At 39.2% G+C, this 44,456-nt stretch carries 42 protein-coding genes, 5 tRNA genes and 1 other annotated feature; of the genes, 4 read left to right on the top strand and 43 right to left on the bottom strand.

The features are described from left to right. From ADH99_RS10085 to ADH99_RS09940, 30 genes are all read right to left on the bottom strand, one after another. The coding region (locus ADH99_RS10085) for a SpaA isopeptide-forming pilin-related protein (RefSeq protein ID WP_049555944.1) at positions 1–2,944 on the bottom strand (2,944 nt) is incomplete at its 3' end. 429 nt (positions 2,945–3,373) lie between these two features. Continuing rightward, on the bottom strand, positions 3,374–3,574 hold the full coding sequence (locus tag ADH99_RS10080) for a cold-shock protein (RefSeq protein WP_039849134.1): 201 nt from the start codon (positions 3,572–3,574) through the stop codon (positions 3,374–3,376). Between the two features lie 298 nt (positions 3,575–3,872). Beyond that, the gene (gene radC, locus ADH99_RS10075) at positions 3,873–4,556 is read right to left on the bottom strand and encodes a RadC family protein (RefSeq protein WP_005606977.1); all 684 of its coding nucleotides are present in this window, start codon (positions 4,554–4,556) and stop codon (positions 3,873–3,875) included. A gap of 43 nt (positions 4,557–4,599) precedes the next feature. Beyond that, a complete protein-coding gene (locus ADH99_RS10070; protein WP_049555874.1) occupies positions 4,600–5,871 on the bottom strand; it encodes a bifunctional folylpolyglutamate synthase/dihydrofolate synthase in 1,272 nt (423 codons plus the stop codon). A gap of 107 nt (positions 5,872–5,978) precedes the next feature. Further along, positions 5,979–8,621 carry a valine--tRNA ligase gene (locus ADH99_RS10065; protein WP_049555875.1) on the bottom strand — a complete coding sequence of 881 codons (2,643 nt, stop codon included), beginning with the start codon at positions 8,619–8,621 and terminating at the stop codon, positions 5,979–5,981. Positions 8,622–8,679: 58 nt separating this feature from the next. Next, positions 8,680–8,894: a binding site (T-box leader), on the bottom strand. A 54-nt stretch (positions 8,895–8,948) separates the two neighbouring features. Next, positions 8,949–9,773 (bottom strand): alpha/beta hydrolase, encoded by an 825-nt coding sequence (locus tag ADH99_RS10060; RefSeq protein WP_049555876.1) that lies wholly within the window; start codon positions 9,771–9,773, stop codon positions 8,949–8,951. Positions 9,774–9,794: 21 nt separating this feature from the next. Next, positions 9,795–10,151, bottom strand: a complete 357-nt coding sequence (locus ADH99_RS10055) for a hypothetical protein (protein ID WP_039849136.1) — start codon at positions 10,149–10,151, stop codon at positions 9,795–9,797. Between the two features lie 148 nt (positions 10,152–10,299). Beyond that, positions 10,300–11,049 (bottom strand): DUF1310 family protein, encoded by a 750-nt coding sequence (locus tag ADH99_RS10050; RefSeq protein WP_049555877.1) that lies wholly within the window; start codon positions 11,047–11,049, stop codon positions 10,300–10,302. A 48-nt stretch (positions 11,050–11,097) separates the two neighbouring features. After that, positions 11,098–11,754, bottom strand: coding sequence for a DUF443 family protein (locus ADH99_RS10045; protein ID WP_049555878.1), 657 nt, complete (start codon positions 11,752–11,754; stop codon positions 11,098–11,100). 63 nt (positions 11,755–11,817) lie between these two features. After that, positions 11,818–12,429 carry a hypothetical protein gene (locus ADH99_RS10040; protein ID WP_049555879.1) on the bottom strand — a complete coding sequence of 204 codons (612 nt, stop codon included), beginning with the start codon at positions 12,427–12,429 and terminating at the stop codon, positions 11,818–11,820. Between the two features lie 29 nt (positions 12,430–12,458). Next, on the bottom strand, positions 12,459–12,884 hold the full coding sequence (locus ADH99_RS10035) for a hypothetical protein (RefSeq protein ID WP_049555880.1): 426 nt from the start codon (positions 12,882–12,884) through the stop codon (positions 12,459–12,461). A 13-nt stretch (positions 12,885–12,897) separates the two neighbouring features. After that, a complete protein-coding gene (locus ADH99_RS10030) occupies positions 12,898–13,323 on the bottom strand; it encodes a hypothetical protein (protein WP_053091370.1) in 426 nt (141 codons plus the stop codon). Positions 13,324–13,352: 29 nt separating this feature from the next. Continuing rightward, the gene (locus ADH99_RS10025; RefSeq protein ID WP_049555881.1) at positions 13,353–13,778 is read right to left on the bottom strand and encodes a hypothetical protein; all 426 of its coding nucleotides are present in this window, start codon (positions 13,776–13,778) and stop codon (positions 13,353–13,355) included. Positions 13,779–13,804: 26 nt separating this feature from the next. Then, positions 13,805–14,233, bottom strand: a complete 429-nt coding sequence (locus ADH99_RS10020; protein ID WP_049555943.1) for a hypothetical protein — start codon at positions 14,231–14,233, stop codon at positions 13,805–13,807. 30 nt (positions 14,234–14,263) lie between these two features. Beyond that, a complete protein-coding gene (locus ADH99_RS10015; RefSeq protein WP_049555883.1) occupies positions 14,264–14,689 on the bottom strand; it encodes a hypothetical protein in 426 nt (141 codons plus the stop codon). A 22-nt stretch (positions 14,690–14,711) separates the two neighbouring features. Then, positions 14,712–15,137, bottom strand: a complete 426-nt coding sequence (locus tag ADH99_RS10010; protein ID WP_049555884.1) for a hypothetical protein — start codon at positions 15,135–15,137, stop codon at positions 14,712–14,714. 30 nt (positions 15,138–15,167) lie between these two features. Continuing rightward, entirely contained in the window at positions 15,168–15,593 is a 426-nt protein-coding gene (locus tag ADH99_RS10005) for a hypothetical protein (protein ID WP_049555885.1), read from the bottom strand. Between the two features lie 26 nt (positions 15,594–15,619). Further along, a complete protein-coding gene (locus tag ADH99_RS10000) occupies positions 15,620–16,048 on the bottom strand; it encodes a hypothetical protein (RefSeq protein ID WP_049555942.1) in 429 nt (142 codons plus the stop codon). Between the two features lie 25 nt (positions 16,049–16,073). Then, positions 16,074–16,499, bottom strand: a complete 426-nt coding sequence (locus ADH99_RS09995) for a hypothetical protein (protein ID WP_049555887.1) — start codon at positions 16,497–16,499, stop codon at positions 16,074–16,076. Positions 16,500–16,507: 8 nt separating this feature from the next. Further along, a complete protein-coding gene (locus tag ADH99_RS09990) occupies positions 16,508–16,888 on the bottom strand; it encodes a hypothetical protein (protein ID WP_049555888.1) in 381 nt (126 codons plus the stop codon). Positions 16,889–17,033: 145 nt separating this feature from the next. After that, complete coding sequence (locus tag ADH99_RS09985) at positions 17,034–18,065, bottom strand: lipoate--protein ligase (RefSeq protein WP_049555889.1); 1,032 nt, start codon at positions 18,063–18,065, stop codon at positions 17,034–17,036. 188 nt (positions 18,066–18,253) lie between these two features. Next, positions 18,254–19,015 (bottom strand): CPBP family intramembrane glutamic endopeptidase, encoded by a 762-nt coding sequence (locus ADH99_RS09980; RefSeq protein ID WP_049555890.1) that lies wholly within the window; start codon positions 19,013–19,015, stop codon positions 18,254–18,256. Positions 19,016–19,188: 173 nt separating this feature from the next. Then, positions 19,189–19,887, bottom strand: coding sequence for a CPBP family intramembrane glutamic endopeptidase (locus ADH99_RS09975; RefSeq protein WP_160313178.1), 699 nt, complete (start codon positions 19,885–19,887; stop codon positions 19,189–19,191). A gap of 121 nt (positions 19,888–20,008) precedes the next feature. Next, complete coding sequence (locus ADH99_RS09970) at positions 20,009–21,538, bottom strand: DEAD/DEAH box helicase (protein WP_049555892.1); 1,530 nt, start codon at positions 21,536–21,538, stop codon at positions 20,009–20,011. Positions 21,539–22,142: 604 nt separating this feature from the next. Further along, positions 22,143–23,528: a UDP-N-acetylmuramoyl-tripeptide--D-alanyl-D-alanine ligase gene (locus tag ADH99_RS09965; protein WP_049555893.1), complete on the bottom strand. Its 1,386-nt coding sequence runs from the start codon at positions 23,526–23,528 to the stop codon at positions 22,143–22,145. Positions 23,529–23,539: 11 nt separating this feature from the next. Then, positions 23,540–24,613 (bottom strand): D-alanine--D-alanine ligase, encoded by a 1,074-nt coding sequence (locus ADH99_RS09960; protein ID WP_049555894.1) that lies wholly within the window; start codon positions 24,611–24,613, stop codon positions 23,540–23,542. A gap of 170 nt (positions 24,614–24,783) precedes the next feature. Next, positions 24,784–25,551 (bottom strand): hypothetical protein, encoded by a 768-nt coding sequence (locus ADH99_RS09955; protein ID WP_049555895.1) that lies wholly within the window; start codon positions 25,549–25,551, stop codon positions 24,784–24,786. 209 nt (positions 25,552–25,760) lie between these two features. Further along, positions 25,761–26,066, bottom strand: a complete 306-nt coding sequence (locus tag ADH99_RS09950) for a hypothetical protein (RefSeq protein ID WP_049555896.1) — start codon at positions 26,064–26,066, stop codon at positions 25,761–25,763. A 79-nt stretch (positions 26,067–26,145) separates the two neighbouring features. Further along, entirely contained in the window at positions 26,146–27,036 is an 891-nt protein-coding gene (gene htpX, locus ADH99_RS09945) for a zinc metalloprotease HtpX (RefSeq protein WP_005607040.1), read from the bottom strand. A gap of 32 nt (positions 27,037–27,068) precedes the next feature. Next, complete coding sequence (locus ADH99_RS09940) at positions 27,069–27,629, bottom strand: LemA family protein (RefSeq protein ID WP_049555897.1); 561 nt, start codon at positions 27,627–27,629, stop codon at positions 27,069–27,071. Between the two features lie 143 nt (positions 27,630–27,772). Between ADH99_RS09940 and ADH99_RS09935 the strand changes: the two genes are divergently transcribed. Continuing rightward, the gene (locus ADH99_RS09935; protein WP_049555898.1) at positions 27,773–28,486 is read left to right on the top strand and encodes an SMI1/KNR4 family protein; all 714 of its coding nucleotides are present in this window, start codon (positions 27,773–27,775) and stop codon (positions 28,484–28,486) included. Between the two features lie 35 nt (positions 28,487–28,521). Here the strand turns inward: ADH99_RS09935 and ADH99_RS09930 are convergent, their stop codons facing one another. Next, positions 28,522–28,926: a cytidine deaminase gene (locus ADH99_RS09930; protein WP_039849142.1), complete on the bottom strand. Its 405-nt coding sequence runs from the start codon at positions 28,924–28,926 to the stop codon at positions 28,522–28,524. Positions 28,927–29,075: 149 nt separating this feature from the next. On the opposite strand from ADH99_RS09930, the gene ADH99_RS09925 reads away from it, so the two are divergent. Then, on the top strand, positions 29,076–31,601 hold the full coding sequence (locus ADH99_RS09925) for an ABC transporter ATP-binding protein/permease (RefSeq protein ID WP_049555899.1): 2,526 nt from the start codon (positions 29,076–29,078) through the stop codon (positions 31,599–31,601). Between the two features lie 408 nt (positions 31,602–32,009). Here the strand turns inward: ADH99_RS09925 and ADH99_RS09920 are convergent, their stop codons facing one another. Further along, positions 32,010–33,335 (bottom strand): aminopeptidase C, encoded by a 1,326-nt coding sequence (locus tag ADH99_RS09920; RefSeq protein WP_049555900.1) that lies wholly within the window; start codon positions 33,333–33,335, stop codon positions 32,010–32,012. A 147-nt stretch (positions 33,336–33,482) separates the two neighbouring features. Next, complete coding sequence (locus tag ADH99_RS09915) at positions 33,483–35,708, bottom strand: pneumococcal-type histidine triad protein (RefSeq protein WP_053091371.1); 2,226 nt, start codon at positions 35,706–35,708, stop codon at positions 33,483–33,485. A 221-nt stretch (positions 35,709–35,929) separates the two neighbouring features. On the opposite strand from ADH99_RS09915, the gene ADH99_RS09910 reads away from it, so the two are divergent. Further along, positions 35,930–36,334 (top strand): hypothetical protein, encoded by a 405-nt coding sequence (locus ADH99_RS09910; protein WP_049555901.1) that lies wholly within the window; start codon positions 35,930–35,932, stop codon positions 36,332–36,334. 70 nt (positions 36,335–36,404) lie between these two features. Here the strand turns inward: ADH99_RS09910 and ADH99_RS09905 are convergent, their stop codons facing one another. The 3 genes from ADH99_RS09905 to ADH99_RS09895 all read right to left on the bottom strand — a co-directional run bounded on the left by ADH99_RS09905 (position 36,405) and on the right by ADH99_RS09895 (position 39,870). Further along, complete coding sequence (locus ADH99_RS09905; RefSeq protein ID WP_049555902.1) at positions 36,405–36,848, bottom strand: MarR family winged helix-turn-helix transcriptional regulator; 444 nt, start codon at positions 36,846–36,848, stop codon at positions 36,405–36,407. A gap of 12 nt (positions 36,849–36,860) precedes the next feature. After that, positions 36,861–37,268, bottom strand: coding sequence for a polyketide cyclase (locus ADH99_RS09900; RefSeq protein WP_049555903.1), 408 nt, complete (start codon positions 37,266–37,268; stop codon positions 36,861–36,863). An 862-nt stretch (positions 37,269–38,130) separates the two neighbouring features. Beyond that, positions 38,131–39,870, bottom strand: a complete 1,740-nt coding sequence (locus ADH99_RS09895; protein WP_049555904.1) for a M3 family oligoendopeptidase — start codon at positions 39,868–39,870, stop codon at positions 38,131–38,133. 134 nt (positions 39,871–40,004) lie between these two features. Between ADH99_RS09895 and ADH99_RS09890 the strand changes: the two genes are divergently transcribed. Further along, positions 40,005–40,862 (top strand): helix-turn-helix domain-containing protein, encoded by an 858-nt coding sequence (locus tag ADH99_RS09890; protein WP_049555905.1) that lies wholly within the window; start codon positions 40,005–40,007, stop codon positions 40,860–40,862. A gap of 50 nt (positions 40,863–40,912) precedes the next feature. Here ADH99_RS09890 and ADH99_RS09885 read toward each other — a convergent pair whose 3' ends face one another. The 7 genes from ADH99_RS09885 to ADH99_RS09855 all read right to left on the bottom strand — a co-directional run bounded on the left by ADH99_RS09885 (position 40,913) and on the right by ADH99_RS09855 (position 44,454). Continuing rightward, on the bottom strand, positions 40,913–43,390 hold the full coding sequence (locus ADH99_RS09885; RefSeq protein WP_049555906.1) for an ATP-dependent Clp protease ATP-binding subunit: 2,478 nt from the start codon (positions 43,388–43,390) through the stop codon (positions 40,913–40,915). Positions 43,391–43,410: 20 nt separating this feature from the next. Then, a complete protein-coding gene (locus tag ADH99_RS09880; protein ID WP_049555907.1) occupies positions 43,411–43,878 on the bottom strand; it encodes a CtsR family transcriptional regulator in 468 nt (155 codons plus the stop codon). Positions 43,879–44,008: 130 nt separating this feature from the next. Beyond that, positions 44,009–44,082, bottom strand: a tRNA-Pro gene (locus ADH99_RS09875). Positions 44,083–44,093: 11 nt separating this feature from the next. Beyond that, positions 44,094–44,167 (bottom strand) — tRNA-Arg (locus tag ADH99_RS09870). Between the two features lie 17 nt (positions 44,168–44,184). Next, positions 44,185–44,270 (bottom strand) — tRNA-Leu (locus ADH99_RS09865). 25 nt (positions 44,271–44,295) lie between these two features. Continuing rightward, positions 44,296–44,367: transfer RNA gene (locus tag ADH99_RS09860), tRNA-Gly, on the bottom strand. 14 nt (positions 44,368–44,381) lie between these two features. Further along, positions 44,382–44,454 (bottom strand) — tRNA-Thr (locus ADH99_RS09855). Positions 44,455–44,456: the final 2 nt, after the last annotated feature.

Raw genomic sequence — 44,456 nt, 5'->3', positions numbered from 1 at the left:
CTTTGTTTTCTTCACCTTTAGAGTCTTTTTCACCAACATTTGTTACCGTTACAGTTCCATCATGGTTTACTGTGAACGTAATGTCTGTCACTTTGAGGTATCCTGTTGGCGCTGCTTCTTCATGGAATGTGTATGTTCCAGGTGCTAAATCTAATTCCTTAGTTTTTCCTGCTTCTGATGTCCAGCTTTCTACTGGGTTACCTTCTGCAGTTTCGCCTTTGAAGATCTTAATTTTAGCGTCTGCGATTTCTGTTCCGCCTAAGTTTACTTTACTGAATGTAATCTTACGTGGAAGATCATCATCTTTGTCAGTCACTTTAAGTGTTGAGCCGTTGGCTACTACTTTATTATCTTCACCTTTAGAATCTTTCTCGCCGACTTTCGTTACCGTCACTGTTCCATCATGGTTTACTGTGAACGTAATGTCTGTCACTTTGAGATATCCTGTTGGCGCTGCTTCTTCATGGAATGTATATGTTCCAGGTGCTAAATCTAATTCCTTAGTTTTTCCTGCTTCTGATGTCCAGCTTTCTACTGGGTTACCTTCTGCAGTTTCGCCTTTGAAGATCTTAATTTTAGCGTCTGCGATTTCTGTTCCGCCTAAGTTTACTTTACTGAATGTAATCTTACGTGGTAAATCATCGTCTTTGTCAGTCACTTTAAGTGTTGAACCATTGGCTACTACTTTATTATCTTCACCTTTAGAATCTTTCTCTCCAACTTTTGTTACGGTCACTGTTCCATCATGGTTTACTGTGAACGTAATGTCTGTTACTTTGAGGTATCCTGTTGGTGCTGCTTCTTCATGGAATGTATATGTTCCAGGTGCTAAATCTAATTCCTTAGTTTTTCCTGCTTCTGATGTCCAGCTTTCTACTGGGTTACCTTCTGCTTTGTCACCTTTGAAGATCCTAATTTTAGCGTCTGCGATTTCTGTTCCGCCTAAGCTTACTTTACTGAATGTAATCTTACGTGGTAAATCATCATCTTTGTCAGTCACTTTAAGTGTTGAACCGTTGGCTACTACTTTATTATCTTCACCTTTAGAATCTTTCTCGCCGACTTTTGTTACGGTCACTGTTCCATCATGGTTTACTGTGAACGTAATGTCTGTTACTTTAAGGTATCCTGTTGGCGCTGCTTCTTCATGGAATGTATATGTTCCAGGTGCTAAATCTAATTCCTTAGTTTTTCCTGCTTCTGATGTCCAGCTTTGTACTGGATTACCTTCTGCAGTTTCGCCTTTGAAGATTTGAATTTTAGCATCCGCAATTTCAGTTCCGCCTAAGTTTACTTTACTGAAAGTAATCTTACGTGGGAGGTCATCGTCTTTGTCAGTGATTTTAAGTGTTGAACCTTTAGCTTCTACTTTATTATCTTCACCTTTAGAATCTTTCTCGCCGACTTTCGTTACTGTCACTGTTCCATCGCTGTTAACTGTGAAAGTAATATCCGTTACTTTAAGATATCCTGTTGGCGCTGCTTCTTCGTGGAATGTGTATGTTCCAGGCTCTAAATCTAATTCCTTAGATTTTCCTGCTTCTGATATCCAGCTTTGTACTGGATTGCCTTCTGCAGTTTCACCTTTGAAGATTTTGATTTTAGCATCCGCAATTTCAGTTCCGCCTAAGTTTACTTTACTGAAAGTAATTTTCTTCGTACTTGGAGGAGTCTTTCTATTTTGGACTTCGCGCGTTACAGCTTTATCCGTTCCAAAATCAGTTGGATTAATTTTAATCTCCGTAGTTAACTTATCATACCCTGCAGGAGCTTCAATCTCACGAATCGTATAATTGTCACGTAATAATTGATTTACACTAGCATTTCCATCTGGTCCTGTAGTAAGTGTTCCTACAACAGCTTGGTTACGATCACGAACTACTTCGAATTTAGCACCTTCTAAAGGTTGTCCAGCTTCATCTACTTTATGAATGTTAATCGTGAAAACATACCCTTCTGCAACCCCTCCTGCAATTTGATACGCACGAGAACTTGTAGACTGTTCAGTTTGTCCGCCATTATAAATCATATTTGCAGTATTCGTAATAATTTCTCGATCGACTAAATCATAGTTGGCTTTAGCTTGATACTCAATCATATATCCAAAACCATTGGTATCTCCTAACGGAAGAGTAAATCCATCTCCATTCGCATTTGGTACCAATTTAGGTTTCAACGTACTAGTCATATCACGAAGATTTTGATAAGTCCAATCTCCATTATTCCACACCCAATCTACTTTATAGATTTTGAATGTATCTGGTAAAAATGAAATGTTTGGAGAAGTGAATTTATCCGTAATCGTTACGTTACTATAGTTGGCCATATTACGGTTAACCGTAATATTGTAACGAATTACATTATCTGGGTCTCCTGCCTGTTGAAATGAACTCTTTTCAATCTTAGAGTCATATCTTTTTGGAGGTCCATTATAGCGCACTCTCCCAGCAACTAAAACTTTACTTCCAACAGTAACCTTAACATCAATATTTTTTTCTTGACTCACTACACTGTGATCAACACGTACATAAACAAAAAACTCTCCACGAACACCAGACTTGTTCTCAACATAGTTAGTGTACCGTATAGTAATTGTTTTGTTAGCCGCATCTAATTGTCCTGTAGCTACAAGGTTACCAGATCCGTCTCGAAGTTCAATATTTGACGAATTCGAAAACGCAATCTCAGATGGTAAACTTAGAGTTGTCGTATCTCCTTCATGCACTTTGTTATCTGGCAGTTGGAAAGTCGCAGTAAGACGAAAATCTTGCCAAATATCTAATCCTTGATTCAAATCCCCACCAGAGCTGTTTTTCACACCAACACTAGTGATGACATCATTATACTCTGTGGCGTGCACTTTAGTAAGAGCAACGAAGGGTTGGATAAAGATCCCTAAACAAAGAACAATGATTTGAAACAAAGATCGTAATTTCTTATTCATACATTCTTCCTTCCTTTCTAAATATTCAATTGTAAATGTACAATGTAATTTTATGCTAGTCTATTCCCAAATTGTTTACTATCCATTTTTTAGTGAATTTCGTAGCATTCTTTACCTTTAAAATTTATCATAATTTTTATAAAATTTCTATAAAAACCAATTGAATTTTCACATATTTTTTAGGTATTATTTGGTTTTTTTCTGAAAACTTGATATACCTCCAAAAGAAAGCGCAATTCAAAGAACTTGGGAATAATTCCCGTTTTTCTTCAATCATAAGTATTACCACTGTCATTTTTTGACCCAAAAATTTTCTCCCTAAACAAGTCATTCTAACTTTTTAATCAATCAAATTTATCGTTTGAAAAAAGTATTAGGCAAAATAAAAAAACCACCGGAAAACCGGTGGTATCATCGTTTAAACTTAAATTATAGTTTAACTACGTTAGCTGCTTGTGGTCCACGAGCGCCTTCTTCAACATCGAATTGAACTGCTTGTCCTTCTTCTAATGTTTTGAATCCTTCAGATTGGATTGCTGAGAAGTGTACGAATACATCGTTTCCACCTTCACGTTCGATAAACCCAAAACCTTTTTCTGAGTTAAACCATTTTACTGTACCTTGTTCCATGAACATTTCCTCCTTGTGCCATAGCACTTGTTATTCATATTCTTGCTAATGGTTCGAAAGGAGTAAATCTTTACACTATTTCTATACCTAACAAAAACACAAGTTCAGTATACCATCTAAGAAACCTTTTTACAAGAGTATTTCCGAATTCGGATAGAAATTTTATGAACAATTGAAGTTTTATGCGTTTTTTCCGAATGCTTTCCTTATTTTTCACGTTTATTTTTCGTGAAATCTGAAATTCTTCATTTTCTTCAATTTTCATCTTTTCAAGAAAAATGAAATAATCATTTTATTTTTACAATACTCCGATTTCTTTCAAAGAAATAAAATGCTCTCCCCCCACAATAAAATGATCTAGAAGTTCAATCCCCATTAATTCCCCACAATCCATCAGTCTTTTGGTAAAATCAATATCTGCTTGAGACGGTTCAGGATTCCCACTCGGATGATTATGTCCAATGATGACACGTGCTGCCGAATATCTCACTGCTTCCCGAAAGATTTCTCTTGGATGAGCAACCGCACTATTTAATCCGCCGATGAAAATCATTTTCTTTTTTATTACTTCATTCTTAGTATTCAAATAGAGCGCTACAAGATGTTCTTGATAGGCATCTTTTAACTCTTCTACAATCCACTGCCCCGCCATTTTAGAAGACGTGATTTTTCCTAGTTTCATCTGAGAAGCTTTGTTTAGTCTGGCTCCTAGTTCAATGGCCGCCTTTAGTTCAATGGCCTTTGTTCGTCCAATCCCATTAATGTGCATGAGTTCGTCCAGACTTGCCATCTTTAACGAATGCAAATCTTCAAAAGTATTCAAAACCACAATGGATAATTGTAATACATTCAAATCTTTAGAACCTGTCCTTAGTAAAATAGCTAATAATTCATGGGTTTCAAGCACTTTAGCGCCATACCGTTCGAGGCGTTCTCGTGGCATGGCGCTTAAAGGTACTTCTAATAATCTCGATTCAATCATTGTGACACTTCCTCTTTATTTTCTCTACAAAGAGTTACGATGTCTACTCTTCTTTAGGCTTGCGGTTGTTCCACCAATGACGAACTTCAGCGATAAAATAGAGAGAGCCCGTCACCCATAATTCGCTCTTATCATCTATCGAGCAGGCAAACCGTTCGATAACTTCTTCAAAGCTTTCTTCAAAGGAAATCTTGGGAGAATCTAAGTACGCTTCCACGTCACTTCTAGCTATCGACAGGCCTCTTGAAGGATGGAAACTCGTTAAGATGATGTTCACATCTGGAAGAGCTTCTTGTAATCTTGCAAGCATTTGTTGACTATCCTTTCGAGTAAGCGCACTAAATAAGAGTGTCTGTTTCTTGCCAAAGAGTTCCGTCATATTTTGTATGAGTCGCTCGATGGCAGGCAAATTATGAGCACCATCAATGATAATAAGTGGCGTGTCTTGCAACACTTCCATGCGTCCTGGCCAAGAAACGACAGGGAGGGCTGACTCAACTAATTTAGTCTGCATACTTCTTCCCGTTTCTTCCATCCATGCTCGGAACGCTCGAATTGCCACGGTCGCATTCTCCTTTTGGAAGGCTCCTTTGAGGGCTAACTGTTCCAGCGGAATCGTTAACGCTCCATCTTGATACGAATCTTCTACCAGCGAAAATGACTCCCCAAAAACCTGTACCATTGCGCCTTTCTCACTAGCGACTCCACTAATTACATCCATACATTCACGCGTGACTGGTCCAACAACCACTTGTTGCCCAGCCTTAATAATCCCTGCTTTTTGCGCAGTGATTTCTTTCAACGTACTTCCGAGTAAGTCTTGATGGTCCAACCCAATCGTCGTAATGACGCTGACGAGTGGATGGCCGACATTCGTATTATCGAGAAGACCTCCAATCCCGACCTCAATAATCGCAAGGTCGACGGCTTCCTGTTGAAAGACGACAAACATCATCGCCGTTAAAATCTCAAAATAATTAAAGGGTCCCCACTCTTCGAATAAGCGGATCTCCACTTTTCTTACAACTAATGCGGCTTGCCAGAACGGTTCTTCTTCAAGAGGCACTCCGTCTAGCTGAATGCGTTCCCTGATACTGTCCATATGCGGTGAAGTGAATGTCCCTACTCGCAATCCATGTGCTTTTGCAAAGGCCGTCACCATCGCTGCAGTGGACCCTTTTCCATTCGTCCCAGCAATATGAATACTCTTCAATTTACGTTCTGGATTTCCAAGCGCTTCTAGGATAGCCTCCATGCGGTACAATCCAAGTTTACGCGGAATACTCTCGCTCTTTTTTAACCACTCTTGAATCATTCACTCACCTCCTGTTTTCCTCATTTATCATAACAGAAAATTGTCCACCGGAACATACAAAAGAGAGCGCATGACACTTCATACGCTCTCCTCGCCGTTCAAACGGATTAGATTTTCTTCAATGTTGCGATACGTTCTAACACTGCTTCTCGTTGTGCTTGATAGTCCGCACCTTTTGCACGTTCAGCTTCAACAACCGCTGCAGGAGCTTTTGCCACAAATTTCTCGTTCGATAATTTCTTCTCGACACGATCCACTTCTTGTTGCAATTTCTCTGCTTCTTTTTCAAGACGAGCGATTTCGTCTTCAATGTTGATTAATCCTGCTAATGGCAAGTAAATTTCAGCACCTGTGATAACAGAAGTTACCGCGTCAGATGGTGCTTCAACGTCTTCACCATAAACAAATTCTTCTGGATTTGAGAAGCGTGCAATGTAAGATTCGTTTTCTTTCAAGACAGTGTAGTGTGCTGCGTCGCTCACTTTCGCAATGATGTTAATTGGTTTTGATAATGGTGTGTTCATTTCGTTACGAACCGTACGTACTGAACGGATGAAGTCCATTAAGAATTCCATTTCTTCAGCTGCTTTTTCGTCCATTTGTTCTGGGTGAACCGTTGGGTAAGTTGCGACCACTAATGATTCCCCAACGTGAGGAACAGATTGCCAGATTTCTTCTGTAACGAAAGGCATGATTGGGTGTAATAGACGTAATGTGTTGTCTAATACATATACAAGAATGCTACGTGTTGTTAATTTCGCAGCTTCGTCGTCCCCTGCTAATGTTTCTTTCGACATTTCGATATACCAGTCACAGAAATCATCCCAGATGAAGCGATATAGGAGACGTCCTGCTTCACCGAATTCGAATTTCTCGAAGAGTTCTGTCACTTTGCCAATCGTTTGATTTAAGCGTGTTAAAATCCATTTATCCGCAAGAGTTTTCTCACCAGTGATATCTACTTGGTCCACAGTTAAGTCGCCAACGTTCATTAACGCGTAACGGCTTGCGTTCCAAATCTTGTTGATGAAGTTCCATGAAGCATCCATCTTGTCTGTTGAGTAACGAACGTCTTGCCCTGGAGCAGAACCGTTTGCTAAGAACCAACGAAGCGCATCGGCACCATATTGCTCGATCACTTCCATTGGGTCAACCCCGTTTCCAAGAGACTTACTCATCTTTCGTCCTTGGCTGTCACGAATCAATCCGTGAATTAAAACGTTCTTGAATGGACGTTTCCCTGTAAATTCTAACCCTTGGAACATCATACGGCTTACCCAGAAAGTAAGGATGTCGTATCCTGTTACAAGTGTGTTTGTTGGATAGTAACGTTTGTAGTCAGCTGCTTCTTCGTCTGGCCAACCCATTGTTGAAAATGGCCATAACGCAGATGAGAACCAAGTATCTAATACGTCTGGATCTTGTGTCCAGTTTTCGATATCGCTTGGCGCTTCCATGCCTACGTATACTTCGCCTGTTTCTTTATGATACCAAGCTGGGATTTGGTGTCCCCACCATAATTGACGTGAAATTACCCAGTCGTGAATGTTTTCCATCCAACGTAAGTACGCATCATTGAAACGTGGTGGGTAGAAGTTTACAGTATTGTCGCCTTCTTCGCGTTGCGCATTGATGGCTTGCTCTGCCAAAGGTCCCATTTTTACGAACCATTGTTTTGAAAGACGTGGTTCAACAACAACATCTGTACGTTCTGAGTGACCAACGCTGTGTAAATGTTTTTCGATTTTCACAAGAAGGCCAGCTTCTTCTAAATCTTTCACGATGGCTTTACGCGCAGCAAAGCGGTCCATGCCTTCGTATTTACCGGCTAACTCGTTCATTGTCGCATCATCGTTCATGACGTTAATACGAGGTAAGTTGTGACGGTTTCCTACTTCAAAGTCGTTCGGGTCATGCGCTGGAGTGATTTTTACAACCCCTGTTCCGAAATCTTGCTCAACGTATTCGTCAGCGATGATTGGAATCTCTCGGTTCATTAGTGGCAAGATTACTGTTTTCCCGATAAGCGCTTGGTAACGTTCGTCGTCTGGGTGAACCGCAACAGCCGTATCTCCAAGAAGTGTTTCTGGACGAGTTGTTGCGATTTCTAGGAATCCACTTCCGTCTGCTAGAGGATAGTTCATATGATAGAACGCACCTTCAACGTCTTTATGGATTACTTCGATATCGGATAATGACGTTTTGGCTTTAGGGTCCCAGTTGATGATGTACTCACCACGGTAGATTAAGCCTTTTTCGTATAAAGTTACGAAGACTTTCTTCACGGCGTCAGATAACCCTTTATCTAATGTGAAACGCTCTCTGCGGTAGTCTACAGAAATCCCCATTTTTGCCCATTGTTCACGGATATGGCTGGCATATTCTTCCTTCCATTCCCATGTTTGTTCTAGGAACTTCTCACGGCCAAGGTCATAACGAGATAAGCCTTCTCCGCGTAATTTTTCTTCAACTTTTGCTTGAGTTGCAATACCAGCATGGTCCATCCCTGGTAACCATAAAGTGTCAAACCCTTGCATACGTTTTTGACGGATAATCATGTCTTGTAAGGTTACGTCCCAAGCATGTCCTAAGTGTAATTTCCCTGTTACGTTTGGTGGCGGGATAACGATTGAATAAGGTTCAGCGTTTGGATCTTCGTTTGGGTGGAAGACGCCGGAATCAACCCACCATTGATATTTACCAGCTTCAACTTCTTGTGGTTGAAACTTAGATGACATTTCTTTAGCCATTGATTTTCCTCCTTGTATCTTGTTTGTGTCCAATAAAAAAATCCTATGAAGACACTCTCCATAGGACGATTAAATTCGTGGTACCACCTAATATTCGCGTAATCATTCATTACGCCTCGATGTTGGTAACGAAGTGTCGTCTCCGTACTCTATTACTTCTTTTCGTAGAGTAAGCTCACAAGCTACCTTCAAATGAATTTGCTAGGAAGTTGCACCAAGTCTTCCCTCTCTCATAAACAAAGTCATTTTACTCCTCTTGTTCATCGCTCTAATATACAAAATATTCTACCATTCAAACCCGACGCTTGCAACAATATCGCGCTCGTCTTACGATTTCACGTTCCCGCTCGACACGCCTTGATCTGCATCTTCTGGAATCCACCAATCCAAAAACTCTTTGATGGACCAATCCCAGAAATCCCATTCGTGTCCGCCACTTTTTTCTTTATAGATAACAGGGACACCTTTTTCAAATAGAAAACGACTGAATTCACGACTTTTATCCAGAAGCCAATCCTCGGTTCCACAAGTCATAAATATTTTTAAGTCGGAAGGATTCTCGACTTTTTCTATCGCTTTAAACAATTGATTTCCGTGCGAATCATAATAGTCTTGATCTTTGAAAATCGATTTAGCGTATCGAGTTGTTAAGAAAAATGGAGAACTACTATCCTCTTTGAAAGGTAATGCATTTTTATAAATGGCTCCCGAAAAAGAAGCTATCACACTAAAGGTGTCGGGATATTTGATACCGTTTCGAAGTGCCCCATATCCACCCATCGAAAGCCCGGCAATACCCAAGTCTTCACGTTTTCGAGAAACAGGAAACATTCGGCGTGAGATTTCTGGAAGCTCCACCCCGATAAATTCTCCATAGTTCGTATAGTTCCATGGTTGATCTACGTAGAAATGATTTTCCCCCGAAGGCATGATGAGGACGAGATTCTTCTCTTTTGCGTATCGAAGAATTCGCGTCTGATTGACCCAATCCTGTTCGCTGCCCATAACGCCATGTAGAAGAATCAATGCTTTATAGGGACCTTCCGAAAGATACTGATTATTAAAGTCCACCGCATCGCTAGGCAAGTAGACTGACAGCGGGACGGTTCTTATTAATGTTTTTGAAAAAAATGAAACTTGTAAAAGTGCCATATGACGCCTCCATAAAAACTATTATTTTTTTAAATATCGATTCACTACTGGCACTAACCCAAAGATAAACGACAATTGAACGACGGATTTTTGCCAAGGCTCCCATTGCTCAAATCCAAAAAAATGATTCATGATGAGGAAAAAGGCAGTAGCAGCTACCATCCCAATAAAGACGACAACTAATCCGTGATTGAGCCTTTTGAACTTATCTGGATTATCCCGATTTACCCAAGTATAAAAGGCAAGCCTACTAACCATCACACTCAAAAAAAACAGTGCGATATCTCGACGAAATACTAGCTGATAGATTGCATTTGCGCAACTAGTGACCCCAAACGCAATGGTGACAATTTCTCTAGCTTTTTGACTCATTTCCAACAGCCCCTCTCCCTAAAAACGGATTCCTGAATTTATCTTTATTATACTGCTCCACCAGCGTTTTTACTATACTTGCTCGTAAAAAAGAACCCAGCATCACTGCTAGGTTCGGCTGGTTTAATTAATTTTTGTGGCACATAACGGATTACTATTTCAAGAACTTATCTAACTCTTCATAAGTAAAACCACCACCAAATTCATATTTCCCGTCTTTTTTTATAATAGTGAATTTCATTCTCAAGTTTTCATTCCCGTTAATCAAAAGCTCAGAATTAAGGCCCCTATCCTCTACAGATGGCATTTTATCCACATTAACCTTGTAAGAACGAATTTTCCCCTTCTCAGTAAATGCCTCTGGATCCAGCTTTAGAAGCTCCTCTTTTATCAAAGCTACTATTTCTGGCCTCTTCATTTCTTCGTCTCTAAGATAATCATCCGCCTCTCTAGAAATAGAATAGCTGTTAATTTGATAATTTTCCGATTCCTTATTCTTGTCCTCAAACCTCCCAGTACTCTCTTTATTACTGATGAGTAAGCCTATTCTTAAATCGGGATTCCCATTTATCGATATTTCAGCTTCAATTCCAAACCCCCATGAATTCAGTTGGGTTTTATCATAATCAATTTCATATGATTTGATGATATTGTTTTCGCTAACACCTCTATCACTAGTATCTTGATTTCTAATCTTTTTATCACTAACAACTATTCCATTAGGTTCTCTGATAATATTATTCTCTATACTTCTTAGGGCTTTTTCAATGACTGCAATGACTTCTGGCTTCTGTAACTCTTCTCGAATATATACTTTCTCCCGATATTTCGAAATTAGTACTATGGCGACATATGATAATAGAATCCCTACTATGATTCTCCCTATTTTTCTCTTTTTCTTCATATGAGTACTCCTAAAGATTATTGTATTTCTTCTATCATCTTTTGTTCGTTACTTTTCTTTGATGGATTCTAATTGAAATTCCTTGTTTTTATAAAGAATATCTACTGGAAATCCTACAAAACAACCAATCAAAATCCAAAGCGTCAAAATAGTATTAAAAACTAAAAGTACCACACTTCCACCAATGCTAGCTCTTAAATAAAATAAAAAAAGAATTACATTAATGGAAAGTGGAATGTAAAACGAAAGATGTCGTTTGGACGTCGTTTTAAATGTTGCAACATATCTCTTTGGATTCGTAGGCAATCGGTCTGCCACGTATTTCTTTGACATCGTAGCTAATAATTTCATCAGTAGTGCCGCAAAGAGAATTGAAATCATAAAGAGGCTCACTTGAAAAATAATTTGTTGATGTAATTTTTGTTCTCTTATGAATTCAGTTAACGAGCGATACACTATATTCGCAAACAATTGACTTCCTGCTGTAATCGCAACGAAAGTACTTGATTGCAGATTCTTTTGTTCAAACTTCGTATCATTTTTATCGATTTCAATCATATCAACCGTTACTTTATCTGATTGAACTCCAAAGCAGTAAAGTTTATTCGAAACTGTACTCACATCCATCAAATATTGATTACCCTTTGCGTCGGTCAACAGTTTATAACACATCGAATTAGCGTTAGTGATTGTTACTTCTTCCATATTCCACTCCGTTTTTACTTTTTCTCTTCGATTGAGACAAGGCTAATATATTGTTTCTCATAGTCATAATGAATAGGCGTCATGCCTAACCAAACGATAAAAAAAATACCACGATAGTATCGTAATCGGAATCAATAAAATTCCTTCGCTTCCATTATTTGATCGCATAAATAAAAATACAAAAATAGCCACAAGTCCTATTCCAAACCAATAAGAAAAATCTCTTCTTTTGCTAAACGTAAATGTTGCAGTATATCGTTTTGCGTTTTCTGGCAATCTTTCTGCAACTTTCTTCTGAGCTCGTTTGACGTAAACTTTTACAAGTAAGTATGCGATAAATACCGATAAAGCAACGATCCCCCATTTCAAAAGAGCTCGCTGATGAATATTATATTTTAAGAAAATATTCTCAAACATCTTAAACAGTATCGTCGTTAGTGGTTGTGTCGCCGCAACTGCCCCCATATACTTTGGTGAGGGTTTAGCTTTAAATTCAAAATTTTGATCGTGATAACCGAACTCCACCATCTCTATACTCACTTGCTTTGGAATAATCCCGAAACCGTAAATATTTGGTCTTATGGTACTTGTATCCATCAGATATCTTTTTCCGTTCGAGTCCGTTACTATTTTATGGCATGTAGACATCGAATTTGTAAAAGTTAATTTGTTCAAGGCTTCCCCTCCTTTTTGTATAGATTGTTTTATTCGTAGATATAAATCCCACCATCTCTTTTAATTCTTGGAGGATGGTTCATTCCTATCCGAGACATCTCTGGAATGCTATCTGAGTGCTCTAATCTAAAATCAATAAAAATTATTGTCTTTTGATTATTATTAAAGGTTCCTTTTACCGATAAATTATATGACTCAGCAAAGATTCCATTGCTTACAGCTCCAACCTCTAGAGTATTCCAATCAAACTGTACAGATTCTATTTTTGGATATCTAGAATGGATCCATGCTACAATTTCTTTTTCGTGCGCTTTCAGCCATGCCGATTGCTTGTCTCTTGCCGTCGCAAAAATCGTGTTCTCTCTCCAGCTGGGATTAATGACGTTGAGCGCTGTTACGCCACCTACTGTCAGTAACAGCAGGGTGCTGGCTGTAATTACTGTTTTCTTTTTCATACATGAACTCCAATCACTCATAATTAATAAGTACTCCATTTTTAAGAATACCCGGGGGATGATTCATCCCTATTCTAGAAATATCTGGCATACTATCTGCATTATCTAAACCGAAACTGACATACAGAACAGTCTCTGGAAGTTCATTAAAGGTACCTTTTACACTTAGTTTGTATCCATTATTGGAAACTCCATTACTAACTGCTCCCACTCGATATGTGTTCCAATCAAACTGTACTGATTCTACTTTCGGATACTTTGAGTGAATCCACGCTACAATTTCTTTCTCGTGCGCTTTAAGATAGGCGAGTTGTTTATCTCTTGTAGTCGCAAAGATCGTGTTCTCTCTCAAACTTGGATTGATCACGTTGAGTGCTGAGACGCCACCCACCGTCAGTAACAGCAGAGCGCTGGCTGTAATTGCTACTTTCTTTTTCATACTCTTCCCACTCTTTTCTTTCAACTAACCTACTCAAAAATATATAGGCCTTTGCCCTTTTTTATGCTCGGAGGATTATTCATCCCAATGTCTTTCATCGTTGGAATATCCTCTTTATTTTTAAGACTGAAATCAATGACTAATACCGTATCCGAATTATCGTTAAACGTTCCTTTTACCGACAAATTATATCCTACTGTTTGAACACCATTACTAATAGCTCCTACTCGATACGTGTTCCAATCGAAGTTCACCGTAGTAATTTTAGGATACCTAGATTGAATCCATGCCATGATTTGTTTTTCGTGCTCTTTCAGCCACGCTAGTTGCTTGTCTTTTGCAGACGCAAAGATAGTGTTAGCTCTCCAATCTGGATTCGTGACATTCAAAGCAGCAACTCCACCTAGCGCTAATACCAAAATCGTGCTACCGATAATTACTGCTTTCTTTTTCATATCCGTACTCCCATCTTTTTTGGAGGCTACTCAAAATAATACACTCCACCATCAGCCTTTTTGATACTTGGTGGTTGATTCATTCGAATCTGCGACATATTTGGAATACTATCAGCTGTTTCCATTAGAAAATCTACAAAAATAATGGTTTCTGGAATATCGTTAAACGTACCTTTAACCAACAAATTATACCCGATTATTGAAACACCATTGCTAACGGGCCTCACTTTTAAAGTATTCCAATCAAATTGCACGGATTCCACTTTTGGATATGCTGAATGAATCCATTTCACAATCTCTTCTTCATGTTCTTTCAACCACGCTAATTGCTTGTCTCTTGCCGTCGCAAAGATAGTATTCTCTCTCCAACTTGGATTGATCACGTTAAGCGCTGAGACGCCACCTACTGTCAGTAACAGGAGGGCGCTAACTGTAATTGCTGTTTTCTTTTTCATACTCTTCCCACACTCCCAAATTCAATGAAGTCAGTCAAAAATGTAAAAACCATTCCCTTTCTTTATTCTAGGCGGTTGATTCATTCGAATATTTACCATCTCCGGGATACTATCTTTTATTTCTAAAGAAAAATCTATTAATAAAGCAGTATCTGGATTATCGTTAAAAGTTCCTTTTACGGATAAATTATACCCAACAGTTTGAACACCATTACTAATAGCTCCTACTCGATATGTGTTCCAGTCGAAGTTCACAGTGGTAATTTTAGGATGCCTAGATTGAATCCATGCCACGATTTGTTTTTCATGCTCTTTCAGCCATGCCAAGTGCTTGTCTCTCGCCGTCGCAAAAATAGTGTTTGCTTTCCAGTCCGGATTCGTTACATTCAAGGCTGTCACTCCACCTAACGCCAAGACTAAAAGCGTACTACCGATAATTACAAATTTTCTTTTCATAACATCCCTACTTTTCTAGTATTTACTCATAAATATCCAATAAGTTACCCTTATGAATTCTAGGCGGATGATTCATTCTTATTTTGGACAAGTCAGGAATGCTGTCTGCTTTTTCCAGCAAGAAATCTACCCATATTACTGTTTCTGGAATATCATTAAACGTTCCTTCAACTGACAAATTATATCCAACATTCATTACACCATTGCTCACGGGGCCGACTTCTAGACTTTTCCAATCAAACTGTACTTTTTCTACCTTTGGATATCTTGAGTGAATCCATGCTACGATTTGTTTTTCATGCTCTTTCAACCACGCCATCTGCTTGTCTCTTGCCGTCGCAAAAATCGTGTTCTCTCTCCAACTTGGAGCAATCACGTTGAGCGCTGTAACGCCACCGACTGTCAGTAGCAGCAGAGTACTAGCTGTAATTACTGTTTTCTTTTTCATACTATTCCCACACTCCCAATTTCAATGAAGTCAGTCAAAAATGTAAAAACCATTCCCTTTCCTTATTCTAGGCGGTTGATTCATTCGAATATTTACCATCTCCGGTATACTATCTTTTGTTTCTAAAGAAAAATCTATAAATAAAGCAGTATCTGGATTATCGTTAAACGTTCCTTTTACCGATAAATTATATCCAACGGTTTGAACACCATTACTAATGGCACCCACTCGGTATGTGTTCCAGTCAAAGTTCACAGTGGTAATTTTAGGATGCCGAGATTGAATCCATGCCACGATTTCTTTTTCATGCTCTTTCAGCCACGCTAGCTGCTTGTCTCTTGCCGTTGCAAAAATAGTGTTTGCTTTCCAGTCCGGATTCGTTACATTCAAGGCTGTCACTCCACCTAACGCCAAGACTAAAAGCGTACTACCGATAATTACAAATTTCTTTTTCATATCCGTACTCCCATCTTTTTTGGAGGCTACTCAAAATAATACACTCCACCATCAGCCTTTTTGATACTTGGTGGTTGATTCATTCGAATCTGCGACATATTTGGAATACTATCAGCTGTTTCCATTAGAAAATCTACAAAAATAATGGTTTCTGGAATATCGTTAAACGTACCTTTAACCGATAAATTATATCCAACATTCATTACACCATTACTCACGGGGCCAACTTCTAATGTATTCCAGTCAAACTGCACTGTTTCTACCTTCGGATATTTCGAGTGAATCCATGCTACGATTTGTTTTTCGTGCTCTTTCAGCCACGCCAACTGCTTATCTCTTGCTGTCGCAAAGATAGTATTCTCTCTCCAACTTGGATTGATCACATTAAGCGCTGTTACGCCACCTACTGTAAGTAACAGCAGAGTGCTGGCTGTAATCACTGTTTTCTTTTTCATACCTAAACTCCAATCTTTTTAGATATCACTCGTATTCGTATAATACTCCGTCCTTTTTTATTCTCGGTGAGTGGTTCATTCCGATTTGAGACATATTAGGTACATCCTCTTTTTTCTCCATTAAGAAATCCACTAAAATTACCGTTTCAGGAATTTCATTTACAGTACCTTTGACAGATAAATTATACCCAACATTCATCACACTATTACTTACTGCTCTTACCTTTACCGAATTCCAGTCAAATTGAATAGTATTCACTTGTGGATAATGATTTTTGACCCAGGCTAAGATTTGTTTTTCATGCTCTTTCAGCCACGCCAACTGCTTGTCTCTTGCTGTCGCAAAAATGGTATTGTCTCTCCAACTTGGAGCAATCACGTTGAGGGCTGTCACTCCACCGACTGTCAGTAATAATAGCGCACTACCGATTATTGCTGCTTTTTTCTTCATACGAATTCCTACTTTTCCCCGATGCACTTTATCTTGATTTTTGATAAATCAATCTTACCAGTTATTTGTTCTGCTCGTTTTATATCCTGAAACTCCTCAATTGGCCCAAGTAACAAATCTCCATCTGGTTGTTCCAGAAATTTTATATCGCTAATTAGCATCGAAGTTTCTTTATTCTCATCATTATTAATTTTTACGTTCAAAATATAACTTCCCGTGCTCTCATTTTTTGTAAAACTAATAAACTCAATCTCCTGAACATCGTAGTTCCTAACAATTCGAGTGGCCACATTATTTTGTTGCTCCTTCGTGATTTGTGGTTTGAAGAAACATCCAGCTAAGAGACAAAGTCCGAGTAGAACGATTCCTAGTTTATGAACTGCCTTCATTGACAATCCTCCCGAAAAAATTAAATAATAGTCATTATTACTTCATTATATACTGTAGGATTTTAATTGACTATTCTTTTCATAAAAAAGAACCCAGCATTACTGCTAGGTTCCACTTCTTCGGCCGCTGTAGCCAATTTATATTTTATTCTTCTACCCCTAGTAATAGGTTCACTAGGATGTCCACTGTCACATTACCGAAGTAACGGCGGATATCGATGGCTTCGAAAGCTGTTGTTAAGTCTTCGCGGTTGTATCCAACTCCTACTAGCGCTTTTTCTACATCGCTGATTTCACCAAGACCGAAGAAGTCTCCGTTAATCTTAATGTCTTTGATGGCATTCTTTTCAACGTTCAAGCTGAACTCGATTTGTCCGGCTGGTGTACGTTTTGATTGTTTGAATTCGAATTTTGGATTTTTTCCGTAGTTCCAATCTGGGTTGTTGAAGTACTTGCTGCGTAATTCTTCTACACGCACCCAGTCTTCATCCGTTAGAACATACTCTTTAATCATTGATGTATCTTCCACATTGAAGATGTTTTTCAAGAGCACTTCGCGGAATTGTAAGATGTCTAAGTCTTGATATTCAGGCGCTAAGTACGGTTTGATATTTGTCACGCGTGAACGAACCGACTTGATTCCTTTTGAAGCAATTTTCTCTTGTTTTGGACGTAAGATTTGTGGCAAAATGCTCACATCTAGATCTAGCATTAAGGTTCCGTGCGCTGTTAAACGGCCATTGTTTGAGTACATCGCATTTCCAGAGAATTTCTTGCCGTCGATGAGAAGGTCGTTACGTCCTTGTAACTCTGCCCCTGTTGCTCCCATTTTATGGAGTGCTTCAATCACTGGTTCTGTGAATTTTCCGAAATCACGGAAGCTATCACCGTCATCTTCTGTAATGAAGCAGAAGCAGATATTTCCCATATCGTGATATACGGCTCCACCACCTGAGAAACGACGAACGACTTGTACGCCAAGTTTATCAACACCATCTTGATTGATTTCTTCGATGGTATTTTGGTTTTTCCCGATGATAATTGCATTTTCGTTAACATAAAATAACAAAATCGGTTCATCGAGTTTCTTCTCATTTAATAAGAAATATTCGATGGCTAAGTTTGTCGTTGCATCGTAGATTTCTTGTCCATTACGTTGATTTTTTACATAATACATCTGAAAGTCTCCTCGCTTTTACTGATATCACTAGCGCTATCATACCATAACCCTCCCTCTCACACATAAGAAAGAAGCTTGGTTTTACAATGTTTTTACTCCACTCCAACACGCAATTACCATATATGGTAATTGCAGCTTTTCAACAAGAAAAAACGCACCCTGTCCAGGATGCGCTTTGTATAATGTTAGTATGCCCACGCGATGAGCAAGTAGATGAAGGTTGAACCAAACATGTCTGCCAATGCGTGCATAAGGAAGAATGGTAATAAGTTTTTGACCACTTTCTTGCACATGAAGTAGTAGAACAATCCGTACACTACACCGATAATGAGTGCCCAAAGCATGCCTTGATAAGTGTGGAATGAAAAACGAACTAGTGTTGAGAATGCTAAAGCCTTCCACTGATGCTCTTCCTTCACCGATGTCATTAATCCAAGGAAGAAGAACTCTTCATAGAATCCATTTAATAGCCCATAAGCGATGGCCATTGGAGATAACGCTAAGAACTTATTGATGATTTCCTGTGGGTTCATGAACGGAACGAGCGCTGGGTCGAAGTAGTTGTATTCGCCGCTCAGCGTTGTTACAACGTCGCCAAACAGTCCGACAATCGTGAATAACAACGGTACCCAGATAAGTACGGACCAGTGAAAACGGACCTTCAATTGCTTGAAGTCGTAATGACGAATGACTAAGTATAAGAGTGCAATCGCTAGTAAACTCACCTGTAAGGTAAAGTTACTCGAATACGCTGCCCCGTCGCTATAGGACGATGTCGTCTCCGTATACTGCTGGGCCACTTCCGTTACCGGCTGTAAACTCTGTAGAAATTGTTGCGTAGATCGGATAACAAACTCCCCAAACATGATAATCGTCACGATGAGGATGTCAATCCACTTTAAAGTTTTTAATGGTTCTTTTGGTCTGATTTTAGTTAAAACAGTCATGATTGGTTCCCTCTTTTCCTTATTGTATCAAAACACAGTTCTATTTAAAGAAAATCGCTTGTTCTTGACGTTTTCCTTAATAAGAGAGTACTCCTTAAAACTAAAATGAACCTAAAATCAAAAAAATTTCCACAAAAAAAGTGACTCCTAATAAGAAGTCACTAACTAATCTTCTAAAAGAAGCGTCTCGGTATTTCGATGAACAAGATTACAAGAAGTCCATTAAAAAGGCTGTGTAATAAAATTGCGTCGAACAAACTTCTTCTTCGTTCGTAAACAAGAAAAAGAACAATAGAGATAATAAGATAAGCTAAAAACTGTATCCAATTATGGATATAATGCGGAAAATGAATAGCTGCAAATAGAATTGATACGATGGACATTCTAACAAAAGTATTCACTTTTCCTCGAAGCAAATTATTCAGAAATCCTCTAAAAAGAAATTCTTCTACAAAAGGTGCAATAACCACTATTCTTAGTGCCTCTAAAGCAAAAATATATTTATCTGTTGTAAGTGGTAGACCTGCCCTAAAGAAAAAATCAACTAGTTTTGATCGACCTGTACCGTATGCCATTGAACTCCACAAATTATAAATCAAATAGCTAGAAAATCTGAGAGTAATATACGTTACAAAAACAAAAAATAAATCCATCAGTTGAATCTTTCTTTTTACTGTTGGCTTAAATAATTTTGTGTGTACTTTGTACATACAAAATACCAAAATGCCAACGCAAATAATCGTCACAATTAACTCCCACATATCCGCTTGACGACCTAATTTCATTGAATTCAGTTCGAACACAAATCCAATTCCCCCGTATATGACAATATACGCTACAAAAAAGAATAGAACCCAAAGCGTTTTTTTCATTCGAGCACCCATTTACTTCTACCTCACATGTTTTTTACTTATATTACCGTTTTATAGCCGATACTGTCAATATGAGATTCTTAAAAAACAGACTAGCGTTTTACTAGTCTGCTCTCAGTCATTATTTCTGACGGATTGTAAATCCTTTGTCAGATTTCTTTTTGTTGTTACGGCGGCGAGAATCTTTCCCTTTATATCCGCGTGTATATTCGTCTTCTAAGCCACGGCCACGACGGTCTTCTTTGCGCTTGAAGCTTCCTTTTCCGTTACGTCCGCGGTTGTCTTTACGGTCGCTACGGTTGTAGTTTCCACGGCTGTTGCCACGTTTGCGGCTAGGCAATGGACGTTCTGGCGTGATTTTTACTGGAATTTCAGTGGGGTCTTTAATCATGCTCTTAAGTAATAGAGCTGCCAATTCTTCTGGTTCATACTCGTCTAATAAGTAAGACACCGCTTCTTTGAAACGTCTTGGTTCCACAGTCTTCATCATTTCGTCGATAGACTCGATGGCTGTTTTTGTTTGTCCTTCCAAGGCTTCTGTTTGCGTTGGTGGACGAAGGCTTGTCATACGTTTACGCGTTAATTCTTCAATCACACGTAAGTAATCCATTTCGTTTGGTGTCACGAATGTTACAGACATTCCTTCTTGACCAGCACGGCCTGTACGTCCGATACGGTGTACATAGCTTTCTGGGTCTTGTGGGATATCGTAGTTATATACGTGCGTTACGCCTGAGATATCTAGTCCACGAGCTGCCACGTCTGTAGCGACTAAGATGTCTAAATGGTTGTTTTTGAAATCACGAAGAACGCTCATACGTTTTTGTTGGCTTAAGTCCCCGTGGATTCCTTCTGCACGGTAGCCACGCATTTCAAGTCCGCGTGCTAATTCGTCTACACGACGTTTTGTACGTCCGAATACGATGGTTAATTCAGGCGTTTGAACGTCTAATAAACGTGTCATAATGTCGAATTTCTCGTAGTCTTTACATTTTACGAAATATTGATCGATTAATGTCGCCGTCATCTCATTGGATTTGATACGAACATGCTCTGGATCTTTCATAAATTGAACACCGATACGTTTAATATCATCTGGCATTGTCGCAGAGAATAAAAGCGTTTGGCGGTTTTCTGGAACTTGTTTGATAATCGATTCGATATCTTCCAAGAATCCCATGTTTAACATTTCATCCGCTTCGTCTAAGACAAGTGTTTCCACTGTCGCCAGTTTCAATGTACGGCGTGAAATGTGGTCTAACAGGCGACCTGGAGTTCCCACAACGATTTGTGGATTTTCTTTTAATTGGCGAATTTGACGGTTAATGTCCGCTCCACCGTAAACGGCTTGTACACGAACTTTTTTGTCACGTCCGAGACGGAACAATTCTTCTTGTGTTTGAATCGCAAGTTCACGAGTTGGTGCGATGACAAGTCCTTGTACGCCTTTTTTACTTGGGTCGATTTTTTGAAGCATTGGCAACCCAAATGAAGCCGTTTTCCCAGTCCCTGTTTGCGCTTGCCCAATCACATCTAAGCCTTGCAATGCTTTTGGAATGGTTTGAGCTTGAATGGGAGTTGCTTCTTCAAACCCCATTTTTTCGATAGATTCTAGTAAGGCAGAATCCAATCCTAATTCATTAAATTTCATATTTTCCTCCTTGGATACTTCGGTGAGAAGCACACGAGGGATTTCCCTTCATAACAAAAGTCTGGAGCTTTTCGTAAGAGCACCAGACTTCTACAATCGTTTAAATTTCAAACTATCTATTATAAATGTGTGTACATTTCTCAACTCAGCGAATAGTATAGCACGCATCCAGAGAGAATGCAAAGAATACAGGCCGACGATTTCTGCTTTTACTCTTTGAAATTGCTTTTATGACAGTTTTTTGACTGAGGGCTGATTCCTCTAAATCCTTGCGGATTTTTTATAATGGCTGTAATGGGGCAACGGTTCGAGCCTTTCGTCTCTCACCTTTAAAGCCTCAAAGCTGGAGGTTGAAATAAATTTCAAACTCCAGCTAATTCGCATTTAATGCGATTCCCCATTACTGCTACTATTGAATCCGCTAGATTCTTCGGAATCAGCTTCAATTAAATGAAATAGCAGTTTCAAAATATAACGCAGGAGGCGGTGAGTTTGCTGCTCGTGGTGCGGTTGAGAAATGGGAACACATTATAATAGATAGTTCTCAGCGAGGGGACGAAAAAAGCGAGGGACGTTGTGCGTCTCTCGCTTTCCTTTATATTTGTTATTCTGCTTTTAAGGCATCGACAACTGCTAGTAAGCCTGTGCCGTTGCTTGATTTGATAAGGACTTGGTCGCCTTCTTTAAGTTCGGCTTTCAAGTCAGCAATCAAAGCTTCTTTGTCCATGTAATGGTGAAGGGCTGCTGAATCGAACTGGTCTTTCAACGCATCATAGAGTGCTTCCATTTCTTCGCCGTACAAGTACACAAGTGCGACTTCGTTTGGAGAAATGACTTCTGAAATGCTCGCGTGCAATTCTTTCGAATGTTCCCCAAGTTCGCGGATATCTCCAAGGACGAGGACGCGACGACCTGTTGCGTCCACTGAAACGAATGATTTGATGACGGATTTCATCGCGATTGGGCTGGCGTTGTATGCATCGTTTAAGATGGCTACTCCGTTTTGGCCTTTCACCCATTGCGTACGGTTCTTCGTCAATTCGAAGTTCGCTAAGGCAGACACGATATCTGAGAGTGGTACCTCTAATGTGCGTGCAATTTCAATCGCAAGTAGCGCATTTGAAACATTATACGCGCCAAGGACTGGTAAAGTGACCGCCACGGTTTCTGTTGGTGTCACCAATTCAAACGCTGTGTGGTCTGAATAAAGTTCGATATTTTCAGCTGAGAGTTCCTTGCTTCCTTCGCCGACTGTAACGATTTTGAAGTTTGCTGGTTTTTCAGCTTGTGCAATGCCTGCTGTAATTAAGTCTTCATGCGATGGATAAATAAAGGTTCCATTTTCTTGTAGTCCAGAAAGGATTTCAAGTTTTGCTTTGGCAATGCCTTCCTTGCTTCCCAATTGTTCCATATGCGATTCACCGATGAGCGTAATCGCAACAACTTCTGGGCGTGCTAATTTTGATAAGAACTCGATTTCGTGGAAATCACTCATTCCCATCTCTAAGACAAGTGCTTCAGTCGATTCCGGCATATCTAAAATCGTTTGTGGTAAGCCGATATCGTTATTGAAGTTTCCTTGTGTTTTATAGACACGGTAGCGTGCGCCAAGAGCAGCTGCTGTCATATCTTTTGTCGTTGTCTTCCCAGAACTTCCTGTAATCCCAACGACACGAGGAGATACTTTTTCTAAGTACCATTTCGCTAATTTTTGAAACGCTTCAAGTGGATCATCTACCCAGATTGCGCAAATGCCTTCTGGTGGTGTAAGATCTTTTCTTCCCCATAACACTGCTGTTGCGCCTGCTTGAATCGCTTGTTCTATATAATCATGTCCGTCCGTTTGCCCTTGAAGTGGCACGAAAAGACTGTTTGGTCCTAATTTTCGTGTATCAAAGGCTACTGACTCAATCGTTTCGAATCGATGTGCCGATTGATAATCAATCGCGCCAACTGCTTTTGTGATTTCGGCAACTGTTCCAATACTCATCGTTCTTCTCCTTACTCTGCGTGGCGATCGTTATAGCGTTTAAGGGCTAAACGAATCAATTCTTCCACTAAATCTTTATAAGAAATCCCCATTGCTTCCCATAATTTCGGATACATACTAAATTGTGTGAATCCAGGCATTGTGTTCACTTCATTAATGAAAACTTCTTGTGTTTCAGTAAGGAAGAAATCACAACGTGTTAATCCACTACCATCAATCGCACGGAAGGCCGTTTCGGCATACTCACGAATTTTTGCGGAAACTTCCTCAGGAATTGCCGCTGGAATTTGAAGTGTTGTTGTATTGTTGATGTATTTTTCGTTGTAATCGTAGAATCCTGCTTGTTTGACCACTTCTCCAACAACTGAAGTATTCACTTCATCGTTTCCAAGAACCGCCACTTCGACTTCGCGGGCATCAATTCCTTGCTCTACAACAATACGGCGGTCGTATTTGAGGGCTTCCTCAATCGCAGTGGTTAATTCTTCACGGTTCGTTGCTTTTGAAATTCCTACACTTGAGCCCATATTAGCAGGCTTCACAAACACTGGGTAACGCAGCGTCCCTTCAATACGATTGTAAATCGCTTCAGGAGATTTTTTGAAATCTGCCTTCACAAAAGGAACAAATGGCACTTGTGGAATCCCTGCTTGTTGGAAGAGGTGCTTACTAGCAATTTTATCCATTCCATTGGCACTTGCTAAAACGCCACATCCCACATAAGGTAAATCTAGAATTTCAAAGAGTCCTTGAATGGTCCCATCTTCTCCGTTTGGTCCATGTAAAATTGGAAAAACGACTGTATCTGGTCCAGCAATATCACTTGGTTGAATGCGAATTCCTGTGGATACTTCTCCTTCAACTGTTGCAAAACGAGCTTCCAGCCCTTCTGTTAAACGAAGCGCTTGATCAAAAGCAACCGGAGCTTTTAATGCTTCCCCTTTTAACCAAGTTCCTTCTTTTGTAATATACACGGGTTGTACATCGTAATATTCAAAATAAATCTCTTTAATAATTGATCCTGCCGTTAAGATTGAAATATCATGCTCGGCACTTTTTCCGCCATAAATGACAACAACTTTCATATGAATCCTCCAAACTATTCGCTTCCAGCGAACGACCAATCTATGTGGTCCATGTCTGTTATTTTAGATAATAACCTTGCACGTTACAGTATAACAAAACGGCGGAAGCCTTACAAGTTCAGACAAAACCAACAAAAAACACCTTCCAAAGATTCTCTTTGAAAAGTGTTTTAAATGGCATCCGTCATTGGTAATTTTGCCGAAATTTTCCAATTTTGATACGTTTCGTTATATGTTAATTGTCCAATGCGTACATTTTGCGTCACTGCTTTATTCGCGTAATGGTAACGATCTTCCGTCAAGAAAATCGGTATTTCATAAACATCCTCTTGCTTATTCACTTGATCAAATGCCAAACTGATTCCTTCGCGGTAAAGAGGCATCATTTCTTTTAAAGCTTCAATCGAAATCGCTTCTGCTTCTTTTTCAGAACCAAAGAAGAAAAACTTCGGTGATTGATTTAAAATATCCGTCATCTCAATTTGTACTTGTCTTGATAAGAGCGGTAAAAACTGTTCGATTTTTCGATAATACACTTTAGAATATTCATTATCCAAACATAGGTAAATAAAATTATTTTGTAATTTATAGAAAAATGGTGAGTGTAAATGTGTTTTCGCATGAGAGATATAGAGTAAATCAGCAATCTCTTGCGGCGTGAGTTGATGAACGAATTCAATAGAGTCAAAATCAACCCAGTTTGATGGAGTTTCTTTCCCTTCTGCTACACCTTGAAGATATTCCAACACATTTTTGCGTCCTTTAATCCACATAAATCCAGTATAAGCATCATGAGTGGCAAGACTAGATTTCCCATTCAAAAGGAGGATATTTTGAGGAATTTCAGACTGTGGTAAGGCAGACAAATGGAACGCGATCGATTTAGCCAACACATGGTTCGATACGCTATCATAATGGATATACAATTGTTTTGCCACAGACTCCCACCTCCTAAGTTTTATAATCTCCATTATAAATGATTTTCAAACTATAAAACATATAAATTAGATTACATTTTACAATTGAACCGTTTTCTTTTGTAACAATTTAGCAATATTCTAAAGTAAAATTTCCACCCTCTATACACAAAAGGAGTTGGAGCGATTTCTTCAACTCTCTTTCTTACCTTCTTTTGGAGTGTCCATTCTTAGCATTTGACTTTCTGAGTGATTCTTTTCACCGCAATGTCTATTCTTTCAATCACTTCCCAATAATCTGTTGGAAAGTTCTTTAATTCAACAATATCCACAGGATCAAAATGATACACTAAATGACGAATCACTTGGTGATGAAGAAATACCAGGTCTTTAAAATCCTCTAACGAAATAGATTCCAACCCTTCAATATACCTACATAATTCCTTATAAGATTCTTCGTGAAAGAGGCTTTCTTCATGTAGATAATAAAAGAACGTCCCCTCTTCCAGTAGTACATTTTTTCTAATGAATGACATCAACCTAACCTCTTTCCTTATCGCTAAAAAGTTCCACTTTCTGAAAACAAAAAGACTGAGGAAGCCCCCAGTCTAATTTCTACATTTTTTCTAAACGTTTAATACGGTTTTCCGTTGAAGGGTGGGTTGCAAAAAGAGAATCTCCACTTTCTCCAAACGGATTCGAAATGTATAATGTTGCACTTTGTTTATTCGCTTCCGTCATTGGTGGCGCTTCAGAAATCTTTCTTAGGGCAGAAATAAGCCCATAAGGATTTCTTGTAAATTCGACTGCTGTTGCATCCGCTAAATATTCACGGTTTCTGGATAATGCGAGTTGTAAAATCGTCGACATAAAAGGTCCAAGAATCATTGCGACTAGACCAATTACCATAAAAATTGCATTGGCTCCGTCTTCATCATCATTATCACTACTTCTTCTTCCGCCACCCCAGAACATCATTCGACTACCGAATTGAACCAGTAATGCGATGACTGCTCCAAGCGCAATAGCGATGGTTTGTAAACGAACATCATAGTTGCGAATATGCCCAAATTCATGAGCAATAACGCCTTCCAATTCCTCACGATTTAATCGTTCAAGTAACCCTGTTGTCACTGCTACTGCAGCGGTTTGAGGCGAACTTCCTGTTGCAAAAGCATTCGGAGATTCATCTTGAATAATAAACACTCGGGGCATTGGAACTTGAGCAACCATCGACATATCTGTCACAATATTCCATAACATTGGCGCTTGATTCTTATCCGTGATTTCTCGGGCATGATTTAACTGCATCACTACATTTGTCGCATTCGAAATCATCATCAATGAATAAATTCCACCAATCACTACAGCAAGGATTACTCCAGCTGTTGCATTATTTAATGTAAAATACCCAATACCGATTCCTACCGCGATGAAGAGCACCATATATAAAGCAATCACAACAATTGTTCTTCTTTTATTAGAAGCAATTTGCTGATGTAACATATCAGTACTCCTTCCTTCAGATTAACTATTGATTAGAATTTAACTTCAGGAACTTTACGAGCTTCTACTGGAGTTTCTAACAATTCTTCTTTTGTAAATCCACCAAATCCAGCAACAATGTTTGTTGGAATAGATTCAACAGTAATATTGTATTTCGCAACACTTGAATTGTACAATTGGCGAGAATAAGAAATTTTGTTTTCTGTATTTGTCAATTCTTCTTGTAAGTTTAAGAAATTAGTGTTGGCTTTTAAATCTGGATAGCTTTCAGCCAAAGCAAAAACAGTTTTTAAAGCACCTGATAATTGGTTAGATGCATCCATTTTTTCTTGTGGTGAAACGTCATTTCCCATCCCAGCGATTTGGTTTCTCATCGCAATTACTTGAGATAATGTTTCTTGTTCGTGTTTTGCATATCCTTTAACCGTTTCAACAAGGTTTGGAATTAAGTCATTACGACGTTGCAATTGAACATCGATTTGTGCCCATGCTTCCTTCACCCAGTTTTTTTGTTGTACAAGGCTGTTGTAAGCAAAAACGCCCCAAATAACTAGCACAACGACAATTCCTAATATAGTATATAGTACTGACATATTGTCACGCTCCTTTAATTTAAGTACCCCTATTATACCATATTTTCAAAAATACGTGTAAAATAGAAGATAAGTATATTATATCAGATTATAAGGCTGTGTACATCCTTCTCTAGTCAAAATGAACAGCCTGAAGGAGATTTATGATTCAAAACCACTTTTTATCCCCCATCCAACAGGATATCCCTGAAGAGTATCCTTTGCCTATTCCTAAAGCGTATATCGATTTTATTCTCAAAAATGGAGCAGGATACTTCAAAAAAACTAAAATTTATACAAGCGATCCTACTCGATTTGGGATTGATTATGCTTTGTGTAATGGAATTTGCGGCTTTACTTCGGGTGATTTGTTCCCTAGTATTCTTTGCGAAGAATGGCAAAGTAAGCAGACTTCTCTACCTGAGTATTTGATTGTCTTCTTCCAAGATGGCCCTGTATATTATTGCTTTGATGTCCAAAAAGGACCCCATTCAGAACCAAGTATTCGTTTAGTGGATACGGAAATGGATCAATGGCTCACCTTAGCGGAGAACTTTTCCTCTTTTCTAGACCAATTACAGGAAACTACCGAAGAGATTTCTTATGATTCAAAAGATTGGATCTCTATTCATACTTTAAACCAACACATGGGACAAGAAAACTTCCCCTATCAAGAAGAGCTACTAGAAATTCTGCAAGATACCTCTCCCCAGCTATTTCTACGTTGGGTTGCATACCTCTTGGAACATTCTAAAAATGAAGATGAGCGAAATATTGCTCTGGAGAGATTTCAGTTTGTTCAATCGTATCTCTCCTTACAATTTTCTTCGTATCCAGAGTATCAAATCTGTTGCCAATACAGCCAACCAGAATCATAAAAAGGCTTTAGAACAATGTTCTAAAGCCTTTTTGATTACATATTCAATGTTGTGAATGAGTAAGGAACTAACTCCTCTAATTTTAATTCAAGGATATCTCCTTTTCCATTCAATAGAAATACTGGAGTTTCTGGTCCACAGAATTCAACCATGACTTGACGGCAAATATTACAAGGAGGTAAGAAGCCTTCTGTCTTTCCTGCAACTGCAATGGCTGCAATATCTCCTTGGCGGTAGCCTTGCGAAGCTCCATAAAAAATAGCACTACGTTCGGCACAGTTTGTCACACCAAACGATACATTCTCCACATTCGCTCCTGTAATCACACGACCATCCTTGTATAAAACAGCCGCACCTACAGGAAATTTTGAATAAGGACAGTAGGCATTTTTTAATACTTCTTTTGCTTGCTCCATAAGAGCTACTTTATCAATTGTCATTCGTTGAACTCCTTTTTTTATGTTGTATTCCTATTATACAGATTTTAATAATAGTTTCAATACTCAAAAATTTAAATTTCCGACCAGAGTCCTAGGTTATGCCCCTTCATCTGTGGTACACTTAACCCAACTATGAAAGGAGCTAAATGATGCTACAGTTACAACATATTTCAAAAGTTTATCATACAGCTAATCAAGAGTTTCACGCGTTGAAGGATATCTCGATTCGCTTTCGTGAAAATGAGTTTATCTCCATTCTCGGGCAATCGGGTTCTGGGAAAACCACCCTATTAAATATCATCGGTGGACTCGACCAATACACGTCTGGTGATTTACTCATCCAAGGAAAATCAACAAAGCAATTTAAAGACCGCGATTGGGATAGTTACAGAAACCACACGATCGGATTTGTTTTCCAATCGTATAATCTCATCGGCCACCAAACGGCACTCTCTAACGTCGAGATTGCGATGACGCTCTCTGGTGTTTCAAAAGCTGAACGCAAAAAACGTGCCATCGAAGCGCTCGAACGAGTTGGCCTAAAAGACCATTTATATAAGAAACCAAGTCAGATGTCTGGGGGACAAATGCAACGAATCGCGATTGCGCGTGCCCTTGTGAATAATCCAAAAGTCGTTTTAGCTGACGAACCTACAGGAGCGCTCGATTCCGAGACTTCAGTTCAAATCATGGAGTTATTAAAAGACATCGCCAAGGAACGTCTGGTTATCATGGTGACGCATAACCCAGAACTTGCAAAGACCTACTCCACACGTATCGTACAAGTATTAGATGGAAACATCTTGAGCGATTCGAATCCATACGAACCAACAGAAGAGAAAACACAAGGCGACATTCAGTTCACGAAGACGAAAATGAACTTTATGACGGCTCTTGCTCTTTCGTTTAATAACTTATTGACGAAGAAAGGCCGTACCTTCCTGACTGCCTTTGCTGGTTCCATCGGGATTATCGGGATTGCCCTTATCCTAGCGCTCTCGAATGGGGTGAGCGACTACGTGAAGAAGGTGCAAGAAGATACCCTCGTCTCTCTTCCGCTGACGATTAGCGAGCAGAACCAAAGTAATCTGCTAGCGACCTCTCCGGACTTAAGCGAAAAGCCTTATAAAGACAATAATGAGCTTGGCGTTAATACTGTCCTTACAAAATTATTAAAAAAACAAATTGGTAAAAATGATTTAGCTTCTTTTAAAAAATATTTGGAAGAGAATGCTTCTCAAGTCGAAGCTCTTACAAAAGATGTTCGTTATCAATACAATTTACAACCTTACATTTATGAAAGCGATACTTCCAACGGCCCAAAAAGTATCCTTCCTTCCACTCTTGCAGATGAAGTCGAAACTTCTAACCAAACAATGAAAGGCTACTTGCATAATATTGACTATTGGAGTGAACTTTCGAGTGATACGAACATGTTAGAAAGTCAGTACGATGTTTTGGAAGGACGTTTGCCAACAGATAAATCAGAAATCGTTCTGATTGCCGATGAGAATAACGAAATTAGTGATTTGTTACTCTATAGTTTACGTATCAAAGATCCTAGCGAATTAAACGATGCAAAAAAACTAGATGAATTAGGTTCTCAAACATATCAATATAGTGATTTCATCGGAAAAACATTCAAAGCCGTTGTCAACACGAGCCGATTCGTTAAGGAGAACAACCAATGGATTAATAAAATTGACGACAAATCGTATATGAAGACACAAATCGAGAATGGCCTTGAGCTTAAAATCGTCGGTGTTCTTCGTCAAAAAGAAGGCACAAGATCTAGTGTGAACTCTCCTTCTGGTGGTGTGGCCTATACAAGCGCCCTTATCGATTACACTTCTGAGCAAATTCAAAATAGTGACATCGTGAAGGAGCAAGAAGCCAATCCAACCATCAACGTATTTACTGGAAAAGAATTTGCCAAAGATCCAAAACCATTCAATTCGGCTGATTTAACCGAAGAAGAAAAAATTCAATTGGCAAAAATGACGCCTGAACAACAAGCGCAATACGTCCAACAATACAACGACAACTTGGCTGCCACTTACGAAGAAAACTTGGCAAAATTGGGGGTTATCGACAAATCCAAACCGGCTGCCATCGAGTTCTACACCTCTTCGTTCCAACAAAAACAAGAGTTGAAGGACTTCATCAACGCCTATAACACGGCCAAAAAAGATGCCGGCGAAGACGATAAAGTGCTCGCCTACTCCGACGATATTCAAACCATCATGTCATCCATTACAACAATGGTGGGCGTGATTACAACCGTACTTGTTGGTTTCGTAGCTATCTCGCTTATCGTATCATCGATTATGATTGCGATTATCACGTACATCTCGGTTCTTGAACGTACAAAAGAAATCGGAATCCTACGTGCAATGGGGGCTTCCAAGAAAGATATCCGTCGCATTTTTACCGCAGAAACTGCTATCGAAGGATTTATTTCCGGAGTACTCGGTATCGCGATTACGCTCCTTGCGACTTTCCCTATTAATGCGATTGTTGCTCAAACAACCAAGGTCGATGGCGTTGCACAATTACCATGGGATGCCGCTCTTATCCTAATTCTCATTTCTATCGTTCTTACAGTCTTAGCTGGTCTCATCCCTTCACGCATTGCAGCGAAGAAAGACCCAGTCGAATCGCTCCGCAGCGAATAGCCATTAAAATTTAAAAAGGTGGATAAAGGCCCAGCCCTTTACCCACCTTTTTTATTGCCTACATTTCCAAAATTAACATATATGTTAATTAACAAATATGTTAATTTTAGAAAGCTGTATTCAGCACCCCTAGCCATAAAAAGTGAAAGACAACTCGACTTTTCACAACCAATTGATTTGGCTCTAGGAAGCACGGATTCTATTACCTAAAACTAAAAAACAAAAATCCTCTGGACTCTATAGTGGGAACAGTAAAGAGATGCAAGCAATGTGAATTACCGAGGGTTCGTGATTCATCACTTACCCTCGGTTTGAAGCTTGCTAGGAATTGAGACTTCGGCTCAATCCGGTGCCTTTACTGTCACCACTATGAAGATGTCCAGAGGACTTATTTTGTTTTTTACAAGATTAGGCTAAGGACCCCATTGGATCCCATGGTGCTAATACAATTGGTTCGCTGTTGAAAGCGTCGAGTTGCTCTTTTGTAAGCAAGTCTTTTCTGATAACAATCTGATACGTATACTCATCCATCCACGCATCGCTCATCATCCAGAACCCTTCAACCCCAGATTCTTCACCCCAACTGTTTTCCACTTTCCAGCGGTTTGGTTTGCCATCGACAAGGTTCACCCCTGTTAATACCATCGCGTGCGTCATTAAGCTGTCGCCATATTCAAGACGTTCGCCTTTTGTGAGTGAATAATCGATTCCCGTTAAACCTTTAAGGTCAAAGTTATTCAGCGCAAGACGACCGTTACCACGGTTTGAAGATTGACCGACATCGCAACCGAACCATACAGATTCCCCTTGTTCTAATTGGCGAATCGCTAACTCTTTGAAGGTTGCCATATCAAGGTTCAAGTAGCGCACTTGGTTGCCAACGACATTTCCAAGCATATCAACAGTGTAGGAACGGTTGAATGGTTTGTCCGCTGTCGGTGAATTGATGATAGACACATAATCGTCCAAGTTTAAGCCCACGAATTGCTCGAAGAAGCTTTGTGGTGTCAAATTCAAGTGACGGTGGAATTCCTTGTCTTTATCACGATATTCGAAATCGAATGTTTCTGGTGGAGTTCCAAGAGTCACGCTAAGTAAGTCATACACTTCTTGCATTAATTGTTTACGCGTTTCGTTGATTTCCGCTTCGCTAGCACCTCTTGCCACTAAGTCACGGAGCACTTTTGCATCTTGTCGAAGTTTTTTATTTAAGTATTTGTTCAAATCGCTTGAAGCCGAGCTTGAAAAACTTTCCGGCATCACACTCTTTGGCACAACCCCATATTTCTTGAAGATAGACACGATCATATCCCATTGCCCACCGTCTTGTTGAGGGGTTTGTAAAAGGAAGGCTACATTGCGGCTTGTCACAGGTTCGCCCGCTGTTTTTAAAATATTTTCATGGAAATAATTGGCCTTTTCGTATTTATCCCAGAAGAATGTATAGCTTTGTGAGAGTTCAAATTCTTCGAGCTTGAAGTTATTAAAAAGTCTGTGGCGGAACGTATTGAGCGCCGCAAACATCCAGCAACGACCAGAAGCCTTTTGATTGGCTACTTTTCCGTGCTCCAAATCAATCGAATACACCGGCTGATTTTCCACAACAGAGGCGACTGTTTCACTAGCACCTTTCAAGCCATTCTTCACCGCAGCATTTTGCGCCACGATACGCTCTGGCTTACTTTGAAAACTTTCTTTATATTGTTTCGTCAATTCCTTCGTTAACGTAAACATAACTTCATCTCCTTTAACCTTAATATTCTTATCGTACTCCTCTTAAGAAACGGATGCAATACGATTTAATAAAAAAGCAACAATATCATTTATATTTTGCTTCCATCAAAAAAGACGGTATCTCTACCGTCTTTTTCTTATATCCTCTTATTTAGTAAAATCTGCCATATTGATTGGAATGGACCTACCGTCCGGCAAGCGCAATTCCGCTGTGCCATCCATATTAAAGACTAAACTATCTAATCCTACGCCATAACCAGCTGCAAACTTAGCAAGTTTTTCTTGGACAGGGTCCACTGCAGGCTCATCATTCTCTCCTGAATCTAAACTTGGCTCACTTCCTTCATTTTCATGAGGCTTTGGAGTCGATGGAGTTTCAGATTGGGATTGCGAAGTGCTTGGCTTAGAAGTTGAGTCTGAAGGTTTCTCTTCTTTCGTTGTTTCCTTTTGTTCTTCTGAAGTGCTCTGAGGCGTCTCTTCTGGTTGGTTTTCTTTTTCTCCTTGTTCCTTTTCCCCTGCAGTTGCTGTGGTTGGTTTCGTATTTTCTGCGTCTTTTTGCGCATGCTCTTGGAATTGTTTGAGCACTCCCGGTTCTTCCGTCTTTTGTTTTGGATCTAAGACAGGGACTTCAACCACATAATACGATTCATTTTCTTCGTAAGGGTTCGCCATAAAGGTCACACGAATGACATTCCCCGGAGTAGAAGTGACTCCTTTATAGGCTTCAGGAATCGGCAACTGAATTTCCCCTACTTTATAATTATTTTCCAAATATGGTGTCCCGTGGAATTCATCAAAGACACGTACCAATGCTTCTGTTCCTCCCGGAATCTTATACTGTGGTTTCAATCTGAGATGAGTGTCCCCGGCATAAAACGGATAGAAAACAGTATGACTAGCCATTTCATAAGCAAGAGATGCGGTCACTGTGAATATCCCTTCATAATGAACTTCTGGATAATCTTTTGAAGTGATACTATATTTAAATGTTTCTCCTGGAAGATACGATTTAAGAAGTTCAAAGTTCGCAATATTTCCAACTCCGTCCCCAAACACTCGACCAGATAGTTTCTCTAATTGATGACCGTCTGGAGTCGTGAGTTTCACAATCATATTCGTTCCTAATTTCTCGTCGATTCCCGGAGCAAATGTGAATGAAACACGCTTTTGCCCATTGGCTAAAGTAAAAGCCTGGTTGTTAAAGGTGCTTGCTTTCAACAGTGCAATTGCTTCTTCTAATTCCGCACCAGTATACACTTTATTATTCCGTTTTTTGGCTACTCCATCTTCTGGTTTAGAGGTTTCATAATTATGATGAGAATGCCCGCCACTAAACGGTTTACTCTCATCAATCGGTTCTGCATGATGATGATCTCCATGAGGATAAATAATGGAGTTCTTTTCCTTATCAACCACAATTTGGTCTCGTTTAACCCCATATTCTTTCATAATTCGAGCAATTTTTTCCTCGATTTTTCTCTCTAACTCTTTTTCCGCTTTATTCTCCTGAGTCGTATTTTCAGAAGGAGTCGGTTCCTGCGTAGTATTTGGTTCGTTAGTCTCGGGTGCTTCCTCAACCTTTCGACCATAATACCGCGCTCTGGCTTCTTCTAGGTTTTCTTTAGGAATCAAATATTCCCATTGACTATTTACGAGTTGCTCATACGGAATGACATGAACATCTTTTAAACTACCATTATGAGCTACTAATAAATATCTGCTTGTTTTTCCGATAATATGATTTCCATCAAATAAAAATCCATCGCTCGTAGGATAATGAATTCCTGGAAATTGTTTTTCACTTGAAGAGGTGTCAGGTGTTTGATTCTCCTCTCTAGAACTTGAAGGAGGTGTTGACAGGAATGCTCCGGTTGTTCCTCCAAAATTGGATTGAACTAGACCTGGTGAAGAAAACGAATGCGCGGTTTGATTTAATTGACTCTTATAAATAAAGTGGTAATGGTCTCCGTGTCTCACCACATAACCAAGCTCATTCTCCTCAACAACATCTTTGAAATCAAAAGTATAATGGTCCTCGGTAGAATTCAATGGATAAGGTGTCTTCCCGTTTTTATGCTCGAAAATAGCATCTTTTGGAACTTCTCCATAGACGAAATGATAGTGATCTCCGTGTTTTTTAAGATATCCATTCGTAAAAACTTCACCCACGATAGTTTTAGGTTTATTCTTTTTAATTTCTTCAGCCGCTTTCTCGTATTTGGCCATTTTTTCCTTATCGATTTCTTCTTTTGTTGTATCCTCTGTAACTGGTTCTTCTTGTTTCATAGCGCCTTGTTGATTCACCCAAACAAATCCGCCTAATAAAGCGATACTAGCACTTCCAATAAAGAGTGATTTCTTCAGTAATTTCATTGAATTCCCCCCAAAAAATATTCTAAATCGTATTTATTACGTTTTACAATATACTACCCTACCTTGCTTCTGTCAACCACTTTGTGAGGAAAATCTTCAATCTTAAACTTTTAACTCTAATTATAACTGTTTAAAAAATTCCTAAAAGAATCGAGTTTTAATCGATAAATAAAAAATTTGAATTATACTAACAGAAAATCAATTACCAAAAGGAGCTTATTATGAATTCTTCTTTCAAAAAACTCATCTTAATGAATAGCTTATACGGATTGCTTTGGGGAGTTATTTTTATCTGGGCTAAATACATGGATGTCATTAGCGAAGCTCCAAAAGGCGGGATATTCCGATTTGATTTCCAATCGCTTGTTGGTTGTATTTTGCTATCTGGAATTTATCTGTTTCCACTTTTTAAAATGGCAGTTAAGAACACGAACCTCCTTGAGTGGAAAAAATCAATAGCTTTAAGCATCTCTACGCTACTTGCTTTCTTAGTTGGAACTTTTGATATTTCAAAAAAAGAATTCCTCCTAAATCATGAAGGCCTCTTAAGTATCTTCGCAATTGCTTTATTTCACCAATTGTTATTCCTTATCTACAAATTCTTCAAACGAAGAAAACAGGCTTAAAACTCTTTAATGGAGACGATATTCCTATATATTTCATTTACAAAAAAACACCGGCTAAACCGGTGTTTTTTTATTCCTCATTCAATCTTCCAAGATAATACTTAAAAGTATCCTCATCATTCCCTAATTTTCCAAAGAACATTTCGTCAATATGTTCAATTTTAGGTACTGCTTCTTTTAATATTAATTCAGCTTTTTCATTCAAAATAACGGCTTTTGCTCTAGTATCTCTGGAATGTTCTTGTCTTTTTACAAAATCCTTTTTTTCCAACAAACTTAAAATTTGAGACACCGTCATAACATCTATTCCCGAAAGTTTAGAAATCATTACTTGAGTAACCTCATTTTCAGTTTGCAGTAAATAAGCAAGTGCAGCTAAGACTACAAACTGAGGATGTGTTAGGTTAATTTTTTTTAGTTCTTGTTTAATCACAAAATGCCATTTATTATAGGCTCTCATAAATAGCAAACCGGTCGATTTCTCAGAATCATTCTTATATTTTGATGTAAACAATCAAAGATCACCTTAACTTTCTAAGTATTTTTTTAGAATAAAGATAGAGTCTGGAACATCTGAAAAAACTTGTTTTAAAAATTCCAAGTGTTGGATAACTTCACTATCTAAGCTTACAGAATGTTTTATAATTACACTCCCATCATTATTATCGATAATTTGATGTCCAAAAAGTATATCCCCAAATGGAGTAGCCGTTTTATCCCAAAATTCTTCAAATACTTTTACATGAGTAAGTTCGTATTCCATTGGAGGCATGCCTTCAAGCTCCATAATTCCTTTTGAACCTGTTTCAAAATTACCTTTTAAAGTAATATTTTTTAAATCTTCCTCCCAAGTATACCATTTTTCAATATTGGCATAGTACTCCCAAGCCTCTTCTTTAGTTGTTTGGATTTTTAAGCTAAAACTAAATTCCATAATTCTTCCTCCTTATAATAAGTATACTTATTATAAATATTTTTATCATTAGTGTCAAACAGAATAGAATCTTTATTGATTTTATTACTAGCATACAAATCATGGAAATTCACAACTAGGATAGAATATTCTTAAAAAGAATGAAAGAGCCCTTCGGATTCGGCAATAAAACGTGGCCCCTTCCTCTAACGAAGTCCCCACCACTATTGAGGTCTCTTCTCCTCCCTTCAAGTAACTCTCAGTGACAATGCGTTCCCTTCCTAAGCATTGCCGATAACATCGCAGCAGTCCATCAAAAAAGGAAAGCATAAAAATATCTTGCGAAGCCCTACAAACTCGCAGGAATAAAACAAAAACAAACTCCATAAAAGTACGAAAGAGTCCTTCGGATTCTATAGCAATCATCATAGCGAGTGTAATCGATGCGAATTAGTGACTCTGGAAATTTATTTCCTAGAGTCAATTTGAGGCTCGATAGGAGCTGAGACGTAAGACTCAGCCCGATACAGCTATAATGATTGCTATGAAGAGTTCCGAAAGGGCTCGAAGTACATTGGAAGCACCAGTGTCTTTTACGTGAGTTGTTTTAACAAAAATAAACAGAATATCTGGCTGCTCCAATTGTAGAGCACTATGGATAAACAAAAAGAGCATCAGTGGATTGAAAGAATAGTGGGAAATCGTATTGAAACGAATAAGAGGGAGTTAGGAATTGATTCCTTACTCCCTCTTTGAGGCTTCAAAGGTGAGTGACTACAGGCACGAGCCGGTACCCCACTATGACTCTTTCAATCATCCAACTGATGCTCGAAGGTTTATCCATCCCATCAAAAGATGGATGAATCTGTCAGATATTCTGTTTTTATTTCACCGTAGTTAAAGCAATGAACTGCTCGATGTTGTCGGCAACTTGCGCCAATGCTTTCTTCCAAAATGCGCTATCTTCTACATCTACACCCAACACCTTCGCAGTATCTTCCGCAGAAGTTACTGTTGTCGCACGCAATAACTCTTGATATTTCTCAACGAATCCTTCAGGTTGCTCTTGATAGATGGCATATAAACCTTTAGAGAACAATCCTCCGAATGCGTATGGGAAGTTGTAGAAGCTTAAGCCGCTGCTGTAGTAGTGCGGTTTGCAAGCCCACATATATGGATGCATTGCGTCTGGATCTAATCCGTCGCCGTATGCTTCTTTTTGCGCATCCAACATTAATTTTTCTAAATCTTTCGAGAACATGAAGCTCTTTTCACGGTTTTCAAATACTGCTGATTCGAATAAGTAACGTGAGTAGATGTCCACGATGATTTGTGTTGTATCTTGTAATTGTGATTCAAGTAAGGCTACTTTTTCAGCATCGCTCGCTTGTCTAATCACTGTATTCATCACGATATTTTCATTGAACGTTGACGCAGTTTCAGCAACAGGCATTGAGTACTCTTGGTTTAATACACGGTGGTTTTCGATGTGTAAACCGTGGTATGCATGTCCTAATTCGTGCGCAATTGTTACAACGTCGCTTAATGAACCAGAGAAGTTTGTTAAGATACGTGATTGTTTGATGAATGGCAGGTTGCTACAGAACGCGCCTCCCACTTTTCCTTTACGTGGTAAGAAGTCGATGTAGTTGTTTTCGTAAGCTTCTTTTGTCATCTCGGCTAAATCTTCCGAGAAGCCTTTGAAGTTTTCTAATAAGAATTCTTTAGACTCTTCGATTGTGAAACGACGTGAGCTTTCTCCGATTGGTGCAAATAAGTCGTAGAATGGTAATCCATTTTCATGACCTAAGAGTGCTGCTTTATGTTTTAAGTAAGCGCGGAATTGTGGTAAATATTCGCGAATCGCTTCAAGAAGCGCATCCAATGTTTTACGAGACATACGAGATGCTTCTAATGTTTGCGCTAGTGGAGATTCGAATCCACGTAAGCTTGTTTCTGTTAATACTTGTTGTTTAATATTGTTTAAGGCAAATGCGATTGGTTCTTTGATGGTATCGTACATTTTCAACTCTGTTTCGTACGCTTCTTTACGAACCGCTGCATCAGCATCATACGCCATATTACGAATTTCGCTAAGCGTTACTTTTTCGCCTTTAAATTCGCCTTCAACGCCTGAAGTCATCGCTTCGAAAAGTTGTTCCCAACCGTCTCCACCGCTGATAGAGAATTTCGCGATCACATCTTCTAATTCATCTGATAATAGATGTTTGTATTGTTGTTTTGCTTCTGCAAAGTAGAATTCGTAGTCTTTTAGATTTTCGTCGGATGTGATATCTGTTTCCACGCTTCCAATAAATTTGTAGACTTTTGTATACGCACTGTTTAACGCAGCATACGCATTTCCGAATAAAGTACGGTATTTATTCGCTGTTTCGTCTGTCGTGTTAGCAGTTAATGTTAAATTAATGTAGTTCCCAAGACGACTACTTAATACACTAAACTCTTCTAGTGCCGCAATTGCCGCTTTGATAGACTCTAAGTTATCTTCGAGCGTTAAGCCGTTGAATACCTCTCTAAAGTTTGAAAAACGTTCAAAATCACGTTTAAACTCTTCACTTTCAAATGAAGGATAGATTTCTTTTAATGACCATTCTGTTGACATTTTGGATCCCCCTTATTTTCACTATATATTTTATTCTACCCAATTTTTCTAAAAATTCATAGTGTAAGTACCTTTATTCTCCCCCAAACAACGTGTATACTTAAAGGGCAAACACTGTTCAAAAAGGAGTTCTTATGAAAAAGACTTGGAAAGAATTGTTCCCAGATGCCCTTCTTGGAGAATCGACTCAAAATACTGTTCCTGTACAGTTGAACGGCGAAACGATTTTTCTCTTAGAAGAAAGTTTATCAGAACGTGAACGATTCCTCATTCAAACATTAACTACACAACCGACAAAAGCAACTGCTCCAACGCATCCTTGGCTTGCCTACTTGGAAGGAAAAGGGGCTCTTCCAAGCGAGATCGCATATATTCAAAGCGTGCATTTAGCCGTCTTTCCAAAACAGGAAGGTGTCTTTCACGAAAAAGACTGGTTAGAATTCGTCGAGAACCTAACCGTTGGGGCGCTTGCTATCTTCAAAAATTTCCGCCATCATTACACGCTGGTCGTGAATCCGGGAGTCTCAACCGCTCTTGCTAGCACTCTTTTTGAAGTAAAATCCGCTATTGAAGACGACTTTGCGGTAGAGCTACAAATCTTTATTGGGAACCGCTGGGCGACCAATACGAATACACCCTTACTATACCAAGCCGAGAAAGCTCTATTTGTTGAATATTTATTACATTCTCACAAACGTTCTTGCCTCGAGTTTTCTCCTGTTCTCCTATGGGGAATCGCCAATGGACTGGTGGATATTGCCCCGATTGCGGATGAACTACTCCTTCTTTTAAACGTAGAAGAAGTAAAAGAGGTCGTTGAAGCACTTTGGGATGCCCATGGAAATGTCTCAAAAGCTAGTAAAAAATTGTTCTTACATCGGAATACCTTGCAGTATCGCATCGATCGTTTTGCAGAACAAACTGGGCTCAACGTCAAGGACATGAACGACCTTACGCTCTGTCACTTACTCTTACAAAAACAAAGTTACTAAAAAAACAGCCACTTCTATATAGCATAGAAGTGGCTGTTTTCATTATAATATTAAACTTTTACAGCTTCTTTTTTAGGAGCGACTTTTGTTTCTTTAATCGTCACTTTCCCTTTTTGAGAACCGATTGTCACTTTTTGGCCGAAGCGAATTTCTCCGCTGAGGAGTGCTTCACTTAGTGGGTCTTCGATTTTCTTTTGAATTGCACGACGAATTGGGCGTGCCCCGTATTCTGGGTCGAATCCTTCTTCTGCAATTAAATCAATCACACCTGAAGTGAATTTCAATTCGATATTGAGTTCCGCAAGACGTGTCTTAATATCTTTTGTCATCAATTGAACGATTTGACGTAATTCCGGTTTCGTTAATTTATGGAAGACGATAATTTCGTCGATACGGTTTAATAGTTCTGGACGGAACGCATTCTTCAACTCTTCACGGATACGTTTTTCCATTGCAGCATGGTCATGTTGGATGGTTTTCGCGCCGAAACCAACTGATTTTTCATCTCTGAGAGCTGTTGCCCCAAGATTTGATGTCATGATGAGAATCGTATTTCTGAAGTCGACTTTACGTCCTTTTGAATCAGTCAAATGTCCATCATCTAAGACTTGTAATAAAATATTAAACACATCTGGGTGGGCTTTTTCAATTTCATCTAAGAGAATCACAGAGTAAGGTTTGTTGCGAATTTTCTCTGTTAATTGTCCCCCTTCATCGAATCCAACGTATCCTGGAGGTGAACCCACTAAACGGCTAACCGCGTGTTTCTCCATATACTCAGACATATCGATACGAACAAGTGCGTCTTGGTCGCCAAACATTGCTTCCGCTAAAGTTTTGGCTAGCTCTGTCTTACCAACCCCTGTAGGTCCAAGGAATAAGAATGAACCGATTGGACGTCTTGGATCTTTCAACCCACTACGCGCACGGCGAATGGAACGAGCCACTGCTGATACAGCTTCTTCTTGTCCAATCACGCGTTGATGCAATTCTTTTTCAAGATGCACGAGACGTTCACTTTCTTTTTTCTCCATTTGTTTTAATGGAATACCAGTCCATTGGGATACCACTTCTGCGATATCTTCATCAGTAATGGCCGCAACGAATTCTTGTTTCGCTTCGATTTCTACTTTTTGACGAAGTTTTTCAAGCTTGTCGCGTTTGGCTTGTTCTTTCTTGCGTAAACGAGCTGCTTCTTCGAATTTTTGTTCACGAATCGCTTCGTCTTTCTTCACTGCGAGTTCTGCCACTTCTACTTCGAGTTTTTGAAGTGGTGAGTGTTTACCACTGCGGTCCAGACGGGCTTTTGCAGCTGTTTCGTCCATCAAGTCGATGGCTTTATCTGGTAATTTACGAGATGTAATATAACGAACCGATAATTGTACCGCTGCTTCAATCGCTGCGTCTGTGATTTCCACACGGTGGTGGTCTTCATAACGTTTGCGAAGGCCTTTTAAAATTTCAACAGTGTCATCTGCGCTAGGTTCGTTGACATGAACAGAGGCAAAACGACGTTCTAAAGCTGCATCTTTTTCAATATATTTTTGATACTCATCTAAAGTTGTCGCCCCAATAACTTGGATTTCACCACGAGCAAGGGCAGGCTTTAGAATATTAGAAGCATCAATCGAACCTTCCGCTCCACCGGCACCAATCAACGTATGCAACTCATCAATAAAGAGAATCACATCTTGTTCGCGGTATACTTCATCCAAAATTTTCTTCATGCGCTCTTCGAATTCACCACGATATTTTGTTCCTGCAACGACTGCACCCATATCTAACATCATTAAACGCTTCTCAGCAATTTCTTCAGGAACTTCTCCAGAGACCATTCGTTGAGCTAAGCCTTCAACAATAGCTGTCTTACCAACACCTGGTTCCCCAACGAGGACAGGGTTATTTTTTGTACGACGGCTAATGATTTGGATAATGCGGCGTACTTCCTCTTCACGACCAACCACTGGGTCAATCTTTCCTTGACGGGCTAATTCAGTTAAGTCACGCGCTAAGCTGTTTAATGTAGGGGTTCCCTCTTGGCTAGATTCTTGGCGGGCTTTTCTTTTAGCAGCTCCAGAACTAGCAGGTTGAATTCCTATTTTCCCGTAGATTTCTTTCATTAATTCTTGAGGGTCAACTTGGTTATCACGAAGAATCTTCGTTGCTAATACTTCTTCACGTAATAAGGCTAATAATAAGTGTTCTGTTCCTACTTGTGGCACTTCGAGGCGTTTTGCTTCATCTGTAGCAGATAAAATCACCTTTTTAGCTCTAGGAGAATAAGGCATTAAATAAGGATCCATCTGTTTACGGTTTGAGCCATATCCTGTCAGTGATTCGATTTCCGTACGAACGATTTCTGCTGTGAGACCTGCCGCACGTAGTACATGTCCAGCAATCCCTTCTTGTTCTAAGATTAATCCTAATAATAAATGCTCTGTCCCGACAGCCTGATGCTTAAATAAAATAGCTTCTCTAGCAGCTAAAACCATCGCACTTTTTGCTTTTGGTGTAAAAATTTCACTCATGGACTTTATCCTTTCTGTTTCTAACGATACTTCAAGTTATCGATTAATTTTTTCATCATATTACTACGAATTTCATCTCCATTTTTAACAGAAACTGGAAACGTGTCCTTTTCCATCATCAAAGCCATCATTTGGGCTTCACGTTTTGATATTAATTCGTTCTCATATAAATTTTGTAATAAATGATTTGCTTCTCGTACTGATAATTGAGGCGGAATTAAATCTCCTAAAGTGTTTAGAACATCCATTTCATCTACTAAATTGACTTTCATTATGCGGATATATCCACCGCCACCTCGCTTACTTTCTACGACATACCCTTGTTGGATGGTAAAACGAGTATTAATCACGTAATTAATTTGAGAAGGAACGCAATTGAATTGATCTGCAATCTCACTGCGTCTGATTTCTACTGTTTCATTCGAAAGCAATACATTTTTTAAATAACTTTCTATCAAATCGGACATATTTTGATTCTGATTTTGCATTCATCTTCCTCCTTTAACCTTGACTATATTTGACTTTAATTATACAAAAGTTTTCCCTCATTGCCAATTAAATTGCCTTTAAAACAAAAAAGAAGCTAGACATTTGTCTAGCTTCTTTTCTTCATAATTATCGGGAATACAGGATTCGAACCTACGACCCCTTGGTCCCAAACCAAGTGCTCTACCAAGCTGAGCTAATTCCCGTAAGTAAAAAATGCACCCAACAGGAGTCGAACCTGTAACCGCTTGATTCGTAGTCAAGTACTCTATCCAATTGAGCTATGGGTGCATTGTATATTTAGTTAATGCCGAGGACCGGGGTCGAACCGGTACGGTCATCACTGACCGCAGGATTTTAAGTCCTGTGCGTCTGCCAATTCCGCCACCCCGGCATGGGCCATGGTTTTACATTGGCTAAGCGGAAGACGGGGTTCGAACCCGCGACCCCCACCTTGGCAAGGTGGTGTTCTACCACTGAACTACTTCCGCAAATTTGGTTTTAATGCCGGCTAAAGGACTTGAACCCTCGACCCTCTGATTACAAATCAGATGCTCTACCAACTGAGCTAAGCCGGCTA

The organism is Granulicatella sp. 572.rep1_STHE, from assembly GCF_001073445.1.
Lineage (GTDB): Bacteria > Bacillota > Bacilli > Lactobacillales > Aerococcaceae > Granulicatella > Granulicatella adiacens.
This window is presented reverse-complemented; position numbering and strand designations above follow the sequence as displayed.

Bases quoted from the DNA above. Each gene is read 5' to 3' on its own strand.
- ADH99_RS10080 (WP_039849134.1), bottom strand. From the start codon at position 3,574: ATGGAACAAGGTACAGTAAAATGGTTTAACTCAGAAAAAGGTTTTGGG.
- radC (WP_005606977.1), bottom strand. From the start codon at position 4,556: ATGATTGAATCGAGATTATTAGAAGTACCTTTAAGCGCCATGCCACGA.
- ADH99_RS10070 (WP_049555874.1), bottom strand. From the start codon at position 5,871: ATGATTCAAGAGTGGTTAAAAAAGAGCGAGAGTATTCCGCGTAAACTT.
- ADH99_RS10065 (WP_049555875.1), bottom strand. From the start codon at position 8,621: ATGGCTAAAGAAATGTCATCTAAGTTTCAACCACAAGAAGTTGAAGCT.
- ADH99_RS10060 (WP_049555876.1), bottom strand. From the start codon at position 9,773: ATGGCACTTTTACAAGTTTCATTTTTTTCAAAAACATTAATAAGAACC.
- ADH99_RS10050 (WP_049555877.1), bottom strand. From the start codon at position 11,049: ATGAAGAAAAAGAGAAAAATAGGGAGAATCATAGTAGGGATTCTATTA.
- ADH99_RS10045 (WP_049555878.1), bottom strand. From the start codon at position 11,754: ATGGAAGAAGTAACAATCACTAACGCTAATTCGATGTGTTATAAACTG.
- ADH99_RS10035 (WP_049555880.1), bottom strand. From the start codon at position 12,884: ATGAAAAAGAAAACAGTAATTACAGCCAGCACCCTGCTGTTACTGACA.
- ADH99_RS10030 (WP_053091370.1), bottom strand. From the start codon at position 13,323: ATGAAAAAGAAAGTAGCAATTACAGCCAGCGCTCTGCTGTTACTGACG.
- ADH99_RS10025 (WP_049555881.1), bottom strand. From the start codon at position 13,778: ATGAAAAAGAAAGCAGTAATTATCGGTAGCACGATTTTGGTATTAGCG.
- ADH99_RS10020 (WP_049555943.1), bottom strand. From the start codon at position 14,233: ATGAAAAAGAAAACAGCAATTACAGTTAGCGCCCTCCTGTTACTGACA.
- ADH99_RS10015 (WP_049555883.1), bottom strand. From the start codon at position 14,689: ATGAAAAGAAAATTTGTAATTATCGGTAGTACGCTTTTAGTCTTGGCG.
- ADH99_RS10010 (WP_049555884.1), bottom strand. From the start codon at position 15,137: ATGAAAAAGAAAACAGTAATTACAGCTAGTACTCTGCTGCTACTGACA.
- ADH99_RS10005 (WP_049555885.1), bottom strand. From the start codon at position 15,593: ATGAAAAAGAAATTTGTAATTATCGGTAGTACGCTTTTAGTCTTGGCG.
- ADH99_RS10000 (WP_049555942.1), bottom strand. From the start codon at position 16,048: ATGAAAAAGAAAACAGTGATTACAGCCAGCACTCTGCTGTTACTTACA.
- ADH99_RS09995 (WP_049555887.1), bottom strand. From the start codon at position 16,499: ATGAAGAAAAAAGCAGCAATAATCGGTAGTGCGCTATTATTACTGACA.
- ADH99_RS09990 (WP_049555888.1), bottom strand. From the start codon at position 16,888: ATGAAGGCAGTTCATAAACTAGGAATCGTTCTACTCGGACTTTGTCTC.
- ADH99_RS09985 (WP_049555889.1), bottom strand. From the start codon at position 18,065: ATGTATTATGTAAAAAATCAACGTAATGGACAAGAAATCTACGATGCA.
- ADH99_RS09980 (WP_049555890.1), bottom strand. From the start codon at position 19,015: ATGACTGTTTTAACTAAAATCAGACCAAAAGAACCATTAAAAACTTTA.
- ADH99_RS09975 (WP_160313178.1), bottom strand. From the start codon at position 19,887: ATGAAAAAAACGCTTTGGGTTCTATTCTTTTTTGTAGCGTATATTGTC.
- ADH99_RS09970 (WP_049555892.1), bottom strand. From the start codon at position 21,538: ATGAAATTTAATGAATTAGGATTGGATTCTGCCTTACTAGAATCTATC.
- ADH99_RS09965 (WP_049555893.1), bottom strand. From the start codon at position 23,528: ATGAGTATTGGAACAGTTGCCGAAATCACAAAAGCAGTTGGCGCGATT.
- ADH99_RS09960 (WP_049555894.1), bottom strand. From the start codon at position 24,613: ATGAAAGTTGTTGTCATTTATGGCGGAAAAAGTGCCGAGCATGATATT.
- ADH99_RS09950 (WP_049555896.1), bottom strand. From the start codon at position 26,066: ATGTCATTCATTAGAAAAAATGTACTACTGGAAGAGGGGACGTTCTTT.
- htpX (WP_005607040.1), bottom strand. From the start codon at position 27,036: ATGTTACATCAGCAAATTGCTTCTAATAAAAGAAGAACAATTGTTGTG.
- ADH99_RS09940 (WP_049555897.1), bottom strand. From the start codon at position 27,629: ATGTCAGTACTATATACTATATTAGGAATTGTCGTTGTGCTAGTTATT.
- ADH99_RS09935 (WP_049555898.1), top strand. From the start codon at position 27,773: ATGATTCAAAACCACTTTTTATCCCCCATCCAACAGGATATCCCTGAA.
- ADH99_RS09930 (WP_039849142.1), bottom strand. From the start codon at position 28,926: ATGACAATTGATAAAGTAGCTCTTATGGAGCAAGCAAAAGAAGTATTA.
- ADH99_RS09925 (WP_049555899.1), top strand. From the start codon at position 29,076: ATGCTACAGTTACAACATATTTCAAAAGTTTATCATACAGCTAATCAA.
- ADH99_RS09920 (WP_049555900.1), bottom strand. From the start codon at position 33,335: ATGTTTACGTTAACGAAGGAATTGACGAAACAATATAAAGAAAGTTTT.
- ADH99_RS09915 (WP_053091371.1), bottom strand. From the start codon at position 35,708: ATGAAATTACTGAAGAAATCACTCTTTATTGGAAGTGCTAGTATCGCT.
- ADH99_RS09910 (WP_049555901.1), top strand. From the start codon at position 35,930: ATGAATTCTTCTTTCAAAAAACTCATCTTAATGAATAGCTTATACGGA.
- ADH99_RS09900 (WP_049555903.1), bottom strand. From the start codon at position 37,268: ATGGAATTTAGTTTTAGCTTAAAAATCCAAACAACTAAAGAAGAGGCT.
- ADH99_RS09895 (WP_049555904.1), bottom strand. From the start codon at position 39,870: ATGTCAACAGAATGGTCATTAAAAGAAATCTATCCTTCATTTGAAAGT.
- ADH99_RS09890 (WP_049555905.1), top strand. From the start codon at position 40,005: ATGAAAAAGACTTGGAAAGAATTGTTCCCAGATGCCCTTCTTGGAGAA.
- ADH99_RS09885 (WP_049555906.1), bottom strand. From the start codon at position 43,390: ATGAGTGAAATTTTTACACCAAAAGCAAAAAGTGCGATGGTTTTAGCT.
- ADH99_RS09880 (WP_049555907.1), bottom strand. From the start codon at position 43,878: ATGCAAAATCAGAATCAAAATATGTCCGATTTGATAGAAAGTTATTTA.